Origin of the sequence: Bradyrhizobium sp. CCGUVB23 (assembly GCF_024199885.1) — a bacterium.
In the GTDB taxonomy this organism is placed as follows: Bacteria; Pseudomonadota; Alphaproteobacteria; order Rhizobiales; family Xanthobacteraceae; genus Bradyrhizobium.
On sequence record NZ_JANADQ010000001.1, the window covers coordinates 5,079,980 to 5,135,501 of the forward strand.

Annotated in this window: 56 protein-coding genes and 5 pseudogenes (2 of these 61 cut by a window edge); 40 read left to right on the top strand and 21 right to left on the bottom strand. The window is 60.1% G+C overall.

Annotated features, from left to right (window positions below; translation table 11 throughout):
* From NLN62_RS23455 to NLN62_RS23465, 3 genes are all read right to left on the bottom strand, one after another.
* Positions 1-729, bottom strand: the start of a protein-coding gene (locus NLN62_RS23455; RefSeq protein WP_371932934.1) for an IS66 family transposase. Its footprint begins 870 nt before the window's first position; only the first 729 of its 1,599 coding nucleotides appear in the window; the start codon lies at positions 727-729; its stop codon lies off the left edge, out of view.
* A gap of 100 nt (positions 730-829) precedes the next feature.
* On the bottom strand, positions 830-1,183 hold the full coding sequence (gene tnpB, locus NLN62_RS23460) for an IS66 family insertion sequence element accessory protein TnpB (RefSeq protein ID WP_254108309.1): 354 nt from the start codon (positions 1,181-1,183) through the stop codon (positions 830-832).
* Positions 1,164-1,610: a transposase gene (locus tag NLN62_RS23465; RefSeq protein WP_254108308.1), complete on the bottom strand. Its 447-nt coding sequence runs from the start codon at positions 1,608-1,610 to the stop codon at positions 1,164-1,166. The genes tnpB and NLN62_RS23465 overlap by 20 nt, the downstream gene beginning before the upstream one ends.
* A gap of 94 nt (positions 1,611-1,704) precedes the next feature.
* Between NLN62_RS23465 and NLN62_RS23470 the strand changes: the two are divergent.
* Positions 1,705-2,605, top strand: a pseudogene (locus NLN62_RS23470) (ISL3 family transposase); the annotation flags it as partial.
* A 341-nt stretch (positions 2,606-2,946) separates the two neighbouring features.
* Here the strand turns inward: NLN62_RS23470 and NLN62_RS23475 are convergent.
* The 3 genes and pseudogenes from NLN62_RS23475 to NLN62_RS23485 all read right to left on the bottom strand — a co-directional run.
* Positions 2,947-5,109, bottom strand: a complete 2,163-nt coding sequence (locus NLN62_RS23475; protein WP_254110372.1) for a prolyl oligopeptidase family protein — start codon at positions 5,107-5,109, stop codon at positions 2,947-2,949.
* A gap of 20 nt (positions 5,110-5,129) precedes the next feature.
* Entirely contained in the window at positions 5,130-5,267 is a 138-nt protein-coding gene (locus tag NLN62_RS23480; RefSeq protein WP_254110373.1) for a hypothetical protein, read from the bottom strand.
* Between the two features lie 47 nt (positions 5,268-5,314).
* Positions 5,315-5,582 (bottom strand): annotated as a pseudogene (locus NLN62_RS23485) (insulinase family protein); the annotation flags it as partial.
* Positions 5,583-6,106: 524 nt separating this feature from the next.
* Between NLN62_RS23485 and NLN62_RS23490 the strand changes: the two are divergent.
* The 3 genes from NLN62_RS23490 to NLN62_RS23500 all read left to right on the top strand — a co-directional run bounded on the left by NLN62_RS23490 (position 6,107) and on the right by NLN62_RS23500 (position 8,336).
* Positions 6,107-6,361, top strand: a complete 255-nt coding sequence (locus tag NLN62_RS23490) for an XRE family transcriptional regulator (RefSeq protein ID WP_254110374.1) — start codon at positions 6,107-6,109, stop codon at positions 6,359-6,361.
* 210 nt (positions 6,362-6,571) lie between these two features.
* Positions 6,572-6,928, top strand: a complete 357-nt coding sequence (locus tag NLN62_RS23495; protein ID WP_371933107.1) for a DUF6788 family protein — start codon at positions 6,572-6,574, stop codon at positions 6,926-6,928.
* Position 6,929: 1 nt separating this feature from the next.
* Positions 6,930-8,336, top strand: coding sequence for an ISNCY family transposase (locus tag NLN62_RS23500; RefSeq protein WP_254108288.1), 1,407 nt, complete (start codon positions 6,930-6,932; stop codon positions 8,334-8,336).
* Positions 8,337-8,457: 121 nt separating this feature from the next.
* Here NLN62_RS23500 and NLN62_RS23505 read toward each other — a convergent pair.
* A protein-coding gene (locus NLN62_RS23505; protein WP_254110375.1) for an IS5 family transposase occupies positions 8,458-9,163 on the bottom strand; the annotation gives its coding sequence in 2 pieces (ribosomal slippage) (positions 8,458-8,826 and positions 8,828-9,163; 705 coding nt in all).
* A 98-nt stretch (positions 9,164-9,261) separates the two neighbouring features.
* On the opposite strand from NLN62_RS23505, the pseudogene NLN62_RS53565 reads away from it, so the two are divergent.
* The 3 genes and pseudogenes from NLN62_RS53565 to NLN62_RS23515 all read left to right on the top strand — a co-directional run.
* Positions 9,262-9,375, top strand: a pseudogene (locus NLN62_RS53565) (TetR family transcriptional regulator); the annotation flags it as partial.
* Between the two features lie 50 nt (positions 9,376-9,425).
* Entirely contained in the window at positions 9,426-9,902 is a 477-nt protein-coding gene (locus tag NLN62_RS23510) for a TetR/AcrR family transcriptional regulator (RefSeq protein ID WP_254110376.1), read from the top strand.
* A gap of 26 nt (positions 9,903-9,928) precedes the next feature.
* Entirely contained in the window at positions 9,929-10,774 is an 846-nt protein-coding gene (locus tag NLN62_RS23515) for an SDR family NAD(P)-dependent oxidoreductase (RefSeq protein WP_254110377.1), read from the top strand.
* Positions 10,775-11,089: 315 nt separating this feature from the next.
* Here the strand turns inward: NLN62_RS23515 and NLN62_RS23520 are convergent.
* Positions 11,090-12,174, bottom strand: a pseudogene (locus NLN62_RS23520) (IS110 family transposase).
* A 118-nt stretch (positions 12,175-12,292) separates the two neighbouring features.
* Positions 12,293-13,363: a YeiH family protein gene (locus tag NLN62_RS23525; RefSeq protein ID WP_254110378.1), complete on the bottom strand. Its 1,071-nt coding sequence runs from the start codon at positions 13,361-13,363 to the stop codon at positions 12,293-12,295.
* A gap of 85 nt (positions 13,364-13,448) precedes the next feature.
* Between NLN62_RS23525 and NLN62_RS23530 the strand changes: the two genes are divergently transcribed.
* The gene (locus NLN62_RS23530; protein ID WP_254110379.1) at positions 13,449-14,351 is read left to right on the top strand and encodes a LysR substrate-binding domain-containing protein; all 903 of its coding nucleotides are present in this window, start codon (positions 13,449-13,451) and stop codon (positions 14,349-14,351) included.
* Between the two features lie 49 nt (positions 14,352-14,400).
* Here NLN62_RS23530 and NLN62_RS23535 read toward each other — a convergent pair whose 3' ends face one another.
* Together NLN62_RS23535 and NLN62_RS23540 are read right to left on the bottom strand one after the other, a co-directional pair.
* Positions 14,401-14,976, bottom strand: coding sequence for a hypothetical protein (locus NLN62_RS23535; RefSeq protein ID WP_254110380.1), 576 nt, complete (start codon positions 14,974-14,976; stop codon positions 14,401-14,403).
* A gap of 32 nt (positions 14,977-15,008) precedes the next feature.
* On the bottom strand, positions 15,009-15,548 hold the full coding sequence (locus NLN62_RS23540) for a c-type cytochrome (RefSeq protein ID WP_254110381.1): 540 nt from the start codon (positions 15,546-15,548) through the stop codon (positions 15,009-15,011).
* 806 nt (positions 15,549-16,354) lie between these two features.
* Between NLN62_RS23540 and istA the strand changes: the two genes are divergently transcribed.
* The 3 genes from istA to NLN62_RS23555 are packed head-to-tail and all read left to right on the top strand — an operon-like array spanning position 16,355 to position 18,880.
* Positions 16,355-17,893, top strand: a complete 1,539-nt coding sequence (gene istA / locus NLN62_RS23545; protein ID WP_254108352.1) for an IS21 family transposase — start codon at positions 16,355-16,357, stop codon at positions 17,891-17,893.
* The gene (istB, locus tag NLN62_RS23550; protein WP_254108353.1) at positions 17,883-18,662 is read left to right on the top strand and encodes an IS21-like element helper ATPase IstB; all 780 of its coding nucleotides are present in this window, start codon (positions 17,883-17,885) and stop codon (positions 18,660-18,662) included. The genes istA and istB overlap by 11 nt, the downstream gene beginning before the upstream one ends.
* Positions 18,659-18,880 carry a hypothetical protein gene (locus NLN62_RS23555; protein WP_254108354.1) on the top strand — a complete coding sequence of 74 codons (222 nt, stop codon included), beginning with the start codon at positions 18,659-18,661 and terminating at the stop codon, positions 18,878-18,880. The genes istB and NLN62_RS23555 overlap by 4 nt, the downstream gene beginning before the upstream one ends.
* A 65-nt stretch (positions 18,881-18,945) precedes the next feature.
* Here the strand turns inward: NLN62_RS23555 and soxC are convergent, their stop codons facing one another.
* Positions 18,946-20,277 carry a sulfite dehydrogenase gene (gene soxC, locus NLN62_RS23560; protein WP_254110382.1) on the bottom strand — a complete coding sequence of 444 codons (1,332 nt, stop codon included), beginning with the start codon at positions 20,275-20,277 and terminating at the stop codon, positions 18,946-18,948.
* A gap of 281 nt (positions 20,278-20,558) precedes the next feature.
* Between soxC and NLN62_RS23565 the strand changes: the two genes are divergently transcribed.
* The 8 genes from NLN62_RS23565 to NLN62_RS23600 all read left to right on the top strand — a co-directional run bounded on the left by NLN62_RS23565 (position 20,559) and on the right by NLN62_RS23600 (position 26,499).
* The gene (locus NLN62_RS23565; RefSeq protein ID WP_254110383.1) at positions 20,559-21,284 is read left to right on the top strand and encodes a succinate dehydrogenase/fumarate reductase iron-sulfur subunit; all 726 of its coding nucleotides are present in this window, start codon (positions 20,559-20,561) and stop codon (positions 21,282-21,284) included.
* 2 nt (positions 21,285-21,286) lie between these two features.
* Positions 21,287-21,619: a succinate dehydrogenase gene (locus NLN62_RS23570; RefSeq protein ID WP_254110384.1), complete on the top strand. Its 333-nt coding sequence runs from the start codon at positions 21,287-21,289 to the stop codon at positions 21,617-21,619.
* Positions 21,616-21,957, top strand: a complete 342-nt coding sequence (gene sdhC / locus NLN62_RS23575) for a succinate dehydrogenase, cytochrome b556 subunit (protein WP_254110385.1) — start codon at positions 21,616-21,618, stop codon at positions 21,955-21,957. Before NLN62_RS23570 ends, sdhC begins: the two co-directional genes overlap by 4 nt.
* Positions 21,958-21,959: 2 nt before the next feature.
* Positions 21,960-23,726 carry an L-aspartate oxidase gene (locus NLN62_RS23580; protein ID WP_254110386.1) on the top strand — a complete coding sequence of 589 codons (1,767 nt, stop codon included), beginning with the start codon at positions 21,960-21,962 and terminating at the stop codon, positions 23,724-23,726.
* Complete coding sequence (locus NLN62_RS23585; RefSeq protein ID WP_256575950.1) at positions 23,723-24,685, top strand: fumarate hydratase; 963 nt, start codon at positions 23,723-23,725, stop codon at positions 24,683-24,685. The genes NLN62_RS23580 and NLN62_RS23585 overlap by 4 nt, the downstream gene beginning before the upstream one ends.
* Positions 24,649-25,329: a fumarate hydratase C-terminal domain-containing protein gene (locus NLN62_RS23590; RefSeq protein WP_254110388.1), complete on the top strand. Its 681-nt coding sequence runs from the start codon at positions 24,649-24,651 to the stop codon at positions 25,327-25,329. Before NLN62_RS23585 ends, NLN62_RS23590 begins: the two co-directional genes overlap by 37 nt.
* 68 nt (positions 25,330-25,397) lie before the next feature.
* Entirely contained in the window at positions 25,398-25,715 is a 318-nt protein-coding gene (locus NLN62_RS23595; protein WP_254110389.1) for an NIPSNAP family protein, read from the top strand.
* 40 nt (positions 25,716-25,755) lie between these two features.
* A complete protein-coding gene (locus NLN62_RS23600; RefSeq protein WP_254110390.1) occupies positions 25,756-26,499 on the top strand; it encodes a sulfite exporter TauE/SafE family protein in 744 nt (247 codons plus the stop codon).
* 32 nt (positions 26,500-26,531) lie between these two features.
* Here NLN62_RS23600 and NLN62_RS23605 read toward each other — a convergent pair whose 3' ends face one another.
* Complete coding sequence (locus tag NLN62_RS23605) at positions 26,532-27,470, bottom strand: LysR family transcriptional regulator (protein WP_256575951.1); 939 nt, start codon at positions 27,468-27,470, stop codon at positions 26,532-26,534.
* Positions 27,471-27,839: 369 nt separating this feature from the next.
* Between NLN62_RS23605 and NLN62_RS23610 the strand changes: the two genes are divergently transcribed.
* Genes NLN62_RS23610 through NLN62_RS23620 form a run of 3 tightly spaced genes read left to right on the top strand, consistent with a single transcriptional unit; the run spans position 27,840 to position 30,560 of the window.
* Positions 27,840-28,610, top strand: coding sequence for an ABC transporter ATP-binding protein (locus NLN62_RS23610; protein ID WP_254110391.1), 771 nt, complete (start codon positions 27,840-27,842; stop codon positions 28,608-28,610).
* A 28-nt stretch (positions 28,611-28,638) separates the two neighbouring features.
* Positions 28,639-29,499, top strand: a complete 861-nt coding sequence (locus NLN62_RS23615) for an ABC transporter permease (protein ID WP_254113640.1) — start codon at positions 28,639-28,641, stop codon at positions 29,497-29,499.
* Between the two features lie 56 nt (positions 29,500-29,555).
* Entirely contained in the window at positions 29,556-30,560 is a 1,005-nt protein-coding gene (locus tag NLN62_RS23620) for an ABC transporter substrate-binding protein (protein ID WP_254110392.1), read from the top strand.
* A gap of 121 nt (positions 30,561-30,681) precedes the next feature.
* On the opposite strand, the gene NLN62_RS23625 is transcribed toward NLN62_RS23620, so the two are convergent.
* The 4 genes from NLN62_RS23625 to metC form a co-directional block, all read right to left on the bottom strand.
* Positions 30,682-31,521 (bottom strand): nitroreductase family protein, encoded by an 840-nt coding sequence (locus NLN62_RS23625; protein ID WP_254110393.1) that lies wholly within the window; start codon positions 31,519-31,521, stop codon positions 30,682-30,684.
* Positions 31,522-31,609: 88 nt separating this feature from the next.
* On the bottom strand, positions 31,610-31,918 hold the full coding sequence (locus NLN62_RS23630; RefSeq protein WP_254110394.1) for a cytochrome c: 309 nt from the start codon (positions 31,916-31,918) through the stop codon (positions 31,610-31,612).
* An 11-nt stretch (positions 31,919-31,929) separates the two neighbouring features.
* Positions 31,930-33,129: a molybdopterin-dependent oxidoreductase gene (locus NLN62_RS23635; RefSeq protein WP_254110395.1), complete on the bottom strand. Its 1,200-nt coding sequence runs from the start codon at positions 33,127-33,129 to the stop codon at positions 31,930-31,932.
* Between the two features lie 389 nt (positions 33,130-33,518).
* Positions 33,519-34,682, bottom strand: a complete 1,164-nt coding sequence (metC, locus tag NLN62_RS23640; protein ID WP_254110396.1) for a cystathionine beta-lyase — start codon at positions 34,680-34,682, stop codon at positions 33,519-33,521.
* A 1,338-nt stretch (positions 34,683-36,020) separates the two neighbouring features.
* Between metC and NLN62_RS23645 the strand changes: the two genes are divergently transcribed.
* The 5 genes from NLN62_RS23645 to NLN62_RS23665 all read left to right on the top strand — a co-directional run bounded on the left by NLN62_RS23645 (position 36,021) and on the right by NLN62_RS23665 (position 40,824).
* Positions 36,021-37,052, top strand: a complete 1,032-nt coding sequence (locus NLN62_RS23645; protein ID WP_254108888.1) for an amino acid ABC transporter substrate-binding protein — start codon at positions 36,021-36,023, stop codon at positions 37,050-37,052.
* A 10-nt stretch (positions 37,053-37,062) separates the two neighbouring features.
* Positions 37,063-38,328, top strand: a complete 1,266-nt coding sequence (locus NLN62_RS23650) for an amino acid ABC transporter permease (protein ID WP_254108887.1) — start codon at positions 37,063-37,065, stop codon at positions 38,326-38,328.
* Positions 38,329-38,331: 3 nt separating this feature from the next.
* Positions 38,332-39,492 carry an amino acid ABC transporter permease gene (locus NLN62_RS23655; RefSeq protein ID WP_254108886.1) on the top strand — a complete coding sequence of 387 codons (1,161 nt, stop codon included), beginning with the start codon at positions 38,332-38,334 and terminating at the stop codon, positions 39,490-39,492.
* A 15-nt stretch (positions 39,493-39,507) separates the two neighbouring features.
* Positions 39,508-40,305: an amino acid ABC transporter ATP-binding protein gene (locus NLN62_RS23660; RefSeq protein WP_305881672.1), complete on the top strand. Its 798-nt coding sequence runs from the start codon at positions 39,508-39,510 to the stop codon at positions 40,303-40,305.
* A 165-nt stretch (positions 40,306-40,470) separates the two neighbouring features.
* Positions 40,471-40,824, top strand: a complete 354-nt coding sequence (locus NLN62_RS23665; RefSeq protein ID WP_254110397.1) for a carboxymuconolactone decarboxylase family protein — start codon at positions 40,471-40,473, stop codon at positions 40,822-40,824.
* A 112-nt stretch (positions 40,825-40,936) separates the two neighbouring features.
* Here NLN62_RS23665 and NLN62_RS23670 read toward each other — a convergent pair whose 3' ends face one another.
* On the bottom strand, positions 40,937-41,872 hold the full coding sequence (locus NLN62_RS23670; RefSeq protein ID WP_256575952.1) for a LysR family transcriptional regulator: 936 nt from the start codon (positions 41,870-41,872) through the stop codon (positions 40,937-40,939).
* Positions 41,873-41,968: 96 nt separating this feature from the next.
* Here NLN62_RS23670 and NLN62_RS23675 point away from each other — a divergent pair, with 96 nt between their 5' ends.
* The 4 genes from NLN62_RS23675 to NLN62_RS23690 all read left to right on the top strand — a co-directional run bounded on the left by NLN62_RS23675 (position 41,969) and on the right by NLN62_RS23690 (position 44,896).
* Positions 41,969-42,166, top strand: coding sequence for a hypothetical protein (locus NLN62_RS23675; RefSeq protein ID WP_254110399.1), 198 nt, complete (start codon positions 41,969-41,971; stop codon positions 42,164-42,166).
* A 166-nt stretch (positions 42,167-42,332) separates the two neighbouring features.
* A complete protein-coding gene (locus NLN62_RS23680; protein WP_254110400.1) occupies positions 42,333-42,791 on the top strand; it encodes an SRPBCC family protein in 459 nt (152 codons plus the stop codon).
* A gap of 399 nt (positions 42,792-43,190) precedes the next feature.
* Positions 43,191-43,484: a hypothetical protein gene (locus NLN62_RS23685; RefSeq protein ID WP_254110401.1), complete on the top strand. Its 294-nt coding sequence runs from the start codon at positions 43,191-43,193 to the stop codon at positions 43,482-43,484.
* 269 nt (positions 43,485-43,753) lie between these two features.
* Positions 43,754-44,896: a GGDEF domain-containing protein gene (locus tag NLN62_RS23690; protein WP_254110402.1), complete on the top strand. Its 1,143-nt coding sequence runs from the start codon at positions 43,754-43,756 to the stop codon at positions 44,894-44,896.
* A 50-nt stretch (positions 44,897-44,946) separates the two neighbouring features.
* Here NLN62_RS23690 and NLN62_RS23695 read toward each other — a convergent pair whose 3' ends face one another.
* Together NLN62_RS23695 and NLN62_RS23700 are read right to left on the bottom strand one after the other, a co-directional pair.
* Positions 44,947-46,209 carry a site-specific integrase gene (locus tag NLN62_RS23695; RefSeq protein WP_254110403.1) on the bottom strand — a complete coding sequence of 421 codons (1,263 nt, stop codon included), beginning with the start codon at positions 46,207-46,209 and terminating at the stop codon, positions 44,947-44,949.
* 316 nt (positions 46,210-46,525) lie between these two features.
* Positions 46,526-46,930: a nuclear transport factor 2 family protein gene (locus NLN62_RS23700; protein WP_254110404.1), complete on the bottom strand. Its 405-nt coding sequence runs from the start codon at positions 46,928-46,930 to the stop codon at positions 46,526-46,528.
* A 269-nt stretch (positions 46,931-47,199) separates the two neighbouring features.
* On the opposite strand from NLN62_RS23700, the gene NLN62_RS23705 reads away from it, so the two are divergent.
* The 8 genes and pseudogenes from NLN62_RS23705 to NLN62_RS53570 form a co-directional block, all read left to right on the top strand.
* Positions 47,200-47,634, top strand: coding sequence for a hypothetical protein (locus NLN62_RS23705; RefSeq protein ID WP_254110405.1), 435 nt, complete (start codon positions 47,200-47,202; stop codon positions 47,632-47,634).
* A gap of 256 nt (positions 47,635-47,890) precedes the next feature.
* Complete coding sequence (locus NLN62_RS23710; RefSeq protein WP_254110406.1) at positions 47,891-48,892, top strand: LacI family DNA-binding transcriptional regulator; 1,002 nt, start codon at positions 47,891-47,893, stop codon at positions 48,890-48,892.
* Positions 48,889-50,427: a sugar ABC transporter ATP-binding protein gene (locus tag NLN62_RS23715; protein ID WP_254110407.1), complete on the top strand. Its 1,539-nt coding sequence runs from the start codon at positions 48,889-48,891 to the stop codon at positions 50,425-50,427. The genes NLN62_RS23710 and NLN62_RS23715 overlap by 4 nt, the downstream gene beginning before the upstream one ends.
* Complete coding sequence (locus NLN62_RS23720) at positions 50,420-51,472, top strand: ABC transporter permease (RefSeq protein WP_254110408.1); 1,053 nt, start codon at positions 50,420-50,422, stop codon at positions 51,470-51,472. The genes NLN62_RS23715 and NLN62_RS23720 overlap by 8 nt, the downstream gene beginning before the upstream one ends.
* Positions 51,473-51,574: 102 nt before the next feature.
* Complete coding sequence (locus NLN62_RS23725; protein ID WP_254110409.1) at positions 51,575-52,567, top strand: substrate-binding domain-containing protein; 993 nt, start codon at positions 51,575-51,577, stop codon at positions 52,565-52,567.
* Between the two features lie 183 nt (positions 52,568-52,750).
* Positions 52,751-53,011 carry a hypothetical protein gene (locus NLN62_RS23730; protein WP_254110410.1) on the top strand — a complete coding sequence of 87 codons (261 nt, stop codon included), beginning with the start codon at positions 52,751-52,753 and terminating at the stop codon, positions 53,009-53,011.
* 181 nt (positions 53,012-53,192) lie between these two features.
* On the top strand, positions 53,193-53,528 hold the full coding sequence (locus NLN62_RS23735) for a hypothetical protein (protein WP_254110411.1): 336 nt from the start codon (positions 53,193-53,195) through the stop codon (positions 53,526-53,528).
* A 69-nt stretch (positions 53,529-53,597) separates the two neighbouring features.
* Positions 53,598-53,675: pseudogene (locus NLN62_RS53570) on the top strand (IS5/IS1182 family transposase); the annotation flags it as partial.
* Positions 53,676-53,703: 28 nt separating this feature from the next.
* On the opposite strand, the gene NLN62_RS23740 reads toward NLN62_RS53570, so the two are convergent.
* The gene (locus NLN62_RS23740) at positions 53,704-54,648 is read right to left on the bottom strand and encodes an AEC family transporter (RefSeq protein WP_254110412.1); all 945 of its coding nucleotides are present in this window, start codon (positions 54,646-54,648) and stop codon (positions 53,704-53,706) included.
* A 522-nt stretch (positions 54,649-55,170) separates the two neighbouring features.
* Between NLN62_RS23740 and NLN62_RS23745 the strand changes: the two genes are divergently transcribed.
* Positions 55,171-55,522, top strand: the 5' portion of a protein-coding gene (locus tag NLN62_RS23745; protein ID WP_254110413.1) for a hypothetical protein. It continues 26 nt past the right edge of the window; 352 of the gene's 378 nt are visible here — the first part of the coding sequence; its start codon is at positions 55,171-55,173; its stop codon lies off the right edge, out of view.

The following is a 55,522-nucleotide window of genomic DNA, read 5'->3' on the forward strand; positions in this document are numbered from 1 at the left end:
CGCGTCATAGACCCGATGCAGATGCAATTCGCTCGCCCGGATCACCCAGTTGCCCAGCGTCCCGCGGCTGATGCTGATCTCGGCCCGCCCCAGCGCGTCCGCCACACGATACAGCGGCGTGCCGTCGACGTATTTGTTGGCGAGCACGAGCGCCAGCGTCGATGGCGTGGCGACGCTGCCCGGCAACGGCTGCGCCGGCATCGGCGCGGTCACGATCGGGGTGTTCAGCGCGGTGCGCTCGCAGTGACGGCACGCATATTTGAACCGCACATGTTGCAGCACCGACGCCTTTACCTCGACGTGCAACTGCTCGGTGACGGTCTCGCCCATCCGATGCATCCGATTGCGGCAGCACGGACAGTCCTTTTGATCCTCACCCAGATCATGTTCGACGCGCTGGCGCGGCAGATCGTCAGGCAGCGGCTTGCGGCCGCGTGTCTTCGGCGCCGGCTTTGGAGCCTCCGGCAATCCCATGTCCGGCACGGCGACCGCCTCGACATCGCCGTCGTCCCGGCTTTCAGCGGCGGCCTGCTCGGCTTCGTTGAAGATGCGCTCCTTGAGCTTTTCGCTCTTCGGCGCGTAGCGGTGCAAGCGCTCCAGGCGCAACTGCTCCTCAAGATGCAGGACACGTTGCGCGAGTTTCTCGTTCTCGGCCTTCAGCGCCGCGATCTCGGCCGCGTGCGCCGCGATCAGGGCTTCCATCTCGTGCGTCGTGGGCTTGCGACTCATCGTAGTCTTGAATCGAAGTCATGCCGCCGCGTCAACCGGGTTCCATGCGGTTGGCGGCGTCACCCGATAGCGGTGATGACGCCGCCCGCATCGAACACGGTCAGCCCACGCTGTGATATTGCCGCACCGGATGGCGCCGCACCGCCGCGATGTCGATGCCGTCAAGCAGCCAGTGCAGTTCCTCCGTCGTCAGCGTCAGCACCGCCTCCTGGCTTCGGGGCCAATGGAATCGGTCCGCCTCCAGCCGCTTCAACAGCATCCAAAATCCCGACCGATCATAAATCAGCAGCTTGACCCGGTCGCGGCGGCGATTGCAGAACGCGAACACCGCGCGCTGGAACGGATCCTGCCCCATCGACTGCTCGACCACGATCGCCAGGCTGTTGATCCCCGCCCGGAAGTCAATCGGCGCGCGGTGAAGGTAGACTCGAAGATCAGACGCCAGCCGGAACATCGCAACGCCCCAGCGCTTCAATCACCACCGACAGCAACTGCGCGTCGCCGCCTTCCAGCGAAAGCGTCACGCCGTTCGGCATCGATGCCGTCAGCCGCCCAGCAGAGGATCGCTCCGTAGCGCAAAGGGCGATCGCGCCGGCAGATCGGGTTGGCGACCGCGACGGCGCGCTCACCGGAATAAACGCCGGCGCAATCGCCGCCCGCGCCTCCGGCTGGCCATTCCCGTTCTGAAGTTGTCGCTTGGCCACCCACTTGCGCAGCAGGTTCGCGTTCACGCCGTGTTGCAACGCCAGCCCCGCCAGCGACACGCCAGGCTGCAGACAGGCCTCGACCAGCCGCTGTTTGCTGGCTGGGTCATAGCGACGACGGCCATTCCGCAACACGCCGAGCGTCTCAAGCTTAAAAGGGGCTTCTGGAGTGATCATCGATGGTGTCCACCTTGTTCATGGTGGACACCTCATCCCATCCGGGCTCTCAATTGCACAGGTGCGTAGAAAAAAGCGCTTACGAATCAGCGCCATGCAGCAAGCACTCCACCGCTCCAGTCTGGTGCCGCGTGGGTTTGTTGTAGAGAGTGCGTACTACGAAGGTGATAAGGCCGTTATTGCGGTCCGGGCGTCCGGAAGCGTTGGTCTGTGTCCATCGTGCGGTATAGTTCTCGACGTGTTCATAGCCGGTATCGGCGACGCGTGACCGATCTGCCGCTCGCAGGCGGGTCGTAGAGCTCTTGGTGATCGCCCGCCGCTTCCGCTGCGACGCAGTCTTGTGCGGGCGCCAAATCTTCACTGAGCGTTTCGCCGAGGAGGTTCTGGCGCCGTCGGCGCGAAGGACGGCGAGGTTGGACTCTATCGTCCATCATCTCGGTCTGGCGCTTGGTGGCCGACCGGCAGCCGGCTTCGCAAAACGGCTAATGCTGCCGGTGAGCAAAGACACGCTCCTGCGCGTAGTGCGACGCCGCAGCCGTCCCCCAGCTGACCCGCTCAGGGTCATCGGCATTGACGATTGGGCCTGGCGGCGCAATCACCGGTACGCCAGCATCATCTGCAACCTGGAGAGGCGCCGGATCGTCACGCTGCTGCCGGACCGGGCGCCCGCGACCGCCCAAGCCTGGCTCGCTGCGCATCCCACGATCGCGATCGTCGCCCGTGACCGTGGTGGAGGATATGGCGAAGCGGCAGCAAAGGCCCTGCCGCACGCTGTTCAGGTCGCAGATCGTTGGCATCTAATGGAGAGCGCCAGTCGGGCTTTTCTCGATGCCGTCCGCAAATCGATGCGCCAGATACGCGCCGTCATCGGTGCGACCACGATCGATCCCAAGCTGCTCACAGCCGCCGAGCGCCTCCAGTATGAGGGCTATTTGCGCCGCGAGGAGACCAATGCAGCCATCCTGGCTCTGTCGAAGCACGGCCTCCCGGTGCGGGCCGGGGCGGCCGAACCGTCCCCCGGTCAGCCTCGAGATCTCCCGGTTTCCGCGCAAGGAACGTCCATACATGACAGGGTCTGCGACCACGCCGGGACGTCCAGGTGCTCGCGTTATCGCACCCGTCCGCGTCGCCTTCCGCTCTGAGTACAGCGTCGGCTCCCGGAATAATCTTCTTTCGCGGCTCAATGGCTGGCCTGCATGCTCCCCTGCCGACGCTTCGCCAGCGCCCTCACGGACGCTGCCGCACGGCTCGGGGCCGATGTGGGACGCTACTCCTTCATCGTAGTGGACTCTCACCATCTACTCCTTGCCGGCCTCCCGGCGCACACGCAGTAAGACTAAGGACGACCGAAGCCTGGTGGCAGGCGCATGTAGAGATTCTTGAGCGAAAAGGCGAGCCGATCCGCAGCCTCATTCGCGATCGAGGACCGCCTTGTCCCCGCCCCATGCCCGGCCTTCATCTGCACCTCGAGCAACACCGGCTTATCGGTGGCGGCCAACGCTTGCAGGCGCGCGGCGAACTTCAAGCTGTGCATGGGCGCGACGCGATCGTCAGTTTCTGCCGTCCCGATCAGTATGGCCGGGTATCGGCGGCCTGGCTGGATGTTATGGTAGGGTGAATAGCTGCGCAGGATCGGGAACATCTTGGAATCTTCCGGATCGCCGTATTCCCGAGCCCAGAGCCGCCCGTTGTTGAATTGAGGGAAGCGCAATAGGTCTAGGACAGCCACAGCCGGGAAGGCGACAGCGAAGAGGTCGGGACGTTTCGTGATCGTCGCGCCGATCAACAAGCCCCCATTGCTGTAACCCAGCGCCGCCAGTTTCCGAGGGTTAGTGTAGCCAGCGCCCACGAGGTATTCGGCCGCATCGATGAAGGCGTCGAACACAGCCGGCTTGTTCTGCAACATGCCTGCCCGGTGCCAATCCTCCCCGTACGTGCCGTCCCCCGGCAACTGGGGGAAGGCAAAAAGGCCCCCCATGTCCATCCAGGCGACTTGCTCGGGGCGGAAGTCGGGCGGAAAGGTCAGGCCGAAGCCGCCGTAGCCATAGAGCAACGTCGGCGTTGCGCCTTTCACCAAGCCGCCCTTCCTGTAGGCGAGGAACATTGGGACGCGCTTGCCATCCCGGGTGGTGTAGAAAGTCTCTTCCACGACGTAGTGGGCAGGATTGACCGGCGTTCGTGGCCGCCGTACGGGCGCAACCCTGCGAGTCGCGATATCGTAACGATAGACGCTGAAGGGCGTCGCGAAGCTCGTGTACTCGAAGTAGACTGTAGACGCGTCCTCAAGCCCGGCGAAGCCGCGCGCTAGGCCGGGACCAGGCAAGCTGACCTCGCCGTCCTGCGCCCCGTCTTCACGGAAGACACGAACCCGCGACTTCCCGTGATGCAAGTAGTGCGCAAAGAACCGCTCCCCGCCGCACGTGACCGCGAGCAGGGGATCTGTGGTCTCCGGGATGATGATGCGTGGCGGGTCGCCCAGGCGGCCGAGGTCGAAGGCGACCAGACGGCGGTTGGGCGCGCCTTCGTTGGTCAACACGTAGAACACCGCACCCTGGACAGCCACGAACCGATTACTGGCGAGCTGGTCCTGCTTCCCAATGAAGATCGGTTTGAATCCGTCCTTCGGCCGAGTCAGGTCTTCGAAGAGTAGCGTCGCCCCACCACCTTCGAACCCTGAGTTGACGATGAGGTAGCGACCGTCGGCAGAGACCGATCCGATGAACATGTGGTCCGGGTTGGCCTTGTTCTCATACACGAGTCGATCTTTGGCCTGGGGCTCGCCGAGCCGGTGGTAATAAAGCTGCTCGCCGACGTTGGGGGCGCGGAATTCTTCATCCTTCGGCGGCTTCGGGAAGCGCGTGTAGTAGAACCCTTGACCAGCGTAGTCCCAGGCAGCCGCGCCGAACTTGTTCCAGCGCACCTCGTCAGGGAAAACCTTGCCGGTCGCAGTATCGATAACCCGCCAAGTGCGCCAGTCGGAACCTCCGTCATGGACCGCATAGGTTACCAGCCGGCCAGTCCGCTCATAGGCGACGGCAGCGAGTGCGCTAGTCCCGTCCTTGCTCCACGAGGCCGGTTCAATGAGTTTCACGGGCTTTGAACGGTTGCTCCGGACGATCCAGAGCGCGGCCTGCTGATCACCGGGGCGCCGGCGGAAGAAGAATTTGCCTCTGTCCCGACGCATGGGTGCGCTCACCGTCTCGATATTGAAGAGGGCTTCGAGCCTGCGGTGGATCGCACGACGCTCAGGCACTCTTGCCAGATATCTCCTCGTCAGACGGTTCTCCGCCTCGACCCAGTTGCGTACTCGGGGCGCGGTCCGAATGTCGTCCTCTAGCCACCGGTAAGGGTCCTCCACTTGGGTCGACCCATACCGATCGATCCTCGGAGCGGCGGCCGCGAAGGGGTAGCGCAGCGCGTCAGCCCCCGAAGCCGGACCGGTGCAGGCCAGGGCGGCGACGGCCGCCCCTATGGCCAATTGTCGGAGGCGGCGGGGCATACGCACACTTTGCTCATTTCTCAATCCGTACGCTCATCAGTGAGATAGAAGAATTCAAGCGGGTCGCGCATCGTCGCCTCGGAGAAGTGAGGGGCGAAGCACAGCGCATCAAACAGCGTCCAAGAGAGGCTCTCTTGTTTCTCTTCGAGAACAGTCATGGAGGTGGCGAGTTCGATTGATGGAGCGCGACTAGCCGTAAGGCACTTCAGTTCGACTTCGGCGCCGGCGCTGCCGCCGGCTGCGCCGCGGCCTGCGGGGCGCGGCCGACGACGACAGTCAGAAGGCCCTGGTCCCACAGCCGCTTTGCGGCCGGCCTGGCGCCGTCCAGCGTCACGGCATCGACGATGGCATTGCGCTTCTCGATATAGTCGATCGGCAGCTTGTCCTGCCGATATTGCAGTAGCGCCTGGGCGAGCTTGGAGGAGCTGTCGACTGCCAGCATCTGCGATGCCCTTGAGATAGGACTTCGCCTCGTAGCGAGATCCCATATCACCTCTCAAACACACGACGCTCGCGCCATCTGCAACGCAGCTCGAACGAGCGTCGTCGTGGCGTCGCTTCCACGCTGCGTGTGGTGTGCAGGATCTAGGCCAGCGGGTGCGATGCGCATCCCGGCGGTTTTTCGATCGCGATGTTGTCTGCCAGACAAGGCCTGTGGTGATAGGAACAAGCCGCACGTCTGTGGTCGAACACAAACGCATGCTGTAGGAAGGGACCGCGGATCGCTCGCGGCGGCACGCAACGGCGCCGGTGCGCCCCCAGACCATTGAGCACTGGTCCCCTCGAGCATGAAACGTGGCGGACCCACAACCCAGGACAAGCCCATATGGTGCGCGCCGGTCTTCCGATGTCACTCTCGTCAGAGACGCTGTGTGCGCCGACGGACGATTTGAAGGCGAACGCCAATTCAGGTTCGACGCAAGGAGACCTAACGCGCTTGCGCTCTCTCCGTCATAATCAGATGACAAATCCACAGGGCAACAAAGGGAGGCCGATGATGAGCACGAAGAAGAAGCTACCCGCCCATAGGCCGCGGCTCCGGGGAATATATTCGCCGATCTCGGTCCTGCCGAATGCCGAGGAGCACCAGCTCGAGGCCGCTCTCGTTGTTCAGCCGAAACGACTGATGACGGACCGGGAGATCACGCAGACCGAAGCCGCCAAGCTGGTCGATTTGAAGCAGCCCAACCTGTCCAAGCTGCTTCGGGGCACTTCAAGCTGGTTTCAGTGGAAAAGCTGCTGCGGGGGCTGACAGCGTTCGACCAGGATGTCGAAATAACGGTATAGCCACATCGAAAGTGGGGCGAATCCGGCCGGATCACGTTTATTCCGGCCTAGTTACTTTCCGGCGCAAAATTTGGTCTGGTTAGCCTTTGAATAGAATCGGCCGGTGGGCTGAAAACTGCAAGGTCGGACGGAATTGCAGTTGACGTTGGTCGCTGCCGCTGATTCATTCTTGCGGATGAAACGCGCGCAAGCTCTCCGGGCCCGCCAGAAGCTGGCCGGCAAATTGCCGGTCACCGGCGAGATTCTGCGTGGCTCGCTGCTGGAGCGTACTGTCCGACATACCAAAGATTGCCCGAAATGCGCGCGCGGCGAAGGGCACCAGGTCTTCGTGCTGACGGTGAGCTACGCCGGTGGACGAACCCGGCAAATCAGTGTGCGCCGCGAACGGGTTCCCGAGGTTCGCCGCTGGCTCGACAATTATCAGAAGCTGAAGGAGGCGATCGAGACGATCTGCGAGCTCAATCACGATTTGCTGCGTCCGGAGAGAGCCGCGACAAAGCGCCGAGCACGCGGGGGCAAGAGCTGTGATTAAGATGCGGCGGGCGCAGCTGAGCTTCGGCGACGGACTGATCACTGAGGAAGTGAGCGATCTTCGTGAAGACTGGATGACACACGCCGACCAAGTGCTGGCGGACGAACAAATCGTAGCTGCCGTGTACGAAGCGTTGGCGAAGCGGCATCCCAAGAGTCGCAGCCGCGGCCGACCGGGCGCTCCAGCCGAAGTGGTGCTCCGCTTGTTGATTCTCAAGCACATCCGTAACTGGAGCTATGGCGTGCTGGAGCGCGAAGTGCGCGCCAATCTGGTGTACCGGGACTTCACCCGCGTCGGCGCCGCCAAGACGCCCGATGCCAAGACCATGGGGCGCTGGGGCGTGGCGGTGGGGCCGGACGTGGTCAAACAGATTCACGAAAGGCTGGTAAAGCTCGCACGAGACAAGGGGGTGACGGAAGGGCGCAGAATGCGCGTGGATACAACGGTGGTGGAGACCAACATCCACTATCCGACCGACTCGAGCTTGTTGGGAGACGGTGTTCGGGTGCTGATCCGCACCATGAAGAAGATCACAACGATCGCTGGCGAGGTCGGAGCCGCGCTGTCCGACCGTAGCCGGACCGTGAGGCTGCGGGTGCTGGACATCGCGCGCGCGGCGCGCTCCAAAGCCAAGCAGAGCCGGGAGAAGCTCACGCGGGCGTATGGCAAACTGCTCAGTTCGACCAGCCGGGTGGTGGGACAGGCGAAGCGGTTCTCCAAGGAGATCGCCGAACGAGTGAAGCGCGCCTCGAGCGCCCGCAAGCAGCTGATGCTGGAGGGCCTGCGTCAGGAACTCGATGCGATGGTGCCGCTCATCAAGCAGGTGATGAAGCAGACCAGAGCGCGCATCTTCCGTGGTGATACGCGCTCTGAAGGCAAGATCCTCAGCCTGTTCGAGCCATCGACAGAAGTCATTCGCAAGGGCAAAGCGGGCAAGCCCAACGAGTTCGGCAAGATGGTGAAACTACAGGAGGCCGAAAACCAGATCGTGATCGACTATGAAGTCTACGCTCAGCGACCGCACGATTCGGAGCTGCTGATTGCAGCCATCGAAACGCATCAAACGATGCTCGGACGTGCGCCACGCCTCGTGGCGGCAGACGCCGCCTTTTACTCCGCAAAGAATGAGGCAGCCGCGAAAGCGAAAGGCGTCAGACGCGTCTGCATCCCCAACCGCTCAACCAAGAGCATTGAACGCAGGTGCGAGCAGAAAAAGCGCTGGTTCCGTAACGGCCAAAAATGGCGGACCGGATGCGAGGGCCGCATCAGCGTAGCCAAGCGGCGACATGGGCTTAACCGTTGCCGCTACAAAGGCGAGGCCGGCATGAAGCGTTGGGTCGGCCTCGGTGTCGTCGCCGACAACATCGTCAATATCGGCCGTGCAATGGAAAAGCGGACCGCCCCATAGACAGCCTCGCCATCTGACTCTGCAACACTCCGCCGGTCACCTCCGGCGACTTTTGCGTTGCCGGACGCCCTCGGCCACTCTCTCCAAAACATCAATTTTGCGCCGGAAAGTAGTTAGTTAGTTAGGATGCGGACTCATAACGCGCGGCCGGCCATAGCCGGATAGATGCGAGTTGGACGAAGGCAAGGTAGTTTCCCGCAAGCCTGTCGTAGCGCGTCGCCATACGACGACATTGTTTGATCCTGTTGAAGAACCGTTCGACCTGGTTGCGAGCGCGATAGAGGTGCGGGCCAAAGCAGATCGGATCGTTGCGATTTCTTTTCGGCGGGATGTTGGCCCACGCGCCCTTCTTCATGGCAAGCTCCCTGATCCAGTCGGCGTCATAGCCACGGTCGGCAAGCAGCATTGATCCGGATTTCAGACGAGACAGCAGTTTTCCGGCAAGTCGAACGTCGTGCGCCTCGCCGGGGCTCAACGCAAGCCGTACCGGGTAGGCCATTGTTATCGACCACCGCGTCGATTTTTCTGGTCAAACCACCGCGTGACATTTCCATCGATTGTCGCCGATTTCTGCTGATGCGGGCTCCATGCTGATGCACGCGAACTATAGAGGTGTCGATCATCTGGACAGCGGCATCATGAGCACCGGCAAGTGCGTCTATGCTTCGGGTCCAGACGCCAGCCCGTCGCCAGATGACGCCAAGGTGGCCGGAGCGCAGGACCCAGAAGATGCCATTGAGGACATGGCGGTCGTTCACCCGAGGGACACTACGCGGCTTGTTCGGCAGCAATGGTTCGATGGCAGTCCATTCATAAGTTCGTAGCACATGATTCGAGCCCCTGCTTGGAGGCTTTGAATCACAGAGAGTACACCACGGTCAAAATTTTATTTACAGCAGTATAAATCTACACTGCTGTCTAATCTATGCAGCCGACGCGTACCGAACGATCTCGTGACCTTATCCTCGACGCCGCAGAGGCGATCTTTCGCGATCGAGAATTTGCATCCACCTCAGTAGAGGAGGTCGCCCGTCGGGCTGGCCTGACGCGCAAACGGTCTACAACTTGTTCTCCTCTAAAGAGCAGATTGTGGCCGAGCTCCGCGCACGCGCCGAGGCGCGCTATTATCCGCCGATTCGGGCGCGCATCGCCGATGACGCGCCCGCACTTGAGATCCTTAGAGACACACTGGTTGGTCATGGGCGCTGGTGCGCAGCTAATCAGAATGTCGCGGTACTGGCCTTGACCGGACCAGCGAACAAACCGTCCACAACCGCCAACTCCGGCGTCGTTGCATTCATCACCTTAGTCAAGGACATAATGGTTCTAGGCCAGCAACAAGGCGTGATCCGCAAGGACGAAGACGCCGGCAATATGGCGTTATTCCTCCTCGGCGCCCACGCCCAGACCATCCGCCACATGCTGGCAACCGACTCATTCCAAGATGCGAAGTTGAAATACGTACTGCGGCTGCTCATCGAGGGTATGGGGGGCCGATCGATTCCGACGAAAGCAGCAGCTGTACGGCGCGCAAGAACTTCTTCCAAATCGAAACGGCGGACGTAAATTTTCACCATCGGCGGAGCAGAGTCATGAAGGTTAGCAAAGGGCAGGTAGCGGTCATCACCGGAGGAGCTAGCGGCATCGGTTTTGTGTTGGCTCGAGAGTTGGCTCAACGCGGGTTGCGCATCATGCTTGCCGATGTCGAAAGTGGCGCATTGAAGTCAGCCGAGCACCAGCTCGTGCAAGACGGCTTTGAGGTGGGTTCTGAACTAACGGACGTAACGGACTACGCGACCAGCGAACACCTCGCACAGGCGACGGTTCGTCGTTTCGGCGGCGTCAACATACTGATCAACAACGCCGGTGTCGGTAGTGGTCTAGGCCCAATCTGGGCTAGTGACACGCGGGACTGGAACTGGACTTTCGGCGTGAATTTGTTCGGTGTCGTTCACGGATTGCAGGCTATGGTCCCACGTATGCTGGCGCTTGGAGAGGGGCACGTGGTTAACGTTGCCTCACTTGCCGGACTCGTCTCGGTTCCATTTAATTCGGCTTACGCCGCGTCCAAGCATGCAGTAGTTGCACTATCCGAGAGCCTCGCAGGCGAGTTCGCCGCTCTTGGACTTCCGATAAAGGTATCGGTCGTCTGTCCCGGGTTTGTCGCAACACGCATATTTGAATCCGAGCGCAATCGGCCTGACCATTTGCGCGCCGCCGCTAGGACACCGCCTGAATTGGCGGAAAGACTACGAGCTGCATTCGCGGAGCGCGTCTGGAATAATCCCATGTCACCTACCGAAGCCGCGTCGCGCATAGTCGCGGGCATCGAACGTGATGATTTCTACATACTCACCCATCAAGAGCAGAATGCGGCTGTGCTTAGCCGGCTGGCAGCGGTGGAAAGTGCGGTAAGGTCTTCGTGCCCGACATCCTGAAACCGGATTCATGGCAGAAGGACTGCCTCGCGGCGTCGGCTTTATAGGTACACGCCCTTCTGCAATGGACCCGATGATGTCAAGCCTCCCGAGTGAACGTCACGCCGCCGAGCTCATGCTTCTGTCCGTAGTTAACGCCTGACCGCCACATCATGCTGTCAGAGGGAGCGGTGAGCCTATCTAGGTACGCGTGGTTCGTCAGATGACAGCCACTGGGCGTGTAACGGCTTCACCGGATCCACCGTCCCGGCGACGGGACTTCGGGCACTGGGCTTCAGTTCAGCCCGGTTGCGTTCTTAATCTCCTCGACGTGTTCTATGCTACGATCGGCCCCGCTTCTCCCCATCGGTAAGTTGTGCCGTCGACCCAGATCCGATGTAGGATCACTGCGAGCTTACGTGCCGGAGCCACTTTTGCGCGCTTCGAGCCTCGCCGCTTGGCGACGTCCATCCCCCAGCGCTTGAGTTTTGAGAACCGCGTGATGCGCGATAGCAGAACGTTGGCAGCCTCATACAAAACCGTGCGGACTATCTCGTCTCCGGCCAGCGTGATTCCGCCCGTGACATCCTTTTCCCCGACTGGTATTTCTTTGGCATGAGCCCAAACAGCGCGCCTGCCGCCTTCGATTTTGCGATGCGATGGGGGTCATCAATCGCCGATTTGTAGGTGATAGCTACCAGGGGACCGACGCCTGGCACGGTCATCAGCCGGCGACAGACCGCATCGTCACGCACAGTTGCCAGCACAGCCTTGTGTAGCCTTCCGCACTCTGCCTTTAAAGCGGATCGTGCCGAAAGCATCGCTGTAACAATGCGCTCCAATGTCGCCTGACCTGCAACTAACTCCCGGATCCGCGCTTCGAAATTCTTCCGTGTCACCGGGCCAACCTTCAGCCCAAAACCACGCAGTATCCCGCGGATACTCAACTCCACATCGATCAGTCGCCCAAGAAGCTGTTTGCGTGCGATCAGGAGGGCCCGGATCTCCTGCGCATCGACTGATTTTGCGTGTACCGGCCGGAACCGTCCCATCCGGATCAATTGGGCGATCTCGCCGCATCCTTGCGATCAGTCTTCACCGTCATCGCAGACAATGCGGCCTTCACATGCCGCGTTTCCAGCAGGACCGTTTCGTATCCTGCTCCTTTAGCCCCGCATGCAGCCATTGCGACAGTGGCCCAGCTTCCAGCCCGATCCGCTTCACTGCAAAGCCAGGCGTCTTAAAAAATTCAATCAAGGCGTCGGGTTCGCTCGCGACCTTCGCCTTCTTCAGGATGAGGTGCGAACCATGTTCATAGTCTCGTGGCGCGACTTCGCCGGACCGACGATTTTATCCTGGCCATCCACAACGCATACGCTCTTTAGTTCCAAAGACACATCGATTCCGGCATACTGTTCCATGGCTGTCCTCTGTCTCCAGATGCTTGGGGCCGACTCACCGTCGTGACCCCGTTTCATCATCTATCGGGGGACAGCCACCATCATCCCCCCTTGCTCGGAGCAGGGCCCATTACGGCATCTAGGTCGGTATCACGTAGCGAACGAGACAGAAGCTGACCGCGATCAAGACGATGAGCGACAACGTTACAGCGGCCGTCACTCGGGCTCCGACCTGTCCGACTACGCGAAGATCCACGCCCAGGCCGAGCGCGGCCATCGACAGGACCGTGAAGACGCTGGCGATGTAGCGGATAGGCGAGATGAAGTTGTCGGGAATCAAAGATAGAGACCGCAATGCCGCCAGCGCGAAAAACACGATGATGAACCAGGGGACTGCTTCGAAGCGCTTCCGCTTCGACGGTCTCGCCGCCCCGTCAGTGCGTAGGCCCCGTGCCAGGTAGGCGATTGAAGCGACAACCGGTCCTAGCATCATCACCCGCACCAGCTTGACGACGGTGCCGATCTGGGTGCTGACGAGGCTTGCCGGCATTGTAGCTGCCAACACTTGCGGTACGGCGTAGACGGTCATGCCCGCTAGTATCCCGTATTGAACCTCCGAAAGAGCAAACAGCGGTATCAGCAGGGGCAATCCGAGAACAACGATGACACCCAAAATTGCGGTAAAGGCGATCGAGGAAGCAATTTCATCGGAGTTCGCACCGATCAGAGGCGCCACAGCGGCGATAGCCGAGTTTCCGCAGATTGAGTTTCCACAAGCGACTAGAATGGAAAGACGGGTTGAAAGCCCCAGAGATCGGCTCACCGCGTAGCTGATCACGATGGTCAGAATGACAACGCAAACGGTCGCCACCAGTAGAATTGGACCAGAACCTGCAATCGTCGAGAACGTAATCGAGGCACCTAGCAATGCGACAGCAACTTCCAGCAGTTGCTTCGCGCTGAAGGCGATGCCTGCTCGCCAGCGTGTGCCCGGCGTCCAAAAGGTGCGAATAGCCGTTCCGACGAGAATGGCGATCACGATCGCTTCCAGGTAGGGATGACCAAAGCTCGATTCCTGTGCCATCTGAAGACTGATCGCTACTGCAGTCACTGCAGCGCATAGGACTATCCCGGGAAGAACCGAAGATGCCGCTGAAATGGCTGAAACAGCAGGCGTGGACTTCTTGGTGCCATCGACTTGATCCGACATCTCGTTCCCCTAAAGAGAACAAAATATGCGTGACACGAGCGATTTTTGAAAATATCAAATTGTCATGAGCCGATAATGGGGAATTATGGCCCTCAACCTTCATTTGCTTCGGATGTTCGTGGCGGTAGCCCGAGTGGGCAGCTTTTCTCGCGCCGCTGAAGGAATGAATCTAAGCCAACCGGCACTGTCAAAGGGAGTGCGGGACTTCGAACTCCAGGTCGGCTGCCGGCTGCTGAACCGGTCTCAAAAAGGCGTGGTGCCTACGGCGGAGGGCCTCGCTTTGCTGAAGCATGCGGAGGATCTATTTGCCGCCGAGCGCGCAGCCGAGGAAATGCTCTCGTCTAAGCGCAACCTGAACAACGGATCGCTGCGAATTGGTGCAAGTACGACGATTGCCACCTACATGCTCGCTCCTTATCTGGGCGCCTTTCATAAGGCCTACCCTGGGATTGATCTCCATCTTGTCAGCGCGAATACGCGCGAGATTGCCGAGCAGATGGCGGCACAAGAAATAGATATTGGCCTAGTGGAGGGGCCGATCGACGAAGGTATTGTGTTAGCGGAGAAATGGCGGACCGACGTCATGAAGTTGATCGTCTCGCAGCATCATGATTTCGCTTCGGAGAAAGAGCCGATCGATCCCCAGCGTTTGGGAGGCGAGGTGTTGATTCTACGTGAGCCAGGATCTGGTTCGCGCGAAGTCGTAACGCAGGCACTCGCGGCGAACAATATCGAGCCGCTCCGGCTCCTCGAGATCGGTAGCACGGCTGCTATTAAGCAAGCCGTGGCGGCAGGAATCGGCGTTTCCATCGTTTCGACTGTTGCGACGAGAGACCAAGTCCGGCTGGGCTATCTGAAGGCCGTAGAGCTCCGCGGAATCACGATAGAGCGCTCGCTATGGCGACTGAGGCTATTGGATCGAACTCCGAGACCTGCCGCACGAGCATTCGACAAGCTGTTGGATGATCCGGAAGTGCCCCAATCCTAGCGACGGATAAGCGCCATCCGCCCTTAAAAATCCCATATCGTCCGCTCGGCTATGATTCGAGGCCTGTCGGTCCGCCAATAAGCCGTTCATAAAGGCCGGCTCTGGCAGCGTCAGCTATGAATTGTCGGAGTTCGTCTCCCTCTTCAATGAGGGCGAACTGTGCGCCGCCGAGGCGAGGCATTCTGTTCTGAAAGTCTCGGCCCAGAACCACGCCCATGCTGGTTGTTTGGGTGGTCATGCTGACTTCGAGAACTGGATCGTCAGGGACGGTATCGGTCATCTTGGTCAGCAACAATGCGACAGTCGCGCACCCAATCTGCTGGAAGACAAGTGTCTCGCTGCGTGTCCCTAGCGTACGGATAGCGGAACCAGCTTCACATGCGGGTCGTCCTCTGGAGATCACGGCGGGAGAGATCCGAGTTCCCCAAAGAACGTTGGCGGTGTGCCGCTCCGTTTGACCGCTACAGAAAGATGGCTGAGCCGAAGGTTCGATCACCACTTCATCGAACATCATGCTGTAGAACAGGATCTCCGACGAATTTACGGGCCGCGAAATGAAGAGGATGAGTTGGGGTAGCCGCGCGCCACCAATCGAGCGAAGTCTTTGGGGCAGCCCCGTGATCATAGTTGAGCCATCCGAGTGAACGTGGACACAAGTCACTTTACATCTGGACGGGGATCTCCAATGAAATTATCGCGGTTGGGCATCCTGATGGCGGGCAGGTTCTTCGCATCCAAGGCCGCGTTGTCGGGTAGCAGGCCGTTGAGATGAAGAACATAAGCCGTGACCGCATAGACCTCCTCATTGCTGAGCGATTGGGGGGAGGGGTGCGGCATAGCTCGGCGAATGTAGTCGAACAAAGTGGTCGCGTAAGGCCAATAGGATCCAACGGTCTTAACAGGATTCGGCGTGGCCAATGTACCTTGTCCGCCAACAAGCTTGTCACCGACGCCACCTTCACCTTTCGAGCCGTGGCAGGCGGCGCACTGTTGATCGAACACCTCCCTGCCGAGGCCGACCGAGCCTTTGCCTGGCGGCAGATTCGTCCCTTTGCGGTCAACATCAATATTCCAGCCAGCGATTTCAGCTTCAGTCGCTGTACGTCCAATCCCGAGCTTAACGGGGGACTCCGAATGTGCCCCCGAGGCAAGGAAGAACGTGGCCGTACTCGCAATGAGAAGATTACGCATTTGCATTTGTCGTTGACTGTCGAAAACCGCGCAAGAATGACGACGAGGTCGACGGCGGTAGAGCGAAGGCGTCCGCACGCGCGCTCACCAATCGCGCCGAAGCGGGCGGACGCCTTTGCGGCGACGACCAGCGTCTGAGTTGAGGAATAAAAGACGCGGGGCACGTCTCCGGGCGCCCTGAGGCTCCTTTCGACGTACCCCGCTTTGCGCCTGCCTTATGGTAGATCTGCGGGTAATCAGCGCCGCAGAAACAAAGCCGGCGTAACACCGATCTCAACTGGCAAGTGGGGCTCGATGTCACGCCCCACGGACGGTGCGCGGCCTGCACTATCGCACTGTCAGCGCATTCCGTCGACCTTTTCCACCAACCTCCGGCGGCGCTCCGAAAGGACCGCCGCGGATGCTCACGGGCCGCTTCTTTCTGTGCGGCCGCTGCCGTTCGCAGGTAACGATCTGCCGCAACTGCGACCGGGGACAACGCTATTGCGGCCATGACTGCGCCCGTGCTGCCCGCCGCGAGAGCCTGCGCGAGGCGGGACGGCGTTATCAGCGCAGCCGCCGCGGACGCCTGGCGCATGCGACCCGCGCCCGACGATACCGGGCGCGGCACAATAACGTGACGCATCACTCTCCACCCGCATGGCCTGTCGGTTCACTACTGCGCCGGCCTGCGGACGATGTCGTTGTTGCACCTACTGACGTCGGCGAGCGAGCGACGACATCGATCATGCCCATGCCGAGCTGTCGGTTCTGCGGCTGTCGGTTGTCGCTGTTCCTTCGTACCGGCTTCGTGCGTCGCCGGGGGCCTCGTCATGCTCACCCCTATGGAGGCCGAGACCCGACCGATGACCGTTACCCCTGAATTGGAAGCGCAGATCCTGCGTCTGTATCACGTCGAGAAATGGCGCTGCGGCACCATTGCGAAGCAGTTGCACGTTCATCACACGACCGTGCATCGCGTCCTGACCCAGGCCGGACTGCCCAGGAATAGGCCGATATTGCGCCCCACGAAGATCGAGCCCTATCTGCCGATCGTCCTGAAGACGCTGGAGCAGTTCCCCGCACTCACGGCCAGCCGCCTGTATGCGATGATGCGTGAGCGCGGCTACCGCGGGTCGCCCAGCTACTTCCGGCACCTGATCGCTCTGCACCGTCCACGCAAGCCAGCCGAGGCGTTCCTGCGGCTGCGCACGTTGCCGTCTGAACAAGGGCAGGTGGATTGGGGGCACTTCGGTCACATCGAGATCGGTCGCGCCCGCCGTCCGCTGATGGCGTTCGTCATGGTGCTGTCGTACTCGCGCGACATCTACCTGCGCTTCTTCCTCGATGCGCGCATGGAAAACTTCCTGCGCGGCCACATCGGCGCGTTCAACACATGGTGTGGGCTGCCCCGGGTCCTGCTCTACGACAATCTTAAGAGCGCGGTGCTCGAGCGCCAGGGCGATGCGATCCGATTCCATCCCACGCTGCTTGCCTTCGCCGGCCATTATCGGTTCGAGCCGCGTCCTGTCGCGGTTGCCCGGGGCAACGAAAAAGGCCGTGTCGAGCGCGCTATACGGCATATCCGGGAGGCATTCTTCATCGCCCGCAAGTTCACCGATCTCGACGAGCTGAATGCCCAGGCCGAACAATGGTGCCGATCCGAAGCGGCGGACCGACCATGTCCGGAGGATCGCGAGATGACAGTACGCCAGGCGTTCGCAAAGGAGCAACCACTGCTTCTGCCGCTGCCCGCCAACCCGTATCCCGTTGAGGAGCAGGTCGCCGTGAAGGTCGGCAAAACGCCCTATGTGCGGTTCGACCTGAACGACTACACGGTTCCCCATACCCATGTTCGGCGCATGCTGAGCGTGCGGGCCGATCTCAGCCAGGTCCGGATCTTCGACGGCGCGCAAATGATCGCCAGTCACCGTCGCAGCTATGATCGTGGCCAAGAGATCGAAGACCGACGACACCTGAAGGATCTCGCCGAGATCAAGCGTGAGGCGCGCCAGCATCGCGGCCTCAACAGCCTCACCCGAACCGTGCCGGTCTGTCAGACCCTGATGATCAGGGCCGCCGAACGTGGCGCCAACATCGGTGCGCTCACGACCGCGCTGCTGCGGCTGCTCGATCGCTACGGCGCAACGGAATTGCAGGCCGCCGTCGAGGACGCTTTGCGTGCGGGCTCCGTCCATGCGGCGACGGTCCGCGCCGCACTCGAACGTCGGCGCCTTGAGCGTGGTGAACCGCCGCCCGTCGAAACCAGCCTGCCCGAACATGTGCGGCGCAAGGATACAACGGTCCGGCCGCACCGCCTCGACAGCTACGACCAACTGACCCCTTCTGGAGATAACGACGATGAGCACTGATGATGCCCTGCTGAACCGCGCCAAGGCGCTGCGCCTCAACGGCCTGGTCGAACACTGGGACGAAATCGCCGGCGCCCCATGGCTGGCCCCCATGCTGCAATGGGAGGAGGAGGAACGTGCCCGGCGCTCGCTGCAGCGACGCCTGCGCGACGCCAGGATCGGTCACTTCAAACCGATGGCCGATTACGACTGGCTCTGGCCCAGGCGCCTCGACCGCGCCGCAGTGGAGCAATTGATGTCGCTGTCCTTCATGAACGACGCAACCAACATCGTCTTCGTCGGACCAAACGGCGTCGGCAAATCGACCCTCGCGCAGAATATCGCCTACCAGGCGCTCATCGCCGGTCACTCGGTCTTGTTCCGATCGGCCAGCGAAATGCTCGGCGAGCTTGCCGCCCTCGACAGCGATACCGCTTTGCGCCGAAGGCTCCATCACTACGCCGCCGCCGACGTTCTGGCGATCGACGAGGTGGGATATCTATCCTACTCGAACCGTCACGCAGACCTGCTGTTCGAACTCGTCAGCCGGCGCTATCAGGCCCGCTCCACAATCGTGACCACCAACAAGCCCTTCGCCGCATGGACGGAGGTCTTCCCAAATGCCGCATGCGTCGTCAGCCTCGTCGACCGCCTCGTGCACCGATCCGAGGTGATCTCCATCGACGGCGAATCCTACCGCCTCAAGGAAGCTCTGGAACGCGCCGAGGCCCAGAGCACACAGCATCGAAGCCGGCCCGCCAGTACCAACGAGAAGGAGCACGTTGCATGACCAGAAACCACCATCAACCATCCGGCCTCAACTTCGGGATCAGCTTCCTCATCAATCCCGAATGGACCCCGGAGCAGGCGCTCGCTGTCCACGAGCTCCTCAAGGATCTATCCGACAGCATCTGGTCGCACTACTGCCTCAAGATCCAGGAACTCATCCAGGAGCAACAAGCGCCGGCCGATCACCGCGACGACGAAGAGCAACCACACTCCTTCTGAAACACACACCACTGCGACACTCGGCGGCGGCCTTTGCGGGCCGCCTTTTTAGTTCCCTCACCATCCTACCGCCCATTCTTGTCGTCATTTTTGTGCGGATTTAGAAAGTCACCAACAGCATTGGTAACCTCGCCGTCTGCGGCAATCCGCCAGGGCTGGATAGCGTTATTGTGATAAAATGAGCTATCTCCGCGCACGCCGACCAGGTCAGACAACGTCGGCTGAACGTAGCCAATTTCGTCGATCGCCCGGCTTTGGATCACGGTGGGGCCGCCTTCCCATCGCCATGGCAGCCTGAAGCGCGTTAGAGCTCGCGTAAGTACCGGCTCCTGTAGCTGCGCTTCTTGCCAGCTCTTGCCATCGTCGACCGAGACGTCGACGCGCTTGATCTTGCCGCGGCCAGTCCATGCGATACCCGATATCTCGTGGAAGCCATGCGACTTGAGCTTTTGGCCGCCGGACGGATGGGTAATGATGGACTTTGCGTCCATGTAGAACGTGAATTCTCGCGCCTTTCCGTCCGGCAAGAGGTCCGTATATTTCGACGTTTCTTCGCGAGAATAGACCGGCTCGGCAACGACATGCAGGCGGCGCAGCCACTTTACGCTCATGTTACCTTCAAAGCCCGGCAAGAATAGACGCAAGGGATAGCCTTGCTGCGGACGAAGCCGCTCACCGTTTTGGCTGTAGACGAGCAGCGCGTCGTCGAGACATTTCTCGATCGGAATGCTGCGGGTCAATGCGGCTGCATCTGCGCCTTCAGCGACGATCCACTTTGCCTCGCGCCGCAATCCTGCTTCCTGCAGCACGTGGCTGAGCTTGACACCGGTAAACTCGGCGCAGCTGACTAAGCCGACCAGGTCAGATGCTGTCTTGCCATACGGCTTCTTGAACCCGGGATTGCCGGAACACTCGAGAAAGTAGATGTGTGATTGAGACGGGAAGCGTCTCAGGTCATCCATCGTGAAAATGAGAGGATTGTCGACGAGGCCGTGGATGATCAGGCGGTGTTGGGCCGGATCAATCGCCGGAACACCAGAATGGTGACGTTCGTAGAAAAGTCCGTTCGGGGTGATAATGCCATCCAGATCCTGAAGGGGAGTGCGACTGGACGTCCAAAAAACCGGATCGCCACTTTTCGGTATATTTCGCGTGACGCCCTTTTCGAACGGCGACGGCGTCCCGTAGAGCTGGCTGCCGACGGGGTCGCCGGGCGACTTCATCCATTCAGGGACGTTCGGCGGCAGATTTTCGCCATGGAGCGGGTCTGCGAGAACGTCTCCGCCGACGACCGCGCTGACAGTCGCGCCTCCGACAATCGTACCTCCCTCGCGCAAGAATTGCCGGCGCGAAGCGACGAGCACATGCTGATTTGGATCGTTCGTGCGGTCGGCCATGTCATCGATCTCCTGTCTCAGCGCGCAAACAGACAAGCCCTGTCCTATCGGAGAGATGTGAGCAAACTAACTTTCCTGAAATTGCATTTCAGAATTCGTGAAGTGCAGCGTCGATTGGTTGGTACTCCGCCGCAAGACGTGCGCCTCGGGAGTGCCTTTCGGCCGCACCGCATTTGTCATGATAGTTTCTCTTACATTTTCCGTCACTATTTTTGGGTTTCTGTCAGAATAATCGTCAATATAGTCGAGCTCAGGCAAACAATATTCCTGGGAGCGAGCGCTTGTCCTCGGACGCAAAAACCCTCGACGTATCTGTGTGGCGGGGAGACAGCGCTGGCGGCAAGTTTGAGCGCTTTCAAGTCCCCAATCAGGAAAGCCAGACCATTCTCGACGTCGTGGTTTGGATTCAGCAGAAGATCGATCCCACGCTTGCCTATCGATACGCGTGCCGGGTGGGTATGTGCGGATCTTGCGCGATGATGGTCAACGGCCAGCCTCGCTGGGCTTGCCGGACGCACGTACTGAAGGTTATTCGCGACAATCGCATCGAGGTGGCGCCGCTTCGCAATTTGCCGGTGATCAAGGATCTCGCGACGGATATGGATCCCTTCTTCACGAAATGGGTCAAGGCCGAAGGAGTATTCCACCCAACACGCTCAAGGGATGACGACATCGTCAAGGTAGACCCGTTGAGTGACGATCGCATTCTCGCGGATGCCGCGATCGAGTGCATCAACTGCGCGGTATGCTACGCTTCTTGCGACACGGTGCAGGGCAATCCGGAATACCTAGGACCTGCCGCGCTCAATCGAGCGTGGAGCCTCGTCAACGATGAGAAGGACGGAAAGCGGGCCGATATCCTCGATGCGGTGTCGCAGCGGGGAGGCTGCCACAATTGTCATTCCCAGGGTAGCTGCGCCAAGTTCTGCCCGAATGAGCTGAGCCCAATTACGTCGATCGCCGGGTTGAAGCGCGAGACGATGAAATCCTTCTTCAAGGGGCAATGATCATGCTGACATTTCGCCTTTTCATGCTGCAGCGAGTGACAGCGCTCATCATGGCTCCCCTGGTCCTGGGACACCTGGCCGTGATGGTCTATGCGATACGTGGCGGCCTATCGACCGGAGCGATCCTTTCTAGAACACAGGGAAGCCTTCCCTGGGCCATTTTCTATGGGACCTTCGTTGTGGCGGTGTCGATCCATGCCGCGATCGGCGTGAGAGTAATCGCCGCAGAGATTCTTCGCATGCGCGGTCTTCTCCTCAACGCCTTGTCTTGGGCCCTGTGCGCCTTCTTGCTTTTCGCAGGGCTGCGCGCCGTTCTTTCGGTGACCGCGCTATGATCCGTCCGCACCGAAAGCATCCGCTCTGGTTGGCCTACATTCTTCATCGGCTATCCGGCCTGGCGCTCGCGATCTTCCTGCCGGCGCACTTCTACGTCCTTTCGCTCGTGCTGACCGCACCCAAGGATCTAGATGGGTTTTTGCATTGGGCGGACAAGCCGCTGGTGAAGGCCGTCGAGTTTGGGCTCGTGTTCCTGCTGGCGGTCCATTTCTTCGGCGGCCTCCGGCTTATGGCTTTCGAATTGCTCACCTGGACGAAGGATCAGAAGACCTGGGCCGCGGCTAGTGTGGCGTTCGCGTTCATGGTCGCCGGCAGCTTCCTTCTGAGGGCGATTTGATCATGGCGGCTCCATTCGATCTTGAACGTCACGACACCGACATCCTGATCATCGGGACCGGCGGAGCCGGCCTGTTCGCGGCACTTCACGCGCAGCAGGCGGCTCCCCAAGGCACCAAGATCACGATCGCCGTGAAAGGTCTCATCGGGAAGTGTGGCTGCACGCGGATGGTCCAGGGCGGCTACAATGTGGCGCTGGGCGGCGGCGATTCCGTCGAACGTCATTTCATGGACACGATCGTTGGCGGAAAATGGCTTCCCAACCAGGACATGGCCTGGAGGCTGTGTGAGCAGGCCGTGGTGCGCATCCGCGAACTCGAGAACGAGATCGGTTGCTTCTTTGACCGAAATCCTGACGGCACACTGCACCAGAAGGCGTTCGCGGGGCAAACGGCGGACAGAACTGTCCATAAGGGTGACTTGACTGGCATCGAGATCATCAGTCGCCTCATGGAGCAAGTGCTCGCTCGACCGGTCGAGAAATTGCAGGAACACCGTGCAGTAGGTCTGATTCCATCGAAGGATGGTTCGTCCCTTGCCGGGGTCTTGTTCATCGATATGCGCACGGGTGCACTGCGGTTGGTACGCGCCAAGACGGTGCTGATGGCGACCGGCGGCGGGCCGACAATGTACAAGTATCACACACCCTCCGGCGACAAGACGATGGACGGCCTCGCCATGGCTCTTCGGGCCGGCCTACCGCTCCGCGATATGGAGATGGTTCAGTTTCATCCCACCGGCTTGCTCGCGGGTGAAGATACTCGGATGACGGGCACAGTCCTGGAAGAGGGACTTCGGGGCGCCGGAGGCCAATTGTTGAACAGTTACGGCCATCGCTTCATGTTCGACTATGACGCAAAGGGCGAAAGAGCGACCCGCGACGTCGTCAGCCGAGGAATCTATGCGGAGATGCGTAAGAACAACACCTCGAAGAACGGCGGCGTATACATCTCGATGGCCCATCTCGGCCCTGAGAATGTACGGCAGAAATTCAAAGGCATGGTGAAACGTTGCGCGGACAGCGGTTTTGACCTCGCCGCGGGGCAGGTCGAGGTGGTTCCCACAGCGCACTATTTCATGGGTGGCATCGTCGTGGATACCGACACGCACACCGAGATGGAAGGGCTGTACGTCGCAGGCGAGGACGCCGGCGGCGCACACGGATCAAACCGGCTGGGCGGAAACGGCGTGGCTAATTCAACCGTCTACGGCGGAATTGCAGGCGACGTCATGGGCCGCGATATCCGCAAGATGGCACGTCTGCGCGATCCGGATGAGGCGGTTCTCCAGACCGAAATAGAACGGGTCGTCTATCCGTTCACGAAATCACCGGGAAACATCTGGGAATTGCGAAACGAACTTCAGAATACGATGTGGGACAACGTCGGCGTGATGCGAACTGCGGCAGGAATGAATAGGGCTGCTCGCCGCATTTCGGAGATTCGGTCCGAGCTCATGAATGTCGGCGTGGCAGGAGGCAGCCGGGCCTTCAACCTCACTTGGCACGACTGGCTGAACGTGAGCTCGCTCTGCGATATCTCAGAGGTCATTACCAAGGCAGGTTTAGAGCGAGAAAATTCTCGTGGCGCTCACTACCGGGAAGACTTTCCAGAAAGCGGAAGCTTGGAGAAGTCATATTTCACCTTGGCGCGCAAGCGCGACGAGGAGCTTCAGATGAGCCGGGAACAGGTGCAATTTACTATCGTACGGCCCGGCCACTCGATTCTGTCCACCGAAGAACCCGACACTCTCGTGAGGGCTGCAGAATGATTTCCATCGATGCGATTCAGAAGACCGCGGAAATCTTGATGGAGAAGGCCGCCATCGAAATACCCGAGGATTATCTCGATGGCCTCAAGGCCGCAGCAGACGTCGAGGATGGCGATCTGTCTTCGTTCGTGTTGCAAGCCATGCTGGAGAACTACGAGGCGGCCAAGCAGGACCGTCGTGCGATGTGCGGGGACACCGGCTGTCCGCGCTGGTACGTCAAGATGGGTAACGAAGCCAGGATCGAGGGCGGTCCAATCGCTCTGGAAACTGCCCTGCGACGTGCCACCGCCAATGCAACCAGAAACGTCCCTCTCAGGCCGAATCGCGTGCATCCCCTTTGGAGAACCGATCACGATAACAACGTCGGTATCGGTGCGCCCGAGATTGAATATGCTTTCGAGCCCGAGGGCGACTGGGTCGATCTGATCACGGTTCATAAGGGGGGTCTGTTCGGAACCGATTATCGCATGTTGTTTCCGTCGGACGGTATCGCCGGCATCAAGCGCTTCTATCTCGATAGCCTCGTTGCATTTGGAAAACGAGGCTTGGCTTGTCAGCCGGCGATCATCGGCATCGGTCTCGGGGGCTCGAAGGACGCCTGCATGGTTCTGGGTAAGCGTGCCGCCTGCTTGCGAACAGTCGGAAGCCGAAACTCGGATCCGCGCATTGCGGAAACGGAGCGGGAGTTCAAGGAACTCGGCAACTCCATCGGAATGGGCGCGATGGGTTTCGTCGGAAAATCGATGGTGATCGATTGCCATATCGAAGTCGGATATTGCCACACTGGCGGCATGCAGATGAGCGTCCACGCGTTTTGTCTGTCCTCTCGCCGCGCCGTCGCGCGCATTTATGGTGACGGCCGTGTCGAGTACCGGACCGATCCGAACTGGTTCACTGATTATCAACGTCGGGAGACGGTGGAATGGAACGTGCTTCCAAGCCTAAGCAAATCCGCCTGAGCACGAAGCCTACGCGGGAAGATCTGGCGGCCCTGAAAATTGGAGACATCGTCTATCTAGATGGGTTGATCTATACGGGTCGCGAAGGCGTGTACATGCGCGTGCTCGAAGGGAAGGAACCTCTCCCGTTGAGCTTGCCGGAAGAGAGTGCTGCCAACTTCCACTGTTCGCCGGCGGCTACCGTCAATCAAGACGGCAGCATTACGATGGGCGCCGTGACGGCCACGGCTTCCTTTCGCTTTTCGAAGTGGATCGGAGATTGGCTCCGCATTTCGGGCGCGAAGCTCATCATCGGGAAGGGAGGCATGACGTCGCACGACTACAAGGAGCATTTCGTCCCGAACGGCGCAATCTATCTGACGACCGTAGGGTACGGCACCGGCGCGCTATTGGGGCGCGGAATTAAACGGGCGCGTGATATCTACTGGAGGAAGGAACTCGGGCTCGCGCAAGCCATGTGGCTCATCGAAGCCGAAAACATGGGGCCTTTCATCGTCGAAAGCGATTTGGAAGGCAACAGCCTGTTCGAGCGCGAGAACGCCAAGGTATCCGCCAATCTCGAGCGTGTCTACGCGGGCACGAAACCGGCGGTACTGAAGCGGTTCGGCGAAACGGACGATCGGTCGGACGAGCTAATTGGTTAATCGCAGCGAAGTTCGCACGGGATAGGTCCGCGATCGTTCAATTCGCCAGCAGGCTACAAGGAAGCACAATGTTCGTGGACGAAAGAATATACTCCCTGCATGCGGGTCAGGTCCCCACCTTCTTGAAGCTTTACGAAGAAGAAGGGATGGAGTGCCAAGTGCGCATTCTGGGGAAGTTGGTTGGCTATTACTATACCGATTTCGGCCCACTCAATCAGATCGTTCATATGTGGGGATATGAAAGCCTGGATGATCGGTTCGAACGGCGAAAGCAGCTGCAAGCGTCGCCGCAATGGCAGTCCTACGCCAAGAAAATGCGTCCTCTTGTGGCGAAGGTCGAAAACAAGCTGCTGGTTCCCGCGCCGTTCTTTCGTGTACCGAGCTAGGAAATAGACCACGGTCGATTAGACGGTCGGCACCCAAGTCATGAGCTTCTATCTTTGGCTTGCGGCAGGCTCCGCGGCGGGCGGCTTCATCAACGGTCTTGCAGGGTTCGGAACTGCGCTTTTTGCGCTCGGGTTCTGGCTGCAGATACTGCCGCCAACCGAGGCCGTCTCGATGATCGTCATCATGTCCGTTGTCAGCGGGCTGCAGGGCGTTGCTCTCGTCCGCGATAGTATCCGTGAAAATCCATTGCGCCTGTCGAGGTTCGTCCTCCCCGGACTGGTCGGTATTCCGATTGGCGTGAAGCTGCTCGCGGTCGCAAGCCCGCTCGCGATCAAGCTGACGGTAGCAGCCTTCCTCATTGTGTATGGTGGCTTCATATTGCTGCGCCGGGAGCTTCCACTGTTGCCCCAACCGAAGCCGATATTGGACTGCGCTGTCGGATTCGTAGGCGGAATCTTAGGAGGAGCGGCCTCGTTATCTGGAGTGCTGCCGACGATCTGGTGCACGCTCCAGCCTTGGACAAAGTCCGAACAACGAGCTGTCATGCAGCCATTCAACGTCCTCATCCTGGCGATTGCGGCCACCGTTTACGCGATCAGTGGCTACTACTCGTCCAGAAGCGTTCCGCTGATCCTGATTGCGCTCCCTATTACTCTGATCTCGGCCCAAGCCGGTATCTGGGCTTTCAAGAGACTGTCAGACGATCAATTTCGAAAGCTGCTCGTCTGCTTGATGTTTGTCTCGGGATTGATCATCGTCGCCAAGGAAGTGCTGCTTGGCTAACCGGCTGAGCGGTGCCAGACGGTCGCTTGCTCTCATCGTTTTCGCCTCGACGACCTCTTCTTAAGTGCCGGCCGACGCGAGTCTGGCGAAGACTGCCCGTCGCGTATTGCTGCGGCAAACCGAGCGTTCATCTCGTCGATCGCGCGAATCCTCACGCTGTCCGCTCGGGATATGCATCCGAGTATGCGGGACAAGCGCTTGTCCGGACCGAGCGGCAGGTGCTTAAGGGGAAGGGCGTTCGAAGCGCCAACGCAGGTTCGCGGCGCGATCGAGACGCCAAGATTGTAGTAGACCATGCTCGAGATGGCTTCCAGGCTTTCCAGCTCCATGCTCTCGTTCACGACGATCTTGTGTTCCTGGAGCCAAGTTTCGATCAATCCTCCGACTACGGCCTGGCGTGAGAACCGTATGAACGGACTTCTCTGCAGCAACTGGAGCGGATCCTTACCCTCAGCTTCGAGGGACGCCAGCAATTCAAAAGGCTCTTCTGCAAGATCGTACCAGACAAGATTACGAGGAATGAACTGCGGCTTCGAGACGATCGCGAGATCGAGATGACCTCTCTCGACCTGTTGGATCAGCGCGGTGGTCAGGCCAGGCGTGATGGTGACATGCAGGCCAGGATAATCGCTCTTCAACTTCGACACCGCTAGGGGGACGAGGCCCGTGAGTGTGGTTGGGACGGCTCCCAGCGAGAAGACGCCCTCGATTCCTTGATTGCCCAATACATTTGGTACGATGCTGTCGTAAGCAGCGACGACCTCACGGGCCTTCGAAACCAGTGCCCGTCCCGCGGGAGTGAGCTCTGGCGTTCGGCGACTTCTGTCGAAAAGCGCGATCTTCCACTCCTCTTCAAGAGCCCTGATTTGCTGGCTTACGGCGGCGTGAGTAACGAACACCTCCTTCGCCGCAGCACTGAAGCTTCCCTGGTCCGCCACGGCGATCAACGTTTTGAGGGTTCGGATCGACATTTGGGCACTCCGTCGGCATGTAAGACAAACTTTCAATAATCGTTAGCATTTGTGCCTTTGAGAAAGAAGGACTTTACGCCAGTATTTTAGAAGCGGAAAAAATTGCGAAACGCAAGACGTAGCCCGCGTGAGGAAAGCGCTAGAGGTGCTCAGCATTAGTCCTTGGGTCAGGATCCCTCGCTCTCGTCGGAGCCAACGCTCGGCTAGGCTCGCAAGAAGCTGCCTCTATCGCGTCAACAGTTGGGTGATGCGACGACCGCGCGGTCTCCAAATGCAGAATGCCAGTCATCGGGCCGGCGTCGACGAATTATAGCGTCGCCGGAATAACCGGATCCCAAGAAAACATCAGGGACACAAATGGGAGGAGAAATGGATCGAGACGAGCCGCTTCTGAAAGTATCCGGCGTTACGCTGCAATATAAGACAACGTCTCACATCGTGACGGCAACGTACCGCGTCGGCTTTGAGATGTTGAAGAGCGACCGGTTCGTGCTGCTCGGGCCGTCGGGATGCGGGAAGTCGACGCTTCAGAAGGCCGTTGGCGGATATATCACGCCGACCGAAGGCGAAATGCGCCTCAAGGGCAAGCTGATCACGAAACCAGGCCCTGATCGGATGATGGTATTTCAGGAGTTCGACCAACTCTTGCTGTGGAAGACGGTGCAACAGAACGTCGCTTTCGCGCTCGAAGCAGCGAAAAAGATGCCCAAGCGTGAAGCGGCTGATCGGGCTGGCCATTATGTCGAGATGGTGGGGCTCTCAAAATTCTCCAACAGCTACCCTCATATGCTGTCGGGCGGCATGAAGCAGCGTGTCGCGATTGCTCGCGGCATGGCAATGGAGCCCGACATCCTGCTGATGGATGAACCGTTCGCTGCCCTCGACGCGTTGACGCGACGCAAAATGCAGGATGAGCTTCTCTCTCTGTGGGACAAGACGCGCTTCACCGTCATGTTTGTCACGCATTCGATCGCCGAGGCCATCAAGATCGGGAATCGCATCCTTCTGTTGTCGCCACATCCGGGCCGGGTGCGAGCTGAGCTCAACAGCGCAACGACCCCTGAAGACGTCGCGCACCTCGAGCGGCAAATCCACGAAATGCTGTTTTCCGAAGCTGCGCCGGAGGCGGCCCATGCATAATCAATTGAGCGTCGTGTCAAATTCGCAAATGACCAACTCACTTCGTCCCGAAATCCGGAATGCTCAGAGCGTCGAGGAAATCAGGGTGGTCGAGAAGCCTCGATCGCTATTCGATAAGCTCTACGGCGAGGACTTCGTTCGGAAGGCATTCATTCTGACCGCCCTGGCACTTGTCTGGGAGGCGTATGGGCGTTGGCTCGACAATGAACTCCTGTTCCCGACCTTCGGGGCGACCATGACGGCATTCGCCAAGGGCGTTGTCAATGGTGTTCTGCCCGGCCGGGCATGGGGGTCGATCAGAGTTCTGTTGATGGGGTATGCGGCGGGTGTCGCTCTCGCCGCGATGCTGACCGGGCTTGCGATCGCATCCCGGATTGGCAGGGACTTTCTCGAGACGATGACTTCCATGTTCAATCCCCTGCCGGCGATTGCGCTGCTCCCGCTCGCCTTGATCTGGTTTGGACTAGGGAATGGAAGTCTGGTGTTTGTGTTGGTCCACTCAGTCACTTGGGCGATTGCGCTGAATACCCATGCCGGCTTCCTGTCCGTGAGCAAGACCTTGAAGATGGTCGGCCGCAACTACGGACTTGGCGGTCCTGCTTTCATCATCAAGATTTTGATTCCCGCAGCATTTCCCAGCATTCTGACCGGTTTGAAAATCGGGTGGGCATTTGCCTGGCGAACACTGATCGCGGCCGAGCTTGTGTTCGGCGTCAGCTCCGGCTCAGGCGGTCTGGGATGGTTCATCTTCGAGAACAAGAACATGCTCGATATCCCGAACGTATTTGCCGGCCTGTTGACGGTCATCTTGATTGGGCTTGTCGTCGAGAACCTCATCTTCCGCGTCATCGAGCAGAGAACGATCAATCGGTGGGGCGCCCACAGCTGATGACAGTGAGAATCTCCTCGCATAAGCGAGAGACGACACGAATGGGAGGACAAGCAGTGAAATCCAGCTATCTGGCACTTGTCGCGCTCGCTCTGGCGAGCGTGCTGACGCCAAACGTTTCAAGGGCGGAAGTTTCGACGATACGTCTCGCCAAACAATATGGCCTGGCCTATCTGCCGCTGACCATCATGCAGGAAGAGCAGTTGCTCGAAAAGGAGGCGGCCAAGAGCGGTCAAACCGTCAAAACGGAGTGGCTCCAGTTCTCCGCCGGCTCAGGGATGAACGAGGCGCTTCTCTCTGGCAACCTCGACGTAGCATCGGGCGGTGTCGGCCCTATGCTTACGATTTGGTCGCGGACGTTGAAGAACTACAAGATCAGGGGCATCTCGGCGATGGCTTCGCTGCCACTGTACCTCGTAACTGTCAACCCAAAGGTGAAGTCGCTCGCGGACTTCGGTACCGCCGACAAGATCGCGATGCCGACAGTGAAGACTTCGATTCAGGCAATCACGTTGCAGATGGCTGCCGAGAAGCAGTTCGGGAAGGGACAGGCGACCAAGCTTGATCCGCTGACAGTCTCCTTGAGCCATCCCGACGCTCAGGTTGCGATGCTGGGTGGCAAGGCAGGCATCACCTCGCATTTCGGATCTTCTCCGTTTCAGGAGATGGAGCTCAAGGATCCCAGGGCGCATCGAGTTCTCGATAGTTATGAGGTTCTTGACGGACCTCATACATTCAGCGTTGCTTGGGCGACGGACAAGTTCGTAACCGAGAATCCGAAGATCGTCGCGGCGTTCTATGCGGCGCTCAAGCAGAGCATCAATTTGATCAACTCCGATCCGAAGACAGCCGCGATCCTTTGGATCAAGGGGGACCACCTCAAGCTCTCGGAAGAGGATGCGGAGGCAATCATCAAAAATCCGGAGAACAAGTGGACGACCGAGCCTCAGAAGCTGCTGGTATTTCTGAATGGAATGCACGCCGCGGGGCTGATCAATGACACGACCAGCAACTGGCAGGACCTCTTTTTCACCTATGTCCACGACACAAAGGGGAGCTGAGGGGCAGGGGCCACCTGGGTGAGTCCGTCGCGAGCTTAGCGTGCGGCGCAGATCTGCCAGTTGGATAGTTCGGCGCCGAAACGCCGTGTCAATTGTCCGCGCAGAGTTGCGTGTCGGCCAATTAGTCTAGCTTGAAACCGATGCGTTTGACGTAGGCACCGAAGTCTTGGCGCTCCGGAAACGAGTACTGCCGGGCTTTGTCCTCGGACCAGCCATAGCTCTCAGACCGCCCGAGTTCCTTGACGTATCGTTGCATCGTGTACGGCTGGTCGGCAGATCTATGTCGATCGTATTCCTCGATCGCGGCGTCGAGCGTATCGTCGGTATAGGTGTTGTGATGAATAGTAACGTGCAGAGGTAGCCGCAAACTCCTTGGTGGCTGCTCATCTGGATACCCGACGGCTAGGCCTGCCACGGGAAAGACGTGTGCGGGTAGGTTCAGCAGCTCTGCGAGCCGGTCCGGGTGGTTGCGCACCGCGCTGATGGGGCAGACGCCAAGGCCTTCTGCTTCCGCCGCGATCACAAACGATGAGAGTGCTATCGCGGCATCGACCGAGGCATTGAAGAAGGCATCCAGATGGTCGTTGATAAAGGGCCTAGCTCTCAGCGCATGGAGGCGCCGCTGCCGCCGATTGTTACCGCAGAAGATCAGAAGGTTCGGGACTTCCTCGAGCCACTTCTGGCCCAGGCGGCCGCTCGCCAAAAGCACGCAGATTTCGGATCGCAAGGCAGGCGAATCGATAATGATGATGTCGCGTTGCTGCAGATCGCTCTTGGTTGGGGCACATAGCGCGAGCGCGCAAAGTCGCCGTAGGACGTGACCTTGGATTTGTTCGGGGCGGAATTTACGAATAGAGCTACGCTTGGCCAGTTGGCTGTGGACGGCAGGGGCGCTGTCGTCGAGCTCTAGATCCGCCGCCTCGGGGCCGAAGCGCTTGGAGAGCAGATGAAATTGATCCATGTCGCGATCCAGGTCCGATTGCTTTGAAACTTGTAAATCCCGTCAGGCTGATCGATCCAGATTCGGGATTTGTGAGCCTCACTGGAGTTCAATATGTCGTGGCTAGGTAATCGACGATCTTGCCGACGTCGGCATCGTCGATCGGCGCGCCATAGACCTTGATCATCTTGGTCACTTCGGCCTGCCAGAAGCCTTTCTTGTCCTTCATTGGCGGCTGCGTCGCGATGTAGTCGGACGAGTGGCAGGCAGCGCAATTGCCTTGAACCACCTCGAGATTGGGCCCCGGCTTGAAGGCGGCGACCTCATCCGGCGTCTTGTAATTGACCGGGGCGGCAAGGGACGAACTCATCATGGCGACAACGGCGAGTGTGGTGGCGAGGAGAACGGTGCGCTGCATGATAATGCTCCTCAGGCCACGCTGACGCGGACGGTTTCGACGACATTGCGTAAATAACCCGCCGGGTTCCAGCGCGGCGTCTCCGGCTGCGTTTCGCCGGAATTGCTGGTGGCGCGCACCTTGAGCTCGACTTGCCCCGCCGCGAGCGTCACCGGCAGCTTCCATTCGCGGAATGAGTAGTTGCCGAGATCCTTGCCGAGCTTGGCGGGGGTCCAGGTCTTGCCGCCATCGGTAGAGACCTGGACGTCCTTGATGCCTTTGCCGCTGTCGAAGGCGATGCCGCGCAGCGTCGTGCCGCCGGCCTTCAGCCTGGCGCCGTCGGCAACGCTGGTGATGAAGGAGCGGATGGTGAAGCGGTTGATCGGGATCGTCGCCTTCGGCGCAGTTCCCGGCTCAACGCAATTGCAGGGCGTGTCGGGGATGCGATAGGCCGACTTCATCCAGAAGCCGTCATAGACATTGTCGATGACGGTGATCTCGTTGAGGTGCTTGACCCAGTAGGTGCCGTAGTAGCCGGGCACGATGAGGCGCAGCGGGAAGCCGTTGAGGAACGGCAGGTCCTCGCCATTCATGCCATAGGCAAGCATGACCTCGCCGTCGGCCGCATGGTCGATGTCGAGCGCCTTGACGAAATCAGGCGTCTTGTCGCTGACCGGGCCGTCCATGCCGTTGAAGGTGACCTGCTTGGCGCCCGCCTGCACACCGGCCATCTCGAGCACGGTCTTCAGCGGCACGCCGCGCCAGCGCGCATTGCCCATCGCGCCATTGGCGAGCTGTCCGCCGGCAACGCGCGGCTCTACGAGGCCGCGGCTGTTGCCGGAGCACTGGTTGACGGCGACGATCTCGGTCGCCTTCATCTTGCGGATGTCCTTCAGCGACAGCTTCAGCGGCTTGTCGACCTTGCCCTTGACCTCCAGCGTGAACTTGTCGGGATCGAGATCGTAGGGCAGGCCCGCGAGGTGATAGCGCACGAAGAACGCGTTGTTCGGCGTGATCGGCCCGTCGTTGAAGACCGCAAACGGTGTCTCGAGCTGCGGCGGCCGGCTGGTCAACCCGATCATCGGCCGCTTCTGCGGATATTTCACCAGCGGCCGCTCGCCATTGCCGAAGGGCAGGGTGACGGTGTCGAGGGCCAGTGCTTTGGTAGAATTCAGTGTGGCCGCTAGTGCAGCAAGGCCCGCTCCTTTGAGCAGGTCGCGTCTGTCGATCATACATCTCCCTCCGGAGCGATTGCTTTTTGTACTGCAATCACCGCTGCAGCACAAAGATCATCGATTGCATTATCGGTACGAACCGATCGAAGCATGCAGTAGATCGCGATGCCTTCGTACCATTCTTGGTGTGAGGCGCGGCAAAGTCCCCGTTGGAAACGGTTCTGCGCGCAATCCACGAGATCATGCCAGTACCGCCGCAAATTCGGGTAGCGAAAAATGCTAACGTCAGCTGTAAGCGAGGCTGAACCCCATTACCGCTCCTTGGTTTGCTTGGCCTCGGCGCGACGTCTTGGGGAAGAGTGATATGTGCGCGAGTTCGCGGCAACGATAACGGGGCGGCGCAATGCGAATTTTGCGGAAGGACTCATCGCCGATTCGCTGCCTGCTCATATTGCACTGGCCTGCGCCGCTCGCATGGCCACGAGGGCCTTTGTGAGGTCGGCAATGAGATCGGTAGGATCCTCAAGGCCAATATGCAGCCGCACCAGAGTACCCGATAATGGGAATGGGCGGTCAGTACGTGTGAAGCGGGCCGGTAGGGCAAGGCTCTCATAGCCTCCCCAGCTCGAGCCGATCCCGAACAGCTCCAGCGAATCCATCAAGGCGGTCAGTCCGAGTTGAGAACGGGAGGCAAGCTCGACGCCAAAAAGTGCAGAGGATCCACTGAAGTCGCGTGACCAAAGCGCGTGCCCCGGATCCTCGGGCAGGCCGGGATGCAGTACGCGCAATACGTCCGGCTGTGTCCGAAGCCAGCGCGCGACGGTGAGCGCACTCTGCATCTGGTGGCGCATGCGCACACCGAGTGTGCGCATGCCCCGCAGGACCAGATAGCAGTCATCCGGACTGGTGGAGAAGCCGAGATCCGCCACGACGTTACGAACTGGTCGCCACCACTCCTCGGTCGTGGCGATTGTGCCCATCATCACATCCGAGTGGCCGCAGAGATATTTCGTTGCCGCCTGAATCGAGATGTCAACACCTTTAGTGAGAGCGTCGAAGAACAACGGACTCGCCCAGGTGTTATCGAGCAGGACAGGGATCGATCTCGCGTGCGCAGTCTTCGCGATGGCGGGTATGTCCTGCACCTCGAAGGTGAGCGAGCCGGGGCTCTCGCAAAATACTGCTCGCGTATTGTCACGGAACAGCGTGGCGATTCCGTCGCCGATTAAGGGGTCGTAATAGGTCGTCTCGACGCCGCTTCGCGCCAGCAAGCCGTCGCAGAAGGCGCGCGTAGGTCCGTAGACCGTATCCACCATGAGGAGGTGATCACCAGCCTTAAGGACGGCGGTGAGAGCGGCGGTAACGGCAGCAAGCCCAGACGGCAGCACAATCGCTCGATGGCAGCCCTCGAGCTTCGTGATTGCCTGCTCGAGCGCGAATAGTGTGTCAGTGCCATGGATACCGTAACGAAGCGCCCCGAACCGGTCGGCACGCGTCGCGTCGAAAGCGGCAAGATCCTCGAACAAGATCGTGGAGGCCCGTGATACCGGGGGATTCACCGGACCGGTGGGCGCGCGGCCGCCGCGGACGAGCAGCGTGTCTTTTTTCATGATGCAAACCTTGACGTAGGGGAGATCAACCGCGCGCGACGAAAGGTACTAAATCCTGCGAAGAAGCAGATTCTCGGCGTGATGTGGAGGCCGATATTCGTGGGCACTCCGAGAGTGCCGCCCCGCATTATGCGAGGCGCCGTATGACTACGCCTAGGGCGTAAGCTTCACAACCCAAATTTGTTGACGATATCCATAAGCGAATTTGTTGTTGCCGGTCAGTGTTGGTTATCGCTGTATGCAGGCCTGACCGGGCATTCGATTGCAGGCACCAGTAGCTTAGAGACTGGCGAGAGGGGCATCGGCGGCATGCGCCGGCGGAGGTCGCGCCGTTACGTTGGTGAAGCCTAACGCCGACGAGCATGGTAGCTCTACGATCTTTCACGCGAAGTCGCTCTCCTGCGAACGGAAGATGGCGGTGCCGATCGGGCGCCCGATCGAGAATCGATCCGATATCCGAGGGACGTGCGCGGAAGTCGAAGTGTCTGCTTTACGAACGGCTCTATATCACTGAGATCAAAACCCAAGCGTTCGTACGACGGCGGGGTCACTTAAAAAAAGTTGAACTCATCCGTGAATATATCTCGTTTGCTTGATTCAAAAAACAACGCGATGCTGGGTGATCAGGAAATCGCGAAGCTTCGAGGGTGTGCACTCATAAGGGCGCAGATGTCGAACTGGATGGAGATGCTGTGGACGCGGCTTTATTGCCGGCACAAGCAAATATCTCGATTTTCGGTCGTGTTGCTGTCGAAATGGAATATCGCCCGCAGATGTTTCGAGACGAGAAACGAGACCTTCTGGATCGTTGCCCCTGGCATCGGAGTCACAATGGTAATGGCCACCATAATATTGCTGATTGGGAGGTAAGGTCGCTTATGCCAGTCTTTCTGGGGCAGTACATGCGACGCCGTTCCGATCTGTGTACTCAGCATTACGAGTACACGGTCTGGCGAACGAGTTGAGTGGGGGGCTAGTTCGCAAGGCGCGGATCGCTTCGGATTAACCGCCGGATGTGCGCTGGTGTAAGCCAAGCAAGGTGCGGTCGAGGGTATGTGGGATCATTCCCAGAGCTATGCACGAGCCGATCGCGACCGGTCGTTCGATGGGCAACTGCGTCTGGTCAACACGTGTTCCGCAATCAGTTGCAACGCATGGATCGCGTTGACGTTCGGGTGTGCGGGCTAAAAAACAATCTGCGCCATAACGGATCTGGCCCGAGCAAGTCTCGCCGAGATCCCATTGGCTGTAACGATCCGAAACGGCTCTCGATGCCGAGTCAGCTCACGGGTTCGAAGTCCGTGGCGAAGATGTTTGACGAAGAAGAGGGTGGAGACCATGAGAAAGAAATCATTGGCAGTCGCAGCAGGTATGGCGTCGCTTGCGCTGACTGCATCGATAGCGTCGGCGGACACGTTGTCCAACATCAAGTCAAAGGGCTTCCTCCAGTGCGGTGTGAACGTAGCCTTGGCGGGCTTTTCCGCTTCGGATGACAAGGGTCAGTGGACTGGTCTCGATGTTGACTTCTGCCGTGCGGTCGCGGCAGCCGTATTCGGTGATCCCAGCAAGGTCAAATTCACCGGGCTGACGGCCAAAGACCGGTTCACCGCGCTTCAATCTGGAGAAATCGATGTCCTGTCGCGCAACACCACTTGGACGGTGAGCCGCGACACTTCGCTTGGCATCAGCTTCGTTGGCGTCATGTATTATGACGGGCAAGGCTTCATGATCAACGCGCGGAAGTTGCCCGATGTCAAGTCGGTCAAGCAGCTGTCGGGCGCGGTGATTTGCGTGGCGGCGGGGACAACGACCGAATTGAATCTTGCCGACTACTTCAAGGCCAACAAGATCGACTACACACCAGTGGTCTTCGACACCCTTGAGGAGGCGACTGCGGCCTACAATGCGGGTCGATGCGATGCCTTCACAAACGATCAATCCGGTCTTTACGCAGCTCGCCTGCAGACCTCGTCGCCGAAGGACTTCGTCGTATTGCCGGAGATTATTTCCAAGGAACCGCTCGGGCCAGCCGTGCGTCAAGGGGACGCTAAGTGGCTGAACATCGTGAAGTGGACCTACTTTGCGCTGCTTGATGCCGAGGAGGCTGGCATTAACCGGTCGAATGTCGATGAGATGAAGGGGAGCAGCAATCCCGACATCAAGCGGATACTTGGGACCGAAGCCGGAACGAAGATCGGTACTGATCTGGGCCTGTCAAACGACTGGGTCGTCAACATCGTCAAGGCGACCGGTAACTATGGGGAAATCTTTGAGCGTAACCTCGGGTCGGGTAGCCCTTTGAATATCTCTCGTGGTGTCAACGCATTGTGGACCAAAGGCGGTATCCAATACGGCGTGCCGATACGCTGATAGCCCTACGATGGGCTGGGGCAATTCGGCACAATTCTGGGTCCTAGCACGCCACATCGGCATCAAGAATTCACGCGAGGGGAGCGCAGTGTCACAAGAGGTAGTTCTCGATGTCGCGCCGACGAAGGCGTCGCCGTTCTATGACCCGAAGCTCCGGAGCATCGTTGTCCAGGTCGCAATTGTCGTTCTGCTGGTGTTCGGGCTCTGGTGGATCTCTGACAATACCATCGAAAATCTGCGTCGTTCCAATATTCCGACAGGATTTGAGTTTCTGAACTCACGCTCCGGGTTCGAGATTCCTGACCGGCTTATTGATTACAGTTCGGAGTCATCCTACGGACGGGCCTTGCTGGTTGGCATTGTGAACACCGCGCGTGTTGCCGTCTTGGGCATCATTGTCGCAACAATCGTAGGCTTTGTGGTTGGCATCGGCCGACTATCGAGCAACTGGATGATACGCAAGCTTGCGACCATCTACATTGAAGTCTTCCGCAATGTGCCCCTACTGCTCGTGATTCTATTTTGGTACCAAGGAGTGCTTGCGTTGCTGCCGAACGTGCGCAGCAGCCTGGCTTTACCCTTCGGTTCATACCTCAACAACCGCGGTCTCTATCTCCCGCGCCTGATCTGGAGCCAGGGAGCTTGGCTCATTATTGCAGGGCTCATGGTAGCCATTGGGCTGTCATGGTACGTCGCGCGAAGAGCGCATGCCCGCCAGATGGCAACGGGGCAGCAACTCCCCGTCTTCTGGGTTTCAGTTGCACTCCTCATAGGTTTGCCGCTGCTTGGTTGCGTGCTGGCAGGGTTTCCAATGACCGTCGAATTCCCGCAGAAGGGCACCTTCATGCTGACGGGAGGGCTCGACGTGAAGCCCGAATTTCTGTCGTTACTTTTGGCGCTGTCCTTCTATACGGCATCGTTCATCGCAGAGATCGTTCGCGCTGGTATCCAGGGTGTGCCGAAGGGGCAGGCGGAGGCTTATTCCTCCCTGGGCATTCGCCCTGGGCAAGGATTGCGTCTGGTGATCATTCCGCAGGCACTACGTATCATCATCCCACTGCTGACGAGCCAATATCTGAACTTGACGAAGAACTCGTCGCTTGCAGTGGCCGTCGGTTATGCGGATTTGTACGCAGTGGGCGGTACAATCCTGAACCAGACCGGGCGCGCCATCGAGGTCGTCGTCATCTTTATGGTGGTCTATCTCGGTTTGAGCATTCTGACCTCTCTCGTCATGAACTGGTTCAACGTCAAGCTGGCACTCAGGCAGAGGTGAGGCATGAAGCAACATGACATTTGCTGGGTGCGCACCGACATGACCCTTGCGCAACCTGCGCCGAACTCCGAGGTCGGGATTCTAGCTTGGATGCGCAAGAATCTCCTCGCCACGCCGGCGGACATGCTCCTGACGGTTGTTGCTGTGATCATAGCCGCGTGGGCGTTGCCACAGATCCTGAGCTGGCTGTTCTTCAATGCCGTCTGGGTTGGCACCGATCGAACTGCCTGCCTCACCATCGAACAGGGCGGCCAACTGCCGGCCGGTTGGTCGGCTGCGTGCTGGCCGTTCGTATCCAACCGGTTCGGCTATTTCATGTTTGGCCGTTATCCGTTGGAAGAGCGCTGGCGCGTGATGCTGGCGGGCGCCATTTTCGTGGGACTGCTCGTCCCGCTGCTCATTCCGCGCGCGCCGCTCAAACGGGCCAATGCGATCCTGTTCTTCGGCATCTATCCGTTTATCGCCTTCGTTCTGTTGATTGGCGGGGTTTTCGGGCTGCCTTACGTCGAAACCCCGCTATGGGGTGGACTTATGGTCACTCTCGTCCTTGCCTACGTTGGTATCGTCGTCTCGCTCCCCCTGGGCATTGTCTTGGCTCTTGGCCGTCGATCCAGAATGCCGACGATCAAGCTACTTTCTGTCATCTTCATCGAAACTGTTCGGGGAGTTCCACTGGTCACAGTGCTGTTCATGGCAGCGTTCATGCTTCCTCTTTTTGTGCCGCCCGGTACGACATTCGACAAGTTGCTCCGCGCGCTCATCGGCGTTGCGCTGTTTTCATCTGCTTACATGGCGGAAGTGGTGCGGGGAGGGCTTCAGGCCATGCCCAAGGGCCAATACGAGGGAGCGGATTCTCTTGGGCTCAGCTATTGGCAAAAGACCGGGCTGATCATCATGCCGCAGGCCCTAAAGCTCGTCATTCCAGGGATCGTCAATTCTTTCATTGGACTGTTCAAGGACACGACGCTGGTCCTCGTCATCTCGATGTTCGATCTGCTTGGGATCGTCAAGCAGGGCATTTCCGGAGACGCCAATTGGGCGACGCCGCAAACCGCAAGGACCGGTTATGTTTTTGCCGCAGTGATTTTCTGGATCTTCTGCTTCGGTATGTCTCGATATTCGCAGTATGTGGAACGGCGTCTTGAAACTGGGCATGGGCGGTGAGAAGGGAGCCTGCAGATGAGCACAAAACGTACGTCTCGCGCTGCGAACGTAGATCTCAGCAGGACGCAAGTCTCGGCGAATGAAGTCGCGGTCGAGATCATCGGCATGAACAAATGGTACGGCGGCTATCACGTACTAAAGGACGTGAACCTCAAGGTTATATGCGGCGAGCGCATTGTTATTTGTGGGCCTTCGGGATCCGGCAAATCGACAATGATTCGCTGCATCAATCGCCTCGAGGAGCACCAGAAGGGTAAAATCATCGTCGACGGCAAGGAGCTCACCAGCGATCTCAAAAAGATTGACGAGGTCCGTCGTGAGGTCGGCATGGTGTTTCAACACTTCAACCTCTTCCCGCACCTCACGATCCTACAAAACTGCACGCTGGCGCCAATTTGGGTTCGCAAGATGCCGCGCAAGGAAGCAGAGGAAATCGCGATGCATTACCTGCGCAAGGTAAAGATTCCCGAGCAGGCTAATAAGTACCCCGGTCAACTGTCTGGCGGTCAGCAGCAGCGCGTCGCGATTGCGCGTTCTCTCTGTATGAAGCCCCGGATCATGCTGTTTGACGAGCCAACCTCGGCGCTCGATCCGGAGATGGTCAAGGAGGTCTTGGAGACGATGGTGAGTCTGGCCGAAGAGCGGATGACCATGTTGTGCGTCACTCACGAGATGGGGTTCGCGCGCAAGGTGGCTAACCGTGTCATCTTCATGGATTCCGGTCAGATCGTCGAGCAGAACACGCCGGCCGAATTCTTCGGAAACCCACAACACAACCGGACGAAGCTGTTTCTTAGCCAAATTCTACACTGAGGGGATGCCTCTCAAGCGTGTCGCGGAGGGCCGCGACGGATAGCCGAAAGGGACGACACCTTTAGCGCTTGCACGACTATCGAGCGCGCAAACTTTGGCGCGTTTGTTGACAGCTTCGTCTCATATGATGCGAGTTCTGAAGAGCAGAAGAGAAGAGGAGAGTACATGTTAGACTGGTTGAAGTATCGTGCTGCCGTGAAGTCGCGGGTTGGCGACTTGTCGAAGCTCGCACCGGAAACGGTCAAGGGATATCTGGCTCTGGCCAACTCCGGCGATAAAGCGCAGCATCTCGACGGGAAGACGCGCGAGTTGATCTCACTTGCGGTTGCTGTCACCACACACTGTGATGGTTGCATCGCCAGCCACGTTGAGGCCGCAACGAAGCATGGCGTGTCGAAGGCTGAGATTGCCGAGGCACTTGGCGTCGCGATTGCAATGAATGCGGGTGCGGCGCTGGTCTATTCAGCTCGTACCCTGGATTGCTTCGATCAGATGTCCGGTACGAACGCTGCTGCATAGGCAACGGCCGGTTCTTCCCGGAATAGTTGAATTGTCGCCCGGTTGGAGGCCATCCGACCGGGCGCTGTCTTAGCCAGCATTCGGGCCGCACTATTCAATGTTTGCTTGCGTCTTAGGCCTTCCTCAGATTGGCGAATTCCTGCCTGAGCAGGTCCAGGACGGTTCTAACCTTGGGGAGATCGGCCATGCGCTTGTGACAGATGATCGCGAGTTCTGCGCGGAGCGAAGTCGGAAGGTCGAGCTTGAGCTCCACGAGTTCTCCCGACCGCTTGAGCCGGTGGGGCGTCTTCAGAAGTATCATCGCGCCAACGCCAGCCTGGCAGGCCGCGACCTGTACGCTGTAGTCGTCAGACGCGAAAGTGGGACGAAAGTCTGGGATCTTAGCCGCGAGCTCCGGATTCGGGCTGACCATCTCGAGTTGCCCCGCCCATGCGATCCAGTCGAGGTCGCGAAAGCCATACTTCGCGGGCAGTCTCCGTGCGTAGTCCTTGCTGACATACGCGCCGATCGGAATCACAGTTTCGCCGACTGTGATCAGATCGGGATCATCGGAGGGATATCTCCTGAGCGCGATGTCCGCCTCGCCACGCGAGAGATTCAAGCGCTCCGTGCTGGCCAACACCTCGAGAGCGATCTGTGGGTGCTTTCTCTTGAGGGTTTCCGCGAAAGGCGCCAGGAGATCTAAGGCGAACGACGGTGCCGCCGTAATGCGCACGCGGCCACTGACAGGAGAGTTCTTCGCATCGAGTGAGCGACTGGCTTCCGTCGCCCATTGCGCCATGCCTTGGGCTGCGGGCATTAGCCTCATTCCAGTTTTCGTTAGGGTGATGCCCTGGTTTTTGCGGACGAAAAGCGGCTCGCCGAGCCCGTACTCCATCTCCGCAATCCTCCGGCTCAAAGTGGGTTGGCTCACCTTCAAGCGCCGTGCGGCGCCGCTCATGCTCCCGGCATCGCAAACGGCGAGAAAAATGCGGAGGTCATTCCATTGTAAGTCCACGTTCGCTCCTCCGGCTCGTTTGGTGGTCCATCCAGTTATGTATGGAGACATAGGAAGTTAGGCGATTGCTATTCTGTCTGTCCAGGGCAAAGTCATCGTCGTTCAAGAGTCTGAGGCTGGGTGCTCAGGCGGTAGGAGGCGACGGTAATGCTCGACCAGCAGGCAGGCGACGGAGTCTTGTTCATCGTCAATGATTCCGTAGTTAGTCAAAATGAATTAGGCGGGATGACACCGAAGACGATGAACGCCGGAGCCGTCGATTTTGTGAACGGCTCGGTTGCGGGCGGCTGGATGGCAAGGGCCATTGAGCGCCTTTGGCGCCTCGTCTTTGACCTTAGCTACTAGCTGCATGACGCTTTTCAGCGTCGTTTCGCGCGAGAATTTCCAAGAACGCTAGAAACCGAAATCGTCGGTCACCGTGTCGCAGGTCGATGACTTCGCGCAGGGACCAGCCTTCATAGGAAAGCACGCTCGGATCCTCGGTCAACCCACGAACAAGGAGATCAGACTCATGGCCAAATACGTCGTCGCGTCCGCCGAGCGCACCATCGACGCGCCCGCGGACGATGTCTACCGATACCTCGCAGACATGCACCTTCATGCTCGGTTCTTGCCACCCCCCTTCTACGACTTCCAACTCGAAGAAGGCGGCATAGGAGCAGGCAGCGTCGTCAGCTTCAAAATCAAATCCGCCCGCGGCGTCCGGAAGCTCCGGATGGAGATCGCTGAGCCGGAGCCCGGCCGAATCCTGGTCCAGGCTGACACCGGCAGCTCCGGCCTCGTCAGGACATTTACTGTGACCCCCCACGGCGAGCAGGCGCTGGTGAACATCACCTCCAGGTTTGATGGCGAGACGGGCATCGCCGGCTTCGTCGAGGGACTCGTCGCGCCTCTCAGGTTGCACCGCGTCTACGTCGAGGAACTCACCCGCCTCAACGCTTATGCCCGTGAGCAGCGCAACGCATCCTGAAGTGCCACGGCAAGCTCGCGGACGGTCGGTGTTACCAAGGTCTGCACTCATCTGACTCTTGGCGGCAGGTGACGAAGCGCCTGCTGTCGGAAAAGCGTCGCACCGGGGGACGTTCTCGAGGCCCGAGCGGCGCTTGACCGCTGGCCGGCTTTCCGAGTGCGCCATGCAGCAGGTGCTCAGCCTGGCGCCGCCCCGGAGGCGCCCCTCCTTGCCGCAGACCTCGCAGGTCACGGCGCTGCGGGCCTCCGCCAAGGCGATGGCGTCCTCGACCTGTTCGTCGCTCTCCGGAGAGATGGCGCCGTCCCAGTGGACGCGGAGGGTCCCGTACTTCTCCTTGATCTGGTCGAACTGGAAGGGGCCGCCGTCGGCTTGGACGGCCGTCCGGGTCCGAACGCATAGGTGCTCGGGAAGGTCGCGCCAGCCGGCACCGCATTCGGGCGTGCCCTGGGCCGCGCCGGGGAAGTCGGCCGGCGGCTGGAAGAGGTCGTGGTGAGCCTCGATGAGTTCAAGCCTCCAATTTCCAACGACGAGCGTCTGCTGACTGGCGGCATGTGGACCCATGTCGACATGCGTTCCGAGTACGACGAGGAGGTGGGCAAAAAGAACAATCCGTTCTTAGTCGATGTGACGGGCTGGGATCTCATTGTCGATTTCCCCGGAATCGGCCCGGCGGGACACGGCTGGGGCAGCTGACGCACTGGTCGATGTGCACATAGGTGAAGCCGAGTGGTCGCCGGTTTTCAGCTTTCGGTCGTTCCGTAAATTTGCGGATGTCTGGCGGCGACATGGCTGCGTTCCCGGCACCCATTTTTAACCTCTCCTGGATCACTATCGCCTGATTTTTCAATGAGCTTGACGCTGAGATGGATCGTACCGATTTCGAGAGCGAGATTGCGCGCGCATCTTGTTGGTCTTTCCGGCCCGAGCTGGAGGGTACGTACGCGCTTCAACGCGGACGTCCGATGGCTCGTCACATGGCGCGCTCCTCGGCGGTCTGCGGAATGTTGATGCTTGTCGCAATTGGCTTTGATCGTTCAAATAGCGCGGAGGTCTTCGCCGCGGCATGGCCTTGGCGATGTCTAGTCGCACTCTTTTGCGCCGGCGTCGCGGTCTACGGGTTGCGCTCTCGCAACGCCCTGCAGATCAGCTTCGCCTATGGTGCCGCGATCATATCGACCATGGCTGTCATCGAGTTCGCGGGAACATCAGCGCCGCCCGCGATGATGGAGAACTATATGCTCGCTGCGATCATGGTATTCGCCATATGTCTCGCAGCCGTACCAATTTCATTTTTCGCCGGACTTGTTAGCTGCCTTTCCGCGGCAATCTTGCATCCAATCCTACCACTACTCTTCAGAGCGAATTCGAGCTCTTTCGTCAGCGATACGATCATCGGTACCGCTGCGTCCCTGACGGTGCTGCTGGTGATCCGAAAGAACGAGATTGATCGGAGGCGACGATTTCTGGAAACGCTCCGCTACGAATATGCGGCGATGGAATTGAGTCTGGTCAATCGAGAGCTTCTGCGCATCTCCAACACAGACGCATTGACGGGGCTTCCAAACCGTCGCTATTTCGAAGCCGAAGCCGCACGTCTGTGCGCGGAGAAAGAATGTAAGAGTGTCGGCGCTATCCTGATGGATGTCGACCACTTCAAGAAGTATAACGATTCGGCTGGGCATATCGCCGGCGACGTCTGCCTTCGGACGGTGGCGCAGGCGCTCGCTTGCAAGGCGGATAAAGAAGGCATTTCGATTGCTAGGTACGGTGGCGAGGAATTCGCTGCGATAGTCCCCTCAATCACGGCCGTTGAACTGGAGCGTGTTTGCGAAGAATTGCGGGCGGCCGTCTCCACAGTTGACCTGCCTCATCCCGGCTTGCCGGGACGCAGCGTAAGTATCAGTGCAGGACTGGCTTGGTGGGATGCGTTTGCTGGTGATCCTCATCTATTGCTGGAAGAGGCGGATCGGGCGCTATACGAAGCAAAGGCCGCCGGGCGCAATTGCGTTGCGTGGGCCGGGAGAGTGACGAACAACGCCTCACCGAGCATCGTTCCAGATGAGGTTGCTTCGGACGCTATCCTAAGCGCGCATCCGGGCCTGTGAAGGACGGCTTGCCGCCCTTGTCGGCAATGGAGCGCTTCCGGCGAATAGACTTAGTCACTATGCTCGCTGGGTTGCGGGCCTCCCGATACAGCATCGCATTGCGGCACACTCCGGGCTAGATGTTCAGCCCAGCGTTCCAGCGCATCTCGCATTTCGGCCTGGTAACGAGCCCGATTGTAAATCCCGGCTACGCCTGCGCGATGGCCGCTCACGTGGTTCAAGATCGCTTCTATGACATGCGGCAGGATGCCCAACCGATCCGCCATCACGGTTGCAGCCGTGCGACGGAGATCATGCACAGTCCAATGGGGTAGGGGTTTTGCGTCCTCATCTACCATCTTCCGCGCGGCAAGAATGCGCGCATCAAGCGCGGCCTTCGACTTGGACCAGCCGGAGAACCCTCGATCTTTATCGCCCTTTCGGCGAGGACCATTGCCAAAGACGCAGTCGCGATCATCCTGCCGGGGCGGTAACAGGGCCAGGGCGGCCGGGACGAGCGGCAGCTCGTGCTCACGATGATTCTTGGCCCGAGCGCTGGGTAGAGTCCAACGCTCGGCTGAGGTATCCAGCTCCGGCCATTCCATTCCGCCCACTTCGTCGCGCCGCTGAGCTGTAAGGAACAGTAAGCGCAAGATACGCCCGTAATCATCATCTCCGCAGGCCTGCCAAATCTCGGCTAGCTCTGCGTCGGATAGTACCCGGTCCCGTGACTTCGGCTGTTCGGGACGGTTGGTGCCGAGCACCGGGTTTCCCGGAATATCGAGCCCCTCTCGAATAGCCCAATTGAATAATGTGGATAGGGCCGTCCGCGCGCGGGCGGCGGAGACCGCCCCTTGCTGCGCTGCAATCTCGGCGACGCGCGCTGCAACGTGGCGGCGGGTGATCTTGAACACGGAGATGGAGTGCAAGGGCTTCCATGCGATCAACAAGTAGCGTTCGATCTCGGAATACGTCCGGGGGCGCTGCTTCTTCTTGGCAACGCCGAGGTATTCGTCGGTGACCTTGCGGAGTGTGTCGGCTGCTTGGAGGTTGGCCTCCACTTTGGTGTCTGCCGGGTCCTTCCCGTCAGCGACCAGTCCCAGTAATCGCTTGGCTTCCCGGCGCGCCTTCTCTGGCGTCCAGGGTGACCCGTGTGGGCCGATCGTGAAGAACCGCTGGCGGCCGAACGACCGGTATTTGAGGACGTAGGTCGCTTGATCGCGCTGACGTCGCACGCCAAAGCCCCGCACCGCCTCCTTATGGCCCGCATCCCAGATGGCTTCACCCGGGGCGAGGCCCTGCACAGCCCTAATCGTGATACTGCCCGATGCCATGAGAACTCCCATTCGTGTTTGTAGCTACCATATAGCTACCACGGTAACGCAAAACAGGGCGAACGACAGCGAAGCGTTGGTGAGATTTTCTATTGAAATTACTACGTAATTCGAAATCCAGCGTGGTAAGTCGCAAAGGAGGGGACGATATTTTTCTGTCTGTGGAACAGGAGGTCGGTGGTTCGAGCCCACCCAACTGTACCAGCGTATCCCGATAGCTTGGCCTGACATCACGGACTGTTCTCCGGAAAGCGAAGCGCCCTTTGTCCTTGCCGGCATTTCCCGCGTTTCGATATCAGGAGCCGCGTCCGCCACCCTAGGAGATCACAGCTTTGATCTGCGCAGTGTCCGCAAACTCAATCAGCTCAACGATCTTACCGTCCTGAAATCTGAACAGGTCCAGGACTTCGGTGCTGAAGGTTTTCCCGGTGGGGTGATATCGGACGACGAGGCGGGAGTGCACTGCGGCGCGCTGCCCCTCAACCAGCTCGCTCAGGATTTGCCGCTCTACGAACTCGAAATTGGCGATGAATTGACCGAAGGCCTCTCGCAAGGTCGGGTGCCCCTGAGCACTTCCGGTCAGTTCGAGCGCGCTATTGTCGCCGACCAGGGTGAACATACCCTCGGGATCAAAAGCTCCCACGAGGCCGTCTACGTCGCCGCTGCCGCGCGCAGCATAAGCGCTTCTGATGACTTCGAGCATATCTTCGCGTTGTCCCATATCCGCCTCCTGCAACACGCCTCATGGCAGGGTAGCTACCTTCGCGTGCAAAGGCAAAAGCGGGGTTGCCGGAATGAGCCCGGTGTGTCACCTCGTTCACTGTGGTGGACACGCGTCCGTTGGTGCCGCACAGCGGCTGCGTCCCGCCGGCACGCGTTAACTGTTCATTTACCAAAACCTCTCACGCTACGCCGCAGTATCCGCGACGGGGCTTGAACTGCATGACGCAGCGCAATTCCACGGCGTCAGTTGGAAGAGACGAGAGCGTCTTGTCCTTCTCTCGACCGTCGGCACGAGACAGAGGCGCAACGGCTCTTGATCTGGTGTATCAAGCCGCTGATGTATTTCGCGATATGGAAGAGCATGCCCGCGAGGCCGAAGCCCGCGCGCAGGAACTCTGCAGGGGCGCCATGGAAAAGCTGCGGCTCGCCGAAATGCGAGCTGAGGCCGCCGAGCGGGCGCAACGTGAACTCGTGATCACCGCCGAACACAAGCTGCAAGATGCGTGCAGAGCACTAGAACAAGCCAAGTCGCGTATAGAAGCTCAAGAAGACAAGCTGACGGCCGCAGAGCTTCGCGCCCAAGCGGCTGAAGCCGACGCAAGAGAAGCCAAGAAAGCGCTCGCACTCGTTGAAGAGGCCATCCGCAAGCGTCTGCTTTGCGCAAACCCGGATGTCGATAGCAGGTTGGCAGCGGCAGGCTGATCGCAACCTTGGAGCATTGGCGCTCGGCGGCCGGGGTAGGAAAAGGTCCTGATCGCAATCGGTGGCCTGGCAGACATGACGGGCCGATCCCCGGAAGGTGAAGCATTCGCTTCCGTCGGCACACGCCTCGTCTCCCAACGTCAAGTTCGAGCGGAAGATTTCAAAAAAATGAGAAAAACGATTGCGCAAACGTTTTCGTATGCCATAGTCCTGCAGAACTTGGATCACCCAACAAGATCCAGGCATGGGAGGGGATGTGGCGACCATCGCCGATGTGGCCCGCAAAGCGGGCGTTTCGGTTTCGACCGTTTCGCATGTCGTGAACGGCACGCGGCGGGTTTCGCCGGACACGGCGCGCGCCGTGGAAGCGGCGATCACCTCCTTGAGCTACCGTCCCAACATCATGGCGCGGAGCCTGAAGGCCGCTTCGACCCGTTCGGTCGGCATCGCCATCTCCTCGATTTCCAATCCCTATTTCAGCGACATCATCTGTGCGATCGAAACCGAGTGCGCGCGCCTCGGCATGATGGTGTTTCTGTCCGACACCGAGGATGACCCGGGCCGCGAGCTCGACGTCGTCATTGCGCTGCATCAGCGGCGCGTCGACGGCATCATTCTCGCGCCCAGCCCCGATCCCGGCCGTCGCGCGCTCGCCTATCTGCGCGACGTCGGGCTGCCCTGCGTGCTTGTCGATCGCATGCCCGATCCCGCCTTCGACCAGGTCGGCATCAACAACCGCGAGGCGATGCGCAATCTCGTCGAGCGGGTCGCCGCGCACGGTCATCGCCGTATCGGCTATGTCGGCGGCAATCCCGGATTCGCGACCACGCTCGAGCGTATTGCCGGCTATCGCGAGAGTCTGGCCGGTGCCGGCGGCGTGATCGACGAACGCCTTCTCGTCACCGGCAGTGCGACAACGAACAGCGCGATGCAGGCCGCGGAGCAGCTTCTTGATCTCGATCAGCCGCCGACCGCACTGGTCGGCGGCAACAATCTCGCGACGATCGGCATCATGAAAGCGATCCACAGGCGCGGATTGCGGGTGCCGAAAGACATCTCGGTCGTCGGCTTCGACGATTTCGAATGGGCCGACTGCTTCGAGCCGCGCCTGACGCTGGTCGCGCAGCCCTGCGCGGAGATCGGCCGGCGCGCCGCCTTCCTGCTCATGGAGCGGATTGCCGCTCCGCAAGGGGCGCGGCGCACCATTCAACTCGACGCTGACATCATCGAGCGCGAATCCTGCGGGAGGCCGAAATGAATACGCCCGCTCAGACCCCGCTGCTCGCCATGCGTGGCATCGTCAAGAGCTTTGGCGGTGCGCAGGCGCTGCGCGGCGTCGATTTTGATCTCAAGAGCGGGGAAATCCACGCGCTGCTTGGCGAGAACGGCGCGGGCAAGTCGACCCTGATGAACGTTCTCTCCGGCGTCATCGAGCCGGATCAGGGCGAGATCCGCATCGACGGGGCCGCCGTCCGCTTCACCGATCCGCGCGTCGCGCAGGCCGCGGGCGTCGCGACGATCTTTCAGGAGCTCGATCTCGTTCCGAGCCTCGATGTGACTGCCAACCTGTTCCTCGGCCGGGAATTGACGCGAGCCGGCGTGCTCGATGGCGGCGCGATGCGCCGCGCGGCGCGGGAAAGGCTTGGCGAACTCGGCTTCGATGTGGATGTCGATCAACCGGTTGGTGAATTGTCGGTCGGTCGGCGACAGATCGTCGCGATCGCCAAGGCCCTGACCTACGCGTCGCGAATTCTCGTGATGGACGAGCCGACGGCCGCGTTGACCGCCGCAGAGGTGCAGCGGCTGTTTCATGTGATGCGCGACATCGCGAGGCGCGGCGTCGGCATCGTCTACATCTCGCATCGGCTCGAAGAGGTTCCGCGCGTCGCCGACCGCGTGACGGTTCTGCGCGATGGCAGGATCGCAGGGACGGCTCCGCCGGCTGCGCCGCAATCCGATCTCGTGGCGTTGCTCGTCGGACGGCCGTTGACGGAACTCTATCCGCGCCGGAGCGGCGCACTCCTCCGCCGCGTGCTGCATCTGGAGCGAGCCGCCTATCGCCCGCGCCGGCACCGGGCCGGTTGGCGTGCGCCGCGCGAGGTCTCGCTCGAGGTGCGCGCGGGCGAGGTCGTCGGCCTCGCCGGCATCATGGGAGCGGGACGGACCGAGCTGCTCTCTGCGCTCTATGGCGCGGGCGGCCCCGGCGCCTGGTCGGGCCGTGTCGAGGTCGAGGACCGGCCGGCGAGGCTGACCTCGATTCCGGAGGCTCGCCGCGCCGGCGTTGCCTTTGTCAGCGACGATCGCCGCGGCGCCGGTCTGATGCTGCGCGACAGCGTCGAACGTAATCTCGTCGCCTCGGTGCTGCGGCGCGTGTCGCCGTTCTTTCTGATGTCGCAAGCGCGCCAGGCCAGGCTTGCCGGTCAAGCGATCAAGGCATTCGACGTTCGGCCGCCGCGGCCGGAGCTCGCGGTCGGCGCCCTCTCCGGAGGCAACCAGCAGAAGGTCGCGCTTGCCAAGGAGGTGCTTGGTGAGCCGCGCCTGCTTCTGCTCGACGAGCCGACGCGGGGCGTGGATGTCGGCGCGAAGGGCGAAATCTACGCCAGGATTCGTGAGCTCGCCGCGCAAGGCGTCGGCATTCTCGTCGCCTCAAGCGAAATGCCGGAACTGATCGGCCTCTGCGATCGCATCGTCGTGCTGAGGGGCGGGCGTACGGTTGCCGAGTTTCCCGCCGGCGCCGCAGAGGACGACATCCTCGCCGTGGCCGAATCCAGTCAGGATGACAGCGATGAATGACGCCGCAACGCTTGTGAAATCCACGCCCGTGCAGCCCGCACCGACACGGCGTCTCGACTTCTTCGCCATCGCGGTCCGCTTTCAGAGCGTCATTGGCCTCATCCTAGTTGCGATCGGCGGCATCATCTTCTCGCCGCGGCGGCACGGCTCGATCCTGTTCGTAGCCCCGGACAACATCGCGAACATCGTAAGGGCGATTTCCGAGACGGGCATCATCGCCGTCGGCATGACCTTCGTCATCATCACCGCGGGGATCGATCTGTCGGTCGGCGCGCTGCTCAGCCTGTGCAGCGTGCTGACCGCCACGATCATGACGACCTGGGGCTGGGGACTCGTTCCGACCCTTTTGTTCGTGATGACCTGCGGCGCCTTGTTCGGTTGCACGCAAGGCGCGATCTCGACCCGCTTCCGCCTTGAGGCTTTCATCGTGACGCTGGCGGGCCTGCAGGTCGCGCGCGGCCTGGCGCTGGTGATCTCCAACAACCAGTACATCAACATCTCCTACGGCAATGGTCCGGGTCTTGCGCCGCCGATTTTCTCGGTGCTGGGCGATCGGCTCTTCGACAACACGGTGCCGGTCGCGACATTGGTGTTTCTCGTCGTCGCGATCCTGGCCACCTTCGTGCTGAACTTCACGCGCTTTGGCCGCTACGTCTTCGCGGTCGGCGGCAATGAGCGGGCGGCACGGCTTTCCGGCGTGCCGGTCACGCTGGTCAAGATCTCGGTCTACGCGATCACAGGTCTTGTGTCGGCCATCGCCGGCATCGTCCACGCCGGCCAGTTTAATTTCGGCAGCGCCAATGACGGCACGGGCTATGAATTGACCGCGATCGCGGCGGTGGTCATCGGCGGCACCAGCCTGTTCGGCGGCGCAGGCTCGATGATCGGTACGATCGCAGGTGCGATCATGCTCGGCGCATTGGCCAACATCCTTCAGCTCAACAACATCAATGCGGCCCTGCAACTGCTAGCGACCGGCGCGATCATCGTCGTGGCCGCGGTTCTTCAATCTCTCGTTCGTCGCCGCGAGGGATTGGGTCGTTGACCCAAATGGTGACGTAAAGGCCTGGCGGCGACCAGTCCGCCGGGAAGAAACCGCTCGTCAGTGGTGGAATGGAATGTTCGAAGCAAACAAGGGAGTGAAATTATGCGACGCGCATCTAGGAAGGGAAGGTTCTGGTCCAATCTGGTGCTGGGCGCCGGCACGGCGACGCTGGTCGCCGGTGCAGCACAGGCGGCGCCGCTGGTCAAGGAGTGCAGCAAGACCGGGGAGTTCGTCATTGGCTTCTCGCAGGCCAACAATGCCGAGCCCTACCGCCAGCACGTCAACGACCAGCTGACCGCCGCGGCGAAGAAAGTGCCGCAATTCAAGCTGCAGATTGCCGACGGCGCCGGCAACGTGAACACGCAGACCTCGCAGATGGACAATTTCATCACCCAGAAGGTCGATCTGATCCTGATCTCACCTTTCGAGGCCGCGCCTCTGACGCCGGTCGTCGCGCGGGCCATGAAGGCCGGCATTCCCGTCATCGAGCTCGACCGCAAGACGGTCGGCGAGGCCGGCAAGGAATATACGGCCTTCATCGGTGGAGATAATTTCAAGATCGCCGAGGAGGCGGGCAAATACGTCGCTGACAAGCTCCTGCCGCAAGGCGGCGAAGTGGCGGTGCTCCAGGGCCTGCCGAGCTCGACGCCCGCCGTCGAACGGCTCAACGGCTTCAAATCCGGCGTGAAGGACAATCCAAAGGTCCAGGTCGTCGCCGAGCAGGCCGCCGACTGGCTGCCGGACAAGGCGCAGACCGCGTTCGCCGCGATGCTCCAGGCCCATCCGAACATCAAGGCCGTTTATGCGAGCAACGACATGATGGCCGCCGGTGCGCGTCTCGCTGCGAAGGGCGCCGGAAAACTCGATCAAGTGAAGATCCTCGGGACTGATGGCTTGCCCGGGCCTGCCGGCGGCATCCGCGCGGTTGCGGAAGGCGAGTGGGCGGCAACCTTCACCTATCCGACCGGAGGCCCGGAGGCGATCGAGATGGCGAAGTCGATTCTGCTCGATTGCGCCGAGAAGGTGCAGACCGTGGTGACCGTGCCGACCACCGCCATCACGCCCGATAACGCGAAGCAGCTGATGCAGAACTGAACCAAGTTCTGGGTGTAGCGGGCGCGGCCTGACATCGGCCGCGCCCGCTACGCGCTACTAGCCAGACATCACGAACCGATCCCCGAAAGGTGAAGCGCACGCTTCTGTCGGCATGCATCTCCGATCCCCACGTCAAGTTCGAGCAGCGACCCGGTGGATGGGCCGACGGCTTGGTGAATGTGCATGGAGATCCTGTTCGACCTCCTCTTTGATGATCTGGCCGGCCCCATCTTCGAACTGCTCCTTGAACTCATCGTCCGGCTGGTCGAAGCCCTCGTTCACCTCATCGGCTGGCTGTTTGAGCGCTTTCGGCGCTGGCTGGATTTGCAGCCCAATATCGCTCCCTCGCAGTTGTCGATGCTGCACAGGTTCGGCCGGCTGTCGGTCGGCATCGGCTTGAGCCTCTGCATCCTGGCGCCGCTGCTCTGGCTGGTCTGGCGTTGACCAGCCTGTTGTCCGAAGCGCGGGCTTCATGCCGCCTCCGCTTGTGCATGCGTGCAACGCTTCTCTTCAGGTTTCAAAACGCCCGGCGCTTGCGATGAGCGGCTAGTTCTTTGCGACTAGTCGTTTCTCTCTAGCTCTCATGTCCGGCTTGGCGTTGGCGACGCGCAATGGGATCGTTCGGTTGTTCATCCTTGGCGCGATCGTATTTGCAGCGCCTCAGCAGGAGCCGACGACAATGACTTTCCGAGCGTTGTGTCTTTCATTGCTTGCCGTAAGCGCGTTGGCCGGCGTCGCGCATGCCGACACTAACGCCGTGAACACCAACTTGCCGATCATCATCGATCCACTGCCTCCGGTACACATCGGCCCTCCGCCGTTGCCGTGGCCATTGCCGTGGCCGTTGCCGCCGCATATCCCCGTCGATCCGGTGCCGCCGCTGCCGCCGGTTCCGGCGCCACATCCGATTATTCCTGGTCAGGGTTGCGCTCCAGCACCGGGCATGGCTTGCCCGCTCTGAGGCAGACGAGACCGGCCGGCTGCGCCTGTGATTTTCGACGGATTTGGCAGGCGTGGTCGGGAGCGTTGTCGTCGGGTCGCAACGCGCTACGACAAGCTTGCTGCGAACGACCTCGCGTTCGTCCGCCTTTCATCCATCTGGCTAAGACCAGCTACGCGCCAATGGGTCCACGCCCTTACTTCAGCCCCGCCACCAGCACCACCACGGCCGGCAGCGTCACCGCCGCCAGTAGTGTGCCCAGCGCGACGGCGCCCGACACCGGGTTGACCAGCCGCTGATACTGAACCGCAAAAATATACGCGTTCGCGCCGGTCGGCATCGCGGCGAACAGAACGACCACTCCCGCCGCTAGCGGCGGCAGGCCCAGCAGCTTCGCCAGCAGGAAGGCGGCCGCCGGCATCACCAGCAGCTTGAGCGCGCTCATCACGACGATGCCGAGCTTCTCGCCTTTGACCTCGAAGCGGAACAGGTTGATGCCGAGCGCGATCAGCGCCGCCGGCGATCCTGCCTGCGCGAGCAGCTCGATCGTCTTGTCGACGACGGGATGCAGGCCGAGGCCCGTGAAGCGCCAGATAAGGCCGAAGCCGATCGCCAGCATGATCGGGTTGCGCGCAAGATCAAGAATGACCGGCAGGATGACCGACAGGGCCGAGCCCTTCTGCTTGCGGCCGACCAGCTCCATCTGCAGCGTGCCGCAGAGCCAGAGCAGCGGCGTGTTCACCGACAGGATCAGCGCCATAGGCCCCGCCGCCTCGTTTCCCAGCGCCGAGAGCGTCAGGGGAATGCCGAGCATGACGATGTTGCCGTAGACCGAGCCGATCGCGAACACGACGCCGTCCTCGCGGTCCTCGCGCCGCTCGCGCAGCAGGGCCGATAGCGCCAGCGCCGCGATCCAGGTGATTGCGAGCGCACCGTAATAGGCGCCCCACATCCGAAAGGCGCTCAGCTGCGGGAATTCCGACACGACGATTGTGCGGAAGAGCAGGGCGGGGATGGCGATGCTGAAGGCGAATTCGGAGATGCCCTTGTGCGCGCTCTCGGAGACGAAGCGAAACAGCACCGCCGCATAGCCGGCCACGATCAGGGCAAACACCGGCGCAACGATCAACACGGTAGCCATGCGGCCCTCACCTCACGGGGATATCCGCTGACCATCCAAGCGCCCTCGATGATGGCATCATGCCCCTGATTTGTCCGACGTGTCAAATAGATTTCGTAAAATCCGCAAAATGCATGCTGGTCTTGCCGGCTACTTTGCATGGGGTTGTTTTCGAGCTTTTTGTTTGAGGAGCGCGGAAGCCTTGAACCGAACCCGATCTCACTAGCGCGACCAAAGGGTTAAAGCGGCGGGCGGCGAGGTCGCTGAACCTCTCCCGCTTGCGGGAGAGGTCGCGCCAAAAGGCGCGGGTGAGGGCTCTCTACTCTTCGGGGCCCTCTATTGCGGAGGCACCCTCTCCCCACCCCTCCCCCGCAAGCGGGGGAGGGAGCGCACTTCCCTCGTGGCCATAATCGAGTCTGATCCCATCGCGCTCTTGATGCCTGTTGCCCGGAGCGCACAGCTCCCGGTTTTCGCTTCGCGGCTCGGTTGCCAACGCGGAAGGCTTCACCCACTATTCCCTCCGACTCGACGATTGGGGGGATCATGCTGGCGTTTCGCTCTACGAGGTTCCTGGCTGCCGCGATCTCCGCGATCGCCCTGGCCATCATCGTCCAGCCCCGTGCAAGCTTCGCCTACACGCCGGAGCAGCAGCAGGCCTGCACGCCCGATGCGATGCGGCTGTGCGGCGAGTTCGTGCCGAACGTCGACGCCATCACCGCCTGCATGATCCAGAAGAAGTCGCAGCTCTCGCCGCAGTGCGCGGTGTTCTTCCGTCAGGGGCCGGAACCGGGCGAGGCAGCCGGCCAGCCCGTCAACATCAAGCCGGTGGCGAAGAAGAAGACCTCGAGCAAGCCGGCCGCGAAGAAGACCACGGCGAGCAGCAAGTCCGGCAAGA

Bases quoted from the DNA above. Each gene is read 5' to 3' on its own strand.
- NLN62_RS23615 (WP_254113640.1), top strand. From the start codon at position 28,639: ATGACCAACTCACTTCGTCCCGAAATCCGGAATGCTCAGAGCGTCGAG.
- NLN62_RS23515 (WP_254110377.1), top strand. From the start codon at position 9,929: ATGAAGGTTAGCAAAGGGCAGGTAGCGGTCATCACCGGAGGAGCTAGC.
- NLN62_RS23490 (WP_254110374.1), top strand. From the start codon at position 6,107: ATGAGCACGAAGAAGAAGCTACCCGCCCATAGGCCGCGGCTCCGGGGA.
- NLN62_RS23465 (WP_254108308.1), bottom strand. From the start codon at position 1,610: ATGATCACTCCAGAAGCCCCTTTTAAGCTTGAGACGCTCGGCGTGTTG.
- tnpB (WP_254108309.1), bottom strand. From the start codon at position 1,183: ATGTTCCGGCTGGCGTCTGATCTTCGAGTCTACCTTCACCGCGCGCCG.
- metC (WP_254110396.1), bottom strand. From the start codon at position 34,682: ATGAAAAAAGACACGCTGCTCGTCCGCGGCGGCCGCGCGCCCACCGGT.
- NLN62_RS23690 (WP_254110402.1), top strand. From the start codon at position 43,754: ATGGCTCGTCACATGGCGCGCTCCTCGGCGGTCTGCGGAATGTTGATG.
- NLN62_RS23580 (WP_254110386.1), top strand. From the start codon at position 21,960: ATGGCGGCTCCATTCGATCTTGAACGTCACGACACCGACATCCTGATC.
- NLN62_RS23570 (WP_254110384.1), top strand. From the start codon at position 21,287: ATGCTGACATTTCGCCTTTTCATGCTGCAGCGAGTGACAGCGCTCATC.
- NLN62_RS23555 (WP_254108354.1), top strand. From the start codon at position 18,659: ATGACCAGAAACCACCATCAACCATCCGGCCTCAACTTCGGGATCAGC.
- NLN62_RS23475 (WP_254110372.1), bottom strand. From the start codon at position 5,109: ATGCCCCGCCGCCTCCGACAATTGGCCATAGGGGCGGCCGTCGCCGCC.
- NLN62_RS23500 (WP_254108288.1), top strand. From the start codon at position 6,930: ATGCGGCGGGCGCAGCTGAGCTTCGGCGACGGACTGATCACTGAGGAA.
- NLN62_RS23645 (WP_254108888.1), top strand. From the start codon at position 36,021: ATGAGAAAGAAATCATTGGCAGTCGCAGCAGGTATGGCGTCGCTTGCG.
- NLN62_RS23525 (WP_254110378.1), bottom strand. From the start codon at position 13,363: ATGTCGGATCAAGTCGATGGCACCAAGAAGTCCACGCCTGCTGTTTCA.
- NLN62_RS23720 (WP_254110408.1), top strand. From the start codon at position 50,420: ATGAATGACGCCGCAACGCTTGTGAAATCCACGCCCGTGCAGCCCGCA.
- NLN62_RS23530 (WP_254110379.1), top strand. From the start codon at position 13,449: ATGGCCCTCAACCTTCATTTGCTTCGGATGTTCGTGGCGGTAGCCCGA.
- NLN62_RS23655 (WP_254108886.1), top strand. From the start codon at position 38,332: ATGAAGCAACATGACATTTGCTGGGTGCGCACCGACATGACCCTTGCG.
- istA (WP_254108352.1), top strand. From the start codon at position 16,355: ATGCTCACCCCTATGGAGGCCGAGACCCGACCGATGACCGTTACCCCT.
- NLN62_RS23700 (WP_254110404.1), bottom strand. From the start codon at position 46,930: ATGGGACAACGCGAAGATATGCTCGAAGTCATCAGAAGCGCTTATGCT.
- NLN62_RS23670 (WP_256575952.1), bottom strand. From the start codon at position 41,872: ATGTCTCCATACATAACTGGATGGACCACCAAACGAGCCGGAGGAGCG.
- NLN62_RS23610 (WP_254110391.1), top strand. From the start codon at position 27,840: ATGGATCGAGACGAGCCGCTTCTGAAAGTATCCGGCGTTACGCTGCAA.
- NLN62_RS23680 (WP_254110400.1), top strand. From the start codon at position 42,333: ATGGCCAAATACGTCGTCGCGTCCGCCGAGCGCACCATCGACGCGCCC.
- NLN62_RS23590 (WP_254110388.1), top strand. From the start codon at position 24,649: ATGGAACGTGCTTCCAAGCCTAAGCAAATCCGCCTGAGCACGAAGCCT.
- NLN62_RS23625 (WP_254110393.1), bottom strand. From the start codon at position 31,521: ATGGATCAATTTCATCTGCTCTCCAAGCGCTTCGGCCCCGAGGCGGCG.
- NLN62_RS23695 (WP_254110403.1), bottom strand. From the start codon at position 46,209: ATGGCATCGGGCAGTATCACGATTAGGGCTGTGCAGGGCCTCGCCCCG.
- NLN62_RS23740 (WP_254110412.1), bottom strand. From the start codon at position 54,648: ATGGCTACCGTGTTGATCGTTGCGCCGGTGTTTGCCCTGATCGTGGCC.
- sdhC (WP_254110385.1), top strand. From the start codon at position 21,616: ATGATCCGTCCGCACCGAAAGCATCCGCTCTGGTTGGCCTACATTCTT.
- NLN62_RS23650 (WP_254108887.1), top strand. From the start codon at position 37,063: ATGGGCTGGGGCAATTCGGCACAATTCTGGGTCCTAGCACGCCACATC.
- soxC (WP_254110382.1), bottom strand. From the start codon at position 20,277: ATGGCCGACCGCACGAACGATCCAAATCAGCATGTGCTCGTCGCTTCG.
- NLN62_RS23535 (WP_254110380.1), bottom strand. From the start codon at position 14,976: ATGATCACGGGGCTGCCCCAAAGACTTCGCTCGATTGGTGGCGCGCGG.
- NLN62_RS23715 (WP_254110407.1), top strand. From the start codon at position 48,889: ATGAATACGCCCGCTCAGACCCCGCTGCTCGCCATGCGTGGCATCGTC.
- NLN62_RS23595 (WP_254110389.1), top strand. From the start codon at position 25,398: ATGTTCGTGGACGAAAGAATATACTCCCTGCATGCGGGTCAGGTCCCC.
- NLN62_RS23660 (WP_305881672.1), top strand. From the start codon at position 39,508: ATGAGCACAAAACGTACGTCTCGCGCTGCGAACGTAGATCTCAGCAGG.
- NLN62_RS23630 (WP_254110394.1), bottom strand. From the start codon at position 31,918: ATGCAGCGCACCGTTCTCCTCGCCACCACACTCGCCGTTGTCGCCATG.
- NLN62_RS23665 (WP_254110397.1), top strand. From the start codon at position 40,471: ATGTTAGACTGGTTGAAGTATCGTGCTGCCGTGAAGTCGCGGGTTGGC.
- NLN62_RS23730 (WP_254110410.1), top strand. From the start codon at position 52,751: ATGGAGATCCTGTTCGACCTCCTCTTTGATGATCTGGCCGGCCCCATC.
- NLN62_RS23480 (WP_254110373.1), bottom strand. From the start codon at position 5,267: ATGACTGTTCTCGAAGAGAAACAAGAGAGCCTCTCTTGGACGCTGTTT.
- NLN62_RS23540 (WP_254110381.1), bottom strand. From the start codon at position 15,548: ATGCAAATGCGTAATCTTCTCATTGCGAGTACGGCCACGTTCTTCCTT.
- NLN62_RS23495 (WP_371933107.1), top strand. From the start codon at position 6,572: ATGAAACGCGCGCAAGCTCTCCGGGCCCGCCAGAAGCTGGCCGGCAAA.
- NLN62_RS23600 (WP_254110390.1), top strand. From the start codon at position 25,756: ATGAGCTTCTATCTTTGGCTTGCGGCAGGCTCCGCGGCGGGCGGCTTC.
- NLN62_RS23585 (WP_256575950.1), top strand. From the start codon at position 23,723: ATGATTTCCATCGATGCGATTCAGAAGACCGCGGAAATCTTGATGGAG.
- NLN62_RS23635 (WP_254110395.1), bottom strand. From the start codon at position 33,129: ATGATCGACAGACGCGACCTGCTCAAAGGAGCGGGCCTTGCTGCACTA.
- NLN62_RS23605 (WP_256575951.1), bottom strand. From the start codon at position 27,470: ATGTCGATCCGAACCCTCAAAACGTTGATCGCCGTGGCGGACCAGGGA.
- NLN62_RS23725 (WP_254110409.1), top strand. From the start codon at position 51,575: ATGCGACGCGCATCTAGGAAGGGAAGGTTCTGGTCCAATCTGGTGCTG.
- istB (WP_254108353.1), top strand. From the start codon at position 17,883: ATGAGCACTGATGATGCCCTGCTGAACCGCGCCAAGGCGCTGCGCCTC.
- NLN62_RS23675 (WP_254110399.1), top strand. From the start codon at position 41,969: ATGCTCGACCAGCAGGCAGGCGACGGAGTCTTGTTCATCGTCAATGAT.